Source organism: Methylobacterium sp. Leaf106 (assembly GCF_001422895.1).
Lineage (GTDB): Bacteria > Pseudomonadota > Alphaproteobacteria > Rhizobiales > Beijerinckiaceae > Methylobacterium > Methylobacterium bullatum.
This window is the reverse complement of sequence record NZ_LMNB01000008.1, coordinates 1-57,671: the sequence shown is the minus strand read 5'-3', so window position 1 is coordinate 57,671 and position 57,671 is coordinate 1. Positions and strand designations below refer to the sequence as shown.

Here is a 57,671-nt window from a genome sequence, read left to right as displayed (position 1 = left end):
GAGGAGGCTGTCAGCGTTCAGCGTGATTTTGTGACTGGCGACCGTGAAGCTTGTGGTCTGCGTGTTGCTGACGTCCGCCTTAGCCGGGGGCGAGACGGTGAAGTTCGTCCGTCCGCCGACCGTACCGGTACCTGTACTTGCCGCTGCCGCGGCACCGTTCGGGACTCCGACTACCGTCGTCGTGGAATCCGCCGCCGCTGTGCCCGCGGCCGGCGTGCTCGCGGTGAAGGTGCTGAAGCCGATGCCGGCCGCGCCGTTGCCGCCCGTGGTGTCGATGCCGCCGATCACCGAGATCTGCGCGTCGGGGCCGACATCGGCCGACTTGAACACGAGGCTGTTGGTGCTGGACAGTTCGACCGTGGCGGTGGAGCCGCTATCCTTGAGCTGCTTGTTGATGGCCTTCGCCACATCGGTCCGCGAGGCCGAGGCGCCGAGGGTGCCGCCGAGCTCGTCGGTGGCCGAGTTCTTGTCGAGCTTGACTTGGACCGAGGTGTTGCCGTCGCTCACCACCAGGGAGGCGCTGCCGGTGGAGAAATCCGTGGCGACGGCCAGGGCGGCATTGGCGGTGACGGTGGCGGAGGTCGGCGTGGTGGTGGACTTGCCGTAGCCGATATCGATGGTGGAATTGGCCGAGCCCGCCACGGTCAGGCTGGCCGACGCGCCCGTCGTCGTGGTCGAGAAGGTGATGCGGCCGTCGGGGCTGGTGCCGGCCGAGACCTTGCCGGCCAGCGCGCTGTTGTTGGCGATCTGGCCGTTGATGGCGGTGAGGAGCTGGTCCGACGTGACCTTGGAGAGGTCGGTGCCGGACGAGGCCAGGGTCGCCGAGTCGATGCGGATGGTCGACTTGTTGCCGCCCAAGGTGATCTCGAGGGAGGCGTCCTTGGTCGGGCCGGAGAAGTCGAACGTGGTCTCGCCGGTGGCGCCGGTGGTGCCGAGGGAGGCCAGGGTCGAGGTGGCCGTCACCTTGGCGGCCTGCTCTTTCGCGCCGCCGCTGATGCCGCTGCTGCCGCCGGTCTTGTCGGCGAGCGCCTGACTGGCCGTGGACTTGGCGGTCTCGAGGAGTTTGGTGATCGAGGTGATGCCCTGGCTCGCCGCCTGGATCGCCTGGACGCCGTTGGAGATGCCGTCGAGCAGCGAGCTGATGTCGCTGGAGCGCGCCGACAGGCTCTGCGCCGTGAAGAAGTTCGTGGGGTTGTCCAGCGCCGAGTTCACCTTCTTGCCGGTGGAGAGCCGGTTCTGGGTGGTCGAGAGCAGGTTTGCCGTGTCCTGGAGCGAAAGCAGGTTCTGGCGCGTTGCGGATGTGAGGGTGATGCTGCCGGACATCGAGTGGATCCTGTTGATCGAGACATCGCCCTGTTGGCGACGCCCCAGACAGGGGTCGATCCACTTATCGAGACCTTAATCCGGATCTCGACTGTGCTTGTGTTGAGGGGCGTTTCGTCTCATCTAAGTGATGTTTTGTCTCAAAATACTTTTAAGTTACTTGATGTCTCAAACATAGTCGTTTTCGTCTCATAGTCGAGCCCTCCGGCGGGGCGTGCCGCTTGCCTTGGCCGCCGGTCCAATTCAGATGAGCGTGGCGGGAGACCGCAACTCCATCGGCCGATGATGATTAATCGTCGCAGAAATAACTCGGTTTGATTCAAAAAATCGTTGATTAATCAATTATTAAATCGATAGTGTGCGCTAATTAATCTGCGCATCAACGCTTAAGTAGTCAAAGCTTTGAGCGTCTTAACAGGGCTGGTCGTCATGATCGATGACATATCGCATGTTGATCGATGATGATCTCGATCATTTGTTCGCATTGGGATGGGTATTCTCGATTATCTCTGAATCGGTACTTCTTGGTGCCGTCCATGGGTCTGCGTTGCATTGAAGGCCACTGATCCGTGACGGACATTCTCTGCGACCGTTTCATCGCTCCCACCGATCCGGCTCTGCTGGCTCAGTCCTGGTGCAATCATCTCGCGCCGGTCTTCGAGGCCGAGCTCGCGCCGGATGCCGACCTGGCCTCCCCGATCTCCCTGACCACGTATCATTTCGGGGAAGCCCTGGTCGGTTCAGTGACCGCGCCGGCCCAGCGCCTGAAGCGCTCGGCCCGGACCATCGCCCGGCAGGGCGTCGACCACATCCTGATCCAGTTCTATACCGCCGGCCAAAGCCGGGTGGGCGCCGCCCGACGCTCTGTGGAGATCAACGCCTCCCAGCTCGTGGTCTTCGACCTCACGCAGCCGATCGTCAGCGAAGCCGGGCCGGTCTCCGCCACCACCGTGATGCTGCCGCGCAAGCTCCTCGGCGACCAGATCGCCACCATCGAGAGCCTGCACGGGAAACCCCTCGATTACCGCTCGGCTCCCGTGCGGAACCTGTCCTACACCTACCTGTCCGGCCTCGTGGCCAGTGCCGCCTCCACCGAGGCGCACCAGCTGCGCTACCTGTCGAGCGCGGCGGCCGATCTCTGCGCCGCCTGCTTCCAGCCCGACGCGAACCAGGCGCCGGCCCTCGACCGGCTCAACAAGGTCGCCATCTGCCAGTACATCGAGCAGGAACTGGCCTCGGAATCCCTCGGGATCGACGCGTTGATCCTTCGGTTCGGGCTCTCGCGGGCCACCCTCTACCGGCTCTTCGAGGAGGAGGATGGGGTCGCCAGCCACATCCGCGAGCGACGCCTGCTACGGGCCATGAAACTCCTCGGCGCGGCGGGCGGGCGCCCGCGCATCTCGTCGGTCGCCTACGCCACGGGCTTCTCCGACGAGAAGACCTTCAGCCGCGCCTTTCGCAGGCGGTTCGGATTCCTTCCGAGCGAGGCCCTGGCGGAGCGGTCGCTCGCGCATCGCGGCCACGACAGCGCCCCGGTGCTGCTCGGCTGGATGCGAAGCCTGAGCGCCTGAGCGCCGGGCGGGGTCGGCCGAGACGTCACCCGTCCGTTCGGCCGGAGCCCGGATCGGCGGCCTGGACCGGCATTGGCGCAATGCCCGCACGGTCTCGTCGCACAAACCCCGGCTCTTCGAGGGTAGCCGGATTTGACACGGTCCGATTTGAGTCGGCTCAGCCGAACAGTACCCCATAGCCCTCCTCGAACACCCGTCCGAGTTGGCGGCGGTAATCGGCATAGGCCGGCATGCCGGACGTCACGCGTCCGTAGCTGAGTTCCGGGCCGGCCGAAGCTTCGGGGATGAGAGCGAGCGGAGCCGCGGCCGGGGTGAGTTGCGTGCCGCGTCCCGCATGCAGCGTCGTGAGCAGCCCGAACATCTCGCCATGGATGGTCGGCCGGCAGAGCACGGCAAGGCGACACTGTCCCTGCCAATTGGTGACGAGATAGATCATGCCCGATTGGTTCGGCACCGCGACGCTGCCGGTCTGGGCGAAAGGCGCATCGCTTCGCTCGGCCTCGCGGAAGGCAAGGCGTGCGCTCGCCGCGTCCCATGCGATCTCGGTGCGATAGGCGAAAACCGCATCCGCCATGCCGAAGGAGGGTCGCAGCGTCAGATAGCGCCCTTCTAGCCAGGCGGCGGATTCCCGGGAATAGGAGCCGAGTTCGGAGGGAGCATGCCGCGTCTCCGGTGCTGCGCTGACGGGCTCGGTGCCGTTGCGCAGGCGCTGGCCGAGCGCTTCCTCCAGGCGGATGGTGGTGGCGAGCGTGAAGGGGCGGCGGCCGGCCAGGGCCTTCTCCAGGGTGGAAATGCTGATCCGCGCCAGATCGGCGAGCGTTTGACGGGAGATCCGGCGACGGGCGAGCGCCTCGCGCACGGCCTGGGCAATGGCGCGGCTCTGGCCCTCGGGCAGCTCGGTTTCGGGTTCTTGCACGGTCTCTCGGCTCGTCGCTCGTCTCCGCAGAGATCCGCACGAAACCGCACAGGCTGGCAAGACATGGCCCAGTAAGAGGAGTGGTTCATTCCGTGTCGTCCACCGCCTCTGCCTCCACGACCAGGCGCAGCGGTCCCTGCACCAGTCCATCCAGAGGCCAGCAGGTCACGAGGGCGATGTTCCGTCCCGGGGCGGCCGGATCGATCCCCGATGCGTCCCAGGACACGACCCGGCTGCCGCTGATCCGGAAACGGATGGTGCGTCCGTCCCGCCGGGTCACCGAGACGACATCGCCCGGCTTCACCGCTGCGAGCACCGCGAATTGCGTATCGCGATGAGCCGCGAAGATGGCGGTGCCCGGCTCGCCCGCCTCCGGCGTCCCGTCGAGATGGCCGGGGCCGAAGGCCAGGGCCTGTCCGCTGCCGCCGCGCAGGGCGACGAAGCTCTGTCCCGCCACCGTGAGTCGTGCCACCGGCTCGGTATCGGCCGATGGCCAGGGCCGCACCGGGCGGCCCTCGACGAGGCTTCGGGCGAAGGCACGCTCGAGGAGCACCTGCGCGAGCGCAGCCTTGGCGGGAATCCGGGCGGCTCCGACCAGGACGCCGAGGCCCGCGAGGATGAGGAGGGTGGCGAGCACCCTCCCCCCGGTCACGCGGCGCATCGGACGCTCCGCACCCGGCGAAGGGTGAGCAATCCGCCGAGCAGCAGGACGAGACCCAAGAGGATCTGCGCCCGGGTGCCCGCCCCGGTCTGGGGCAGCGGGACCGCCGGGGCCGGGGCCGGAACCGTGGCCTGGGCCGGGATGAGAGCGGCGCGGCGCTCCCGCGGCGGCTGCGCGGCGCGCTCACCGAAGACTTTCGCGAAGTCCCAGCCCGCCGGCAGGTTCAGGGGCAGTTCGGTCGCCACGAGGGGAGCACCGGTCGGCCGGCGCGGGGTCGCGTCGACCGCGACGAGGCTCGTCAGCCGGGTCATCAGCTTGTGCGCCAGGGCGAGCTGCAGGATCGTGGCATCGGCCTGGTTCGGCATCACGCGCCCGGTGACGCGGGCGGTTTCGGCCTCGGCGATCTTGGAGCGTGCCCAGACCTTCGAGATGCCCGTCCCCTCGGCCGCGTCGGCCAGGGACACGCTGGTCCGCCACGGCGCTTCGCCGATGCGGCCCGTCAGAGTCAGCGTGCCCGTCGGGTCGGCGATCTCGGCGGCGAGCACCACCGGCTCGCCACGGTAGAGGTCGGGCAGCGGATTCGGGGTGATGTCACCGCCAGTCGACAGCGTCGCGGCGAGGTCGGTGACGGCGGGGTTCTCCAGCTTGGCATAGAGGCTGCGGGTGCGCTCGGCGACCTGATCGACGGTGTGGATCGCGGTGTAGCTGCCCCGGCCGATCTCGGCGGCGTGACGCATCAGGTGCCCGTTCGGAGCCGAGCCGATACCGACCATGAACAGCCGACTCCGGCCGAGGCCGTCATGGATCGCGGCGAAGATCCGGTTCTCGTCGCCGATGGCGCCATCCGTGAGGAAGACGATCTGGCGGACGCGGCTCCGATCCTCCGGATGGCTGTCGGCGAGGGCCGCACGGAGCGGGGCGAGCATCTCGGTGCCGCCGCTCGCTTCCAGTCCGGCGACGAAGCTCTCGGCCGCCCGCAGATTCTCGGGATTCGCCGGGACCGGCTCCGGAAACAGCTGGCTCATGGTGTCGTCGAAGCGGATGACGGTGAACCGATCGCTCGGCGTGAGCCGGGCGAGGCCGGCGAGCAGCCCGGCCTTCGCCTGCCGCATCGATGCGCCGGACATCGAGCCCGAATTGTCGATGACGAAGACCACGTCACGGGGCTGGCGCTGCGCCGCGTTCGCGTCCGGCGGGGTGACGGTGGCCAGGAGGTAGGTGCGCCCGGCCACCGTCTCCCGGAACAATCCGAGGCGCGGCTCCATGCTCGGCACGGGTTCCCAGGTGAGTTCGAAATCGCGGTCGGCGGGGACGACGCCGTCGGCCAGGGTCACGCGCCGGGAATCCGGGCCGGTCTCGTCGACATGGAGCGGGTGGGTGGCGCTTCTCAGCGTGCCGAGCGGAAAGCCGGCCTGGAGCCGCACCGTGATACCGACGGGATTGACCGGGGCGGCCAGGGAGGGGTCGAGAACGGGCGCGGTGATCCGATCGCGATCGGGCACCGGGTCGGAACCGGTCTCATCGCGCGCCGAGACGAGATCCACTGCGGGCGGGGCCGGGTTGTAGCGAGGAGCCACCACCAGGGGCAGGCGCAGGGAGCGGGTGCCCCCGGACATGGCCACCGTCTGCTGGTACTCGATCTGCACCAGCACGGTCTCGCCCGGTCCGATATTGGCGACGGAGTTGGTGAAGACGTTCGGCCGCTCCTGCTCGGTCAGGGCCGCGCTCTGTCCGGCCGCCTTGGCCGCCTCGTAGATGCGCTTGGCCGCCGCGCGTTCGCGGATCTCGGCGACGATCACCTTGTCGCCGATCACGAGCTTCATCGTATCGACCGCCGAATCTTCCGGCAGCGGGTAGAGGTAGGTGCCTTCCACCCAGGACCCGGTGGTGTTGCGGAAGGCCTGTGTCACCACCGTGCGGGCGGTCGGGCCGCTGACGGTGACGCTGAAATCGGTGCTGAGACGCGGCGCCTCGACCGGCGAGGCGGCATCCGGCCCACGCAGAACCAGGCTGCCGCTCGACGGTGCCGGCAGGGCACTGGCCGAGCAGATCGAGATGAGCAGCGCGAGAAGCGCCAGAAAGAGCGGCGAGACGGGCCGGGCTATTCCGGCGCCTTCCGGCAGGCGGAACCGCGTGGTGACGAGTGAGGGCAGCATGGGTCTGATCTCCGGGCTCCCGGCTCGATGGCCGGCTCGTTTCGAAGAATCACCCGCGCATCGAAGCTTCGCCATGGGACGCTTCGGCCAGTCTCGGGCCGCACCCGGACGATTGAGCCCGGCGCAGGCGGATCTGTCCGGTTTGTGTCCGGTCCCGTGCGGACAACGCGGTTCCGCTCCGCCTTTGAGCCCGTCGGGTAAGCATACCGCTCGGCCACACTCCCCTCCCCCCTCTGCATCGACCGGAGCCGCCAGCCGCAGATGCGGATCGCAGCCGAGCTTTGGATCCAACCCTCGATGCTGAGGCAGTGGCGCTCGGCGCTGATGGGTGGCTCCCCACCACCGCGGGCAGCGGGGTCACCGAAAGCCACGCCTGCGAGCCCGGCGGCGTCCCCCTCCGACCAGGCTACGGCTGGCGGTCACGTCCCGAGAGCGCTCGGTCGGCGTCCAACCGTCAGTTCCTGGCCGACGTCCAGCGTATCCATGCCGGGCATCACAGGCGCTACGGCTCACCTCGGGTGCATGCGGCCTTGCGCGCGGAGGGCCGAACGACCAGCCGCGGGCGGGTAGAGCGCCTGATGCGTCAGCATGGCATTCGATCCCTGGCAGGGCGTCGGTTCCGGCCCTGCACCACCGACAGCCGTCACGACCTGCCGATCGCGCCGAACCTCCTCAAACAGCAGTTCTCGGCCGCGCTGCCCAATACCGTTTGGCTGGCCGAACCGAAGGACCGCGTAGCGATATCACCTATCTGCCGACCTAAGAGGGCTGGCTCTACCTAGCCGCCGTCCTCGATCTCGCCACTCGCAAGTTCGTCGGCTGGTCCATGCGCGACCCCAGCGATCCTAATGCGATCCTTATAAGATCGTCCTCGCTTCCGTCTCGAACCCTAATGCGGTTCGCGTCCACATTGGAGCGGGGCGAGACCGGTCATGCATCGGCCCCCGAACCGAAACGGACCGACCATGCTCGACATCGTCTTCATCGCAACCGGGCTCGCCTTCTTTGGCCTGGCCGCCGGCTACGCCGTCCTCTGCGAACGCCTCTGAGGCCCGCCATGACCATCGACCTGACGCTTGGCGCCCTCGTGACCCTGGGGCTGCTCGGATACCTCACCTACGCCCTCGTCCGCCCCGAGCGGTTCTGAAGGAAGATCTCCGATGACCATCAACGGCTGGATCCAGATCGCGCTGTTCTGCGCGGTCGTCATCGCGCTCGCCCGCCCTCTCGGCGGGTACATGAGCCGCGTCTTCACGGGTGAGCGAACCGTCCTCTCGCCCGTCCTCGCTCCCGTCGAGCGCGGGCTCTACCGCGTCGCCGGCATCGATGCCGCCCAGGAGCAGCACTGGCTGGCCTACGCCCTCTCCATGCTCGCCTTCCACGTGCTCGGCTTCCTCACCCTGTACGCGCTGCTGCGCTTCCAGGCGGTGCTGCCGTTCAATCCGGACGGGCAGGCGGCAGTCGTGCCGGACCTCGCGTTCAACACGTCGACGAGCTTCGTCACCAACACGAACTGGCAGTCCTACGGCGGCGAGACGACGATGTCGTATCTCACGCAGATGTTGGGGCTGACCCATCAGAACTTCCTGTCGGCGGCCACCGGCATCGCGCTGGCCGTCGCCCTGGTGCGGGGCTTCTCGCGGGCCTCGGCCGGCACGGTGGGCTCGTTCTGGGTCGATCTGACCCGCACCACCCTCTACGTGCTGCTACCGCTCTGCATGGCGCTGACGCTCTTCTACGTCTGGCAGGGCATTCCGCAGACGCTCGGCGGTGCCGTCGAGGCCACGACCCTGGAAGGCGCCAAGCAGACCATCGCGGTCGGCCCGGTGGCGAGCCAGGTTGCGATCAAGATGCTCGGCACCAATGGCGGCGGCTTCTTCAACGTCAATGCCGCGCATCCGTTCGAGAACCCGACCGCCCTCTCGAACTTCGTCCAGATCCTCTCGATCTTCGCCATCGGCGCCGCGATGACCAACGTCTTCGGCCGCATGGTCGGCGACGAGCGGCAGGGCTGGGCGATCCTGTCCGCCATGGGCGTGCTGTTCCTCGCGGGTGTCAGTGTCGTCTACTGGGCCGAGAGCGCGGGCAGCCCCGTCCTGAACGGGCTCGGCCTCACCGGCGGTAACATGGAGGGCAAGGAGGTCCGGTTCGGCATCGTCGCGTCCGCCCTGTTCGCGGCGGTGACAACGGCGGCGTCCTGCGGCGCCGTCAACGCCATGCACGACAGCTTCACGGCGCTCGGCGGCATGATCCCGATGATCAACATGCAGCTCGGCGAGATCATCGTCGGCGGCGTCGGGGCCGGGCTCTACGGCATCCTGGTCTTCGTCATCGTGACGATCTTCGTGGCCGGGCTGATGGTCGGGCGCACCCCGGAATACCTCGGCAAGAAGATCGAGGGGCGAGAGGTCAAGATGGCGGTGCTCGCCATCCTGTGCCTGCCCCTGATGATGCTCGGCTTCATGGCGCTCGCCACCGTGATCGCCGCCGGCCTCGCGGGTCCGGCCAATGCCGGCCCGCACGGCTTCTCGGAGATCCTCTACGCCTTCACCTCGGCGGCGGCGAACAACGGCTCGGCCTTCGGCGGCCTGACGGCCAACACCGCCTTCTACAATACCACGCTCGGCCTCGGCATGCTGTTCGGGCGGTTCTTCGTCATCGTCCCGGCGCTCGCCATCGCCGGCTCGCTTGCCGCGAAGAAGACCGTACCGGCTTCGGCCGGGACCTTCCCGACCCATGGCGGCCTGTTCGTCGGGCTGCTGGTCGGCGTGATCCTGATCGTCGGCGGCCTGACCTTCTTCCCGGCCCTGGCGCTGGGGCCCATCGTCGAGCACCTCGCCGGCGGCCTCGGTCAGACCTTCGCGGTGGGGGGCTGAGATGCAGCAGGCCCTGGTGCCCTCCCGAAACCGCGCCGCCATGCGGCGCGCCCTGCCCCGCCATCGACCGCGATCCCAACCCTGGAGCCAAGTCGAGCGCGACCGAAAGGACGTCCGGCTCTCGGACGTCATCCTCGCCATGCTCGGTCTGACCCTGCTCGGTGCCCTCGGCTTGTTGGCCGGGGCCGCCCTCCTCGGCGATGCGCTCGCGCCCTGAACCCCGCTCGACGGCGCAGGATCGCGCCGCCTCCCGAGATGTCTTCCATCGGACAACCGCAATGGCCCGCCCAAACTCCACCAGCCTGTTCAGTGCCGCCCTCGTCGGGCCGGCGCTCATCGGCGCCCTGACCAAGCTCGACCCACGCAAGATGATCAAGAACCCGGTCATGTTCGTGGTCGAGGTCGTGGCCGCCCTCACCACCGTCCTGTTCATCCGCGACGTCCTGACGGGCGGCGCCAACCTCGCCTTCTCCGGCCAGATCATCCTCTGGCTGTGGTTCACCGTGCTGTTCGCCAACTTCGCCGAGGCCATCGCGGAAGGGCGCGGCAAGGCCCAGGCCGACAGCCTGCGGCGCACCCGCACCGAGACCATGGCCAAGCGCCTGAAGGGTACGGGCCGGAACTACGACACCGTGCCCGGCAACGACCTCAAGGTCGGCGACGTGGTCCTCGTGGAGGCCGGCGACATCATCCCGTCCGACGGAGAGGTGATCCTCGGCGTCGCCTCGGTCAACGAGGCGGCCATCACGGGTGAGTCCGCCCCCGTGATCCGTGAATCCGGCGGCGACCGGTCGGCGGTCACCGGCGGCACCCAGGTGCTGTCCGACGAGATCCGGGTGCGGATCACGGCGGCGGCCGGATCGACCTTCGTCGACCGGATGATCGCCCTGGTCGAGGGCGCCTCGCGCCAGAAGACGCCGAACGAGATCGCTCTCAACATCCTGCTCGCGGGCCTCACCATCATCTTCGTCTTCGCGGTCGCCTCGATCCCGAGCTTCGCCTCCTATGCCGGAGGTGCCATTCCGTTGATCGTGCTGGTCGCCCTGTTCGTCACCCTGATCCCGACCACCATCGGCGCGCTCCTGTCGGCCATCGGCATCGCCGGCATGGACCGGCTGGTGCGCTTCAACGTGCTCGCCATGTCGGGACGCGCGGTGGAGGCGGCCGGCGACGTCGATACGCTGCTGCTGGACAAGACCGGTACCATCACGCTGGGCAACCGGCAGGCCACCGAGTTCCGCCCGGTTCGTGGCGTCTCCGAGCAGGAGCTCGCCGACGCCGCCCAGTTGGCGTCGCTCGCCGACGAGACCCCGGAGGGTCGCTCCATCGTGGTGCTGGCCAAGGACAAGTACGGCATCCGCGCCCGCGACATGGGAAGCCTCAACGCCACCTTCGTGCCGTTCACCGCCCAGACCCGGATGAGCGGCGTCGACCTCGACGAATCCTCCATCCGCAAGGGCGCCGTCGATTCCATCATCGCCTCGGTGAGCTCACAGCCGATGGCGACCCGTGGCTCCGGCGCGGCGCTGGCCTACAGCCCGGGCCTCGCCGACGAGACGGTGCGCGAGATCCAGTCCATCGCCGAGGACGTGGCCAAGGCGGGCGGCACCCCGCTCGCCGTGACGCGGGACGGCCGGCTTCTCGGCGTGGTCTACCTCAAGGACATCGTGAAGGGCGGCATCCGCGAGCGCTTCGCCGAACTGCGCCAGATGGGCATCCGCACGGTGATGATCACCGGCGACAACCCGATGACCGCGGCCGCCATCGCCGCCGAGGCCGGCGTCGACGACTTCCTCGCCCAGGCGACCCCTGAGGACAAGCTGGCGCTGATCCGCAAGGAGCAGGCGCAGGGCAAGCTCGTCGCCATGTGCGGCGACGGCACCAACGACGCCCCGGCGCTCGCCCAGGCCGATGTCGGTGTCGCCATGAACACCGGCACGGTGGCGGCCCGCGAGGCCGGCAACATGGTCGACCTCGACAGCGACCCGACCAAGCTCATCGAGATCGTCGGCATCGGCAAGCAACTGCTGATGACCCGTGGGGCACTGACCACCTTCTCCATCGCCAACGACGTGGCCAAGTATTTCGCCATCATCCCGGCCATGTTCCTGGTGCTCTACCCGCAACTCCAGGCGCTGAACGTCATGGGCCTCGCATCACCGGAGAGTGCGATCCTCTCGGCCATCATCTTCAACGCGCTCATCATCGTGGTGCTGATCCCGCTGGCGCTTCGGGGCGTGTCCTACCGGGCGGTGGGGGCCGGCGCTCTCCTGCGCCGGAACCTCCTGATCTACGGGCTCGGCGGCATCCTGGTGCCCTTCGTCGGCATCAAGGCCATCGACCTGGCCATCACCGCCCTGCACCTCGTCTGAGCCGCCTCGAACCGCCACATAGGAGCACGCCATGTTGAACCAGCTTCGCCCTGCCCTCGTCCTGCTGATCGCCCTGACGGCGATCACCGGGCTCGCCTATCCCCTCGCCATGACCGGCATCGCGGGGGTCGTCTTCCCGGCCAAGGCCGCCGGCAGCCTGATCGAGCGCGACGGCAAGGTCGTCGGCTCCAGCCTCATCGGGCAGTCCTTCGCCAGCGAGCGCTACTTCCAGGGCCGCCCCTCGGCGACCAGCGCCGCCGACCCGGCCGATGCGACCAAGACCGTGCCGTCGCCCTACAATGCGGCGAACTCCTCGGGCTCGAACCTCGGCCCGACCAGCGCCGCCCTTGCCGAGCGGGTGAAGGCGGATGTCGCGACGCGCCAAGCCGAGAACCCCGGCCAGCCTGTCCCGGTCGATTTCGTGACTACGAGCGGCTCGGGCCTCGACCCGGACGTCTCTCCCGATGCCGCTTTGTTCCAGGTGCCCCGCGTGGCCAAGGCGCGTAACCTCTCCGTGGATCAGGTTCGTTCCCTCGTGGACTCCCAGGTCCAGGGTCGCCTGCTGGGCATCCTCGGCGAACCTCGGGTGAACGTGCTCGCCCTCAACCTCGCCCTGGACGGCCTGGGTTCGAAGTAACCTCGCCGGATGACAAGGCCACCCGATGTCGACGCCCCACCGCGACCCGGACCGTCCCTCGCCCGACGCGCTGCTGGAGGCCGCCCGTAGGGAAGAGCGCCATCGCGGCCGCCTCAAGATCTTCCTCGGTGCGGCCCCGGGGGTCGGCAAGACCTACGAGATGCTCACCGTCGGCCGCGCCCGACTCAAGGCCGGCACGGACGTCATCGTCGGCGTGGTCGAGACCCATGGGCGAGCCGAGACCGAGGCCCTGGTGGAGGGCTTCGAAGTCGTGGCCCGCCGTCCGGTTGCGTATCACGGCGCGGCGCTCGACGAGATGGACCTCGATGCGATCCTGGCGCGCCAGCCGGCGCTCGCCCTCGTGGACGAGCTCGCCCACACCAACGCGCCGGGCTCGCGCCATCCGAAGCGCTACCAGGACGTCGAGGAACTGCTCGACGCCGGCATCGACGTCTACACCACCCTCAACATTCAGCACGTCGAGAGCCTCAACGACGTCGTCGCGCAGATCACCCGCATCCGGGTGCGCGAGACCGTGCCCGACGGTATCCTCGACCGGGCCGACGACATCGAGGTGGTCGACCTCAACCCCGACGACCTGATCCAGCGCCTCCGGGACGGCAAGGTCTACGTGAAGGGCAACGCCGAGCGCGCCCTCAAGCACTACTTTTCGCGCGGCAACCTCACGGCGCTCCGGGAACTCGCCTTGCGAAGGACCGCCGACCGGGTCGACGACGAACTCCTCAACCACATGCTGGCCAACGCCATCGCGGGCCCATGGAGTGCGGGCGAGCGGGTCCTCGTCTGCATCAGCGAGGATCCGCGCTCCGCCGGCCTCGTGCGCCATGCCAAGCGCCTCGCCGACCGGCTGCACGCGCCCTGGACCGCCATCACGGTCGAAGGCCCCCGCAGCCTTTCCCTCGACGAAGCCGCGCGCGACCGCATCGCCGACACCCTGCGCCTCGCCGACCGCCTCGGCGGCGATGCCGTGACCCTGCCGGGCGGCCGACGCGTGGCCGACGACATCCTCGCCTATGCCCGCTCCACCAACGTCAACCACATCATCCTCGGCAAGGCCGACCGGTCCCCGGTGTTCGAGCTCCTCAACGGCTCTGTGGTGCACGACATCGTCCGCCGCTCGGGCAACATCAGCATCCACGTCATCACCGGCGAGGCCACGAAGGATGAACCCGTCCCGCCGAAGACGGTCGCCACGGCACCGGCCAAGCCGCCGTTCGAGATCCTGGCTTACATCGTCGGCGTCCTAGCCACGGGAACGGCTCTCGGGCTCGCCCTCCTCGTCGAGCCTTACCTCGGCGTGGAGAACGCCGACCTCATCCTCCTGACCGCCATCGTGGCCGTCGCGGTGCGATCCGGCCTCGGGCCGTCCCTCGTCGCAGTCCTGGCGGCGTCGCTCTCCTACAATTTCTTCTTCCTGCCCCCGGTCTACACCCTCACCATCGCGGATCCGACCAACATCGCGGCCTTCCTCCTGTTCACGGTGGTGGCGGTGGTGGTCTCCAACCTCGCTTCGCGCTCGCGCCGGGAGGCCATGGTCTCGCATGGCCGCGCCAGGGCCACGGAGCGGCTCTACGGCTTCAGTCGCAAGCTCGCCGGTTGCGGCACCCTCGACGACGTCCTCTGGGCGACCTCGGCCCAGGTCGCCGCTATGCTGAAGGTCCGGGTGGTCGTCCTGCTGCCGGAGCAGGGGACGGTCTCGGTCCGCGCCGGCTTCCCCCCGGAGGACACGCTCGACGCGGCCGATCTCGGGGCCGCGACTTGGGCCTTCGACAACGAGCGCCCGGCCGGGCGGGGGGCCGACACCCTGCCGGGGGCCAAGCGCCTGTTCCTGCCGATGCGCACGGGCCGTGGCATCGTCGGGGTGATCGGCCTCGACACCGACGGTACCGGGCCGATCCTCTCGCCCGAAAGCCGGCGCCTGTTCGACGCCCTGGCCGACATGGCGGCACTCGCCATCGAGCGCGTGCGTCTTGTGGAGGATCTCGACCGGGCCGAGCGCGCCGCCGAGACCGACCGCTTGCGCCAGGCCCTGCTCACGTCGATCTCGCACGACCTTCGCACGCCGTTGTCCTCGGTTCTCGGGGCGGCCACGACGCTGCGCGACCTCGACGAGGCGCTGCCGCACGACGCAAAGGTCGACCTCCTCGCCACCATCATCGAGGAGTCCGAGAGGCTGAACCGCTTCATCGTCAACCTTCTCGACATGACCCGCCTGGAGGCCGGGGCGGTGGCTGCGAGCCTCACCCCGCAGGACGTCGGCGAGAGCGTCGATACCGCCCTTCGCCGCTTGGGCTCCATCCTCGCCGGCCACCAGGTACGCCTCGACCTACCGACCACGCTGCCGGCCCTGCGCCTCGACCCGGTCCTGTTCGAGCAGGTGCTGGTCAACCTCCTCGACAACGCCGCCAAATACGCCCCCGAAGGCTCCATCGTCACCGTCAGGGGCATCTCGGACCGGGATCAGGTCCGTCTGCAGATTCTCGATGAGGGCGATGGGCTGCCCGAGGCCGATGTGGAGCGGGTGTTCGACAAGTTCTACCGGGTCCGCAAGTCCGACAGCGTCCGGGCCGGGACGGGGCTCGGCCTCGCCATCGCCCGCGGGTTCGTCGAGGCCATGGGTGGTACGCTGACGGCGGCCAACCGCCGCGACCGCCTGGGCGCGGTCTTCACCATCCTCCTGCCCGTCCCCCCGGCGGGACACGTTCACTCGGATCTGGCGGCATGAGCATGAACATCCTCGTCATCGACGACGAGCCGCCGATCCGCAAGCTCCTGCGCATGGGCCTGGCCACCCAGGGCTACCAGACCTTCGAGGCACCCAACGGACGGACAGCCCTCGATGTCCTGTCCCGCGAGACGGTCAATTTGATCATCCTCGACCTCGGCCTGCCGGACATGCGCGGGCACGATCTGCTCCGTGTCATCCGCAAGGATTTTCGCGATCTCCCGGTCGTCGTCCTGTCGAGCCGCGACGACGAGGCCGGCAAGGTCGAGGCCCTCGACCTCGGTGCCGACGACTACGTCACCAAGCCCTTCGGCATGGGCGAGCTCCTGGCGCGCATCCGCGCGGCCTTGCGCCACCAGCTCGCGGTCCAGGGCGAGCGCGCCCTGTTCGAGGTCGACGGCCTCAGCGTCGACCTGGTGCGCCGCCTCGTTCGGGTGCGCGGCGCGGACGTCAAGCTGACCCCGCGCGAGTACGACTTCCTGCGCGTCCTGATCCAGCATGCCGGCAAGGCCCTGACCCACGCCCAGCTCATGAGCGCGGTCTCGACCTCGTCGGACCCGCAATACCTGAGGGTCTACATGCGCCAGCTTCGCCTCAAGCTGGAGGCGGACCCCGAGCGTCCGAGCATCCTGCTCACCGAGACCGGCGTGGGCTACCGGTTACGGGCTCCGGACGACGACGAACCCATGAACGCCCTGCCGGATTCCGACCGTCCGTGACCGAGCCTCACCGAATGACGATCGACGAATTCCTATCGCCCGACCATGTCGCCGTCGGTGTTCGCGTCAGTGGCAAGGCCGCGCTCCTGGACGATCTCGTACGTCGAGCGGCCCAGGCTCTCGACCTGGATGCAGCCAGCAAGGCCTTCACCTGTTTCCGTCGGTCTGCGTGAGCGTGTCGTTTCAACCGTGGCGGGGGCCTTCCTCCATCGAGCGGCCAGCGCGGCTTCCCGATCGCCGCCACGCATGTCGCCGACGAGGGGGATGGGTTAAAACGTAGGGAAACATTCAAGTTGGGCGCGATAGGCTCGCGCAAATGTGAGGCGGTTTCTCCCTAGGCGCGTCGAGGGACTTTTAAGTCCGCGTGAGTGGTGCGGAACCTTGATTTTCGAGGCCCGCGGCTGATGTCGCTCGCGATGCAGGATCGTTGAAGCGCGTCCGTCTCGCGTCGGGCGCCACACTTGGCGCTGCCGTTAACCGCATGCCGGCGGCCCGAACAGTCCGGTAACGTCGATCCTGCGCCAAAGGGGATGTAGATGAACGAGATGACGATCGACAAGACGAATACCGACTCGTACCCGATGGCGGGCCAATGCCCGTTCGGAGGCGACCGCATCGGCGGAGCCCTCGGAAGCCGCCCGGCCCTCGAGAACTGGTACCCGCACCGCTTGAGGGTCGAGCTGCTGCACCAGAACGGCCTCGCGGCCGATCCGCTCGGACCGGATTTCGACTACGCCAAAGCGTTCGAGACCATCGACCTCGACGCGCTCAAGAGCGACATCAAGCAGTTCCTCACCTCGTCGGTGGCGTGGTGGCCATCCGATTACGGCAATTACGGCCCGCAGATGATCCGCATGGCCTGGCACTCGGCCGGCACCTACCGCATCGCGGACGGGCGGGGCGGCGCCGGCACCGGGATGCAGCGTTTCGCGCCGATCTCGAGCTGGTGGGACAACGGCAACACCGACAAGTCGCGCCGCCTCCTGCAGCCGATCAAGCACAAATACGGCAACGCCCTCTCCTGGGCCGACCTGATGGTGCTCACCGGCAATTGCGCCCTGGAGATCATGGGCCTGCCGACCTACGGTTTCGCCGGCGGGCGCCTCGACGCCTGGGAGGCGGACAACGCCACCTACTGGGGTCCGGAGGTTGTCGAGATGGGCTCGGTGTCGAGCTTCGACGACATGGTCAACCGGGACAAGCGCTGGCGCGGCAAGAATGGCGACGCCGATTACGACCTGGAGAACCCCCTCGCCGCCTCCCACCAGGCGCTGATCTACGTGAACCCCGAGGGGCCTTACGCGAACGGCGACCCGCAGGGCTCGGCCAACGACATCCGCGTGACGTTCACCCGCATGGCCATGAACGACGAGGAGACCGTGGCGCTCATCGCCGGCGGCCACGCCTTCGGCAAGAGCCACGGCATGACCCCCGCCAAGGAGATCGGACCGCCGCCGGAGATGGCGCCAATGGAGGCGATGGGGCTCGGCTGGCACAACCCGAACGGCACCGGCGCCGGCAAGGACACGATGACCAACGGCATCGAGGGCAGTTGGACCCCCGACCCGACCCAATGGGACAACGCCTACCTGGAGAACCTCTTCAAGTTCGACTGGGAGCAGACCAAGAGTCCGGCCGGCGCCCTGCAATGGACGCCGAAAGACCCGAGCGCGCCGCGGACGCCCGACGCACATGTCGCGGGGCAGTCGCATCCCCTCATGATGATGACATCCGACATCGCCCTGAAGGTCGACCCGGAGTACCGCAAGGTCTGCGAGAAGTTCCTCAACGACTTCGACGCCTTCACGCAGGCCTTCTCCAAGGCGTGGTACAAACTAACCCACCGCGACATGGGGCCCAAGCACCGCTACCTCGGCCCGGAGGTGACGATCGAGGACGGTCTGCTCTGGCAGGATCCGATCCCCGATGCCGCCTATGCCCCGGTGGGTGAGGCCGAGGTCGCCACCCTCAAACAGGCGATCCTGGCCACTGGCCTGTCGGTCTCGGATCTGGCCTTCACCGCCTTCTCGGCGGCCTCGACCTATCGCGACAGCGACAAGCGCGGCGGCGCCAACGGTGGCCGGCTCGCCCTTGCCCCGCAGAAGGACTGGGCCGTCAACCGCCGGGCCGCGCCCGTGGTCGACGCGCTCCGTCGGGTCATGGCGGAGTTCAACCATGGCCGGACCGACGGCAAGCAGGTCTCGCTGGCCGACCTTATCGTGCTCGCCGGCTGTACCGCCGTGGAGAAGGCCGCCAGGGATGCCGGGGTCGAGACGCAGGTGCCGTTCACGCCCGGCCGGGTCGACACCACACAGGAGCTGACCGACATCGAGATGTTCCAGTGGCTGAAACCCGTCGTCGACGGCTTCCGCAACTACGTCGATGACGGGTTCGGGGCAATGACGCGGAGCCTGTCGCCGGAGGAACTGTTCCTCGACAAGGCCAACCTGCTGACGCTGACCGCACCGGAATGGGTGGTGCTGACCGGCGGCCTGCGGGCGCTCGCCGCCAATCACGACGGCTCGAACCGGGGCATCTTCACCGACCGGGTGGGCGTGCTGACGACGGACTTCTTCCGCACCCTGACAGACACGAATCTGGTCTGGGAGAAGATCGATGCGGACGGAACGTCCTTCGCCCTCAAGGACCGTGAAACCGGACAGGCGAAGTTCGAGGCCACGCGCAACGACCTCATCTTCGGGTCGAACGCGCAGCTGCGTAACATCGCCGATGCCTATGCGGGCAGCGATGGCCAGAGCCGGTTCGTGGCGGATTTCGTGCGCGTCTGGGACAAGGTGATGATGCTCGACCGCTACGACGTGAAGGGCCACCGGCGTCACGGGCCCATGGCGGCTTAACCAATAACGGGCGCAGCAGCTCGCGCCCCCGTCTTGTTATCCGGTGAGACGGGGGCGACTTCAGATCCACGGCCTGTGCCATGGCGTCAGCCCGACGCAGGTCCGGAGGCGGCGCAACCGGAACGGGTTCGGCGACTTGATAGCCCGGGCGCGATGACGCTCACCAGGAGCGACGTCAGCTATGCCCGGAACCGAGATCCGCGTTGCCCTCGAGGCGATCCCAATGGGGGGAATGAAGGAGGGGTCGGCTGGGGACGAGACGGTGCTGTTCGTGCGCGACACCGCCGGCGTGCGAGCGTTCCAGGCCAAGTGCCCGCATCTCGGGGCGCCGCTCGCCAAGGGTGAGATCTGCGGCGCACGCCTCTACTGCCCCTGGCACAAGGCCGCCTTCTCGCTGGCCGACGGGAGCCTGGAGGAGCCGCCGGCCCTCGACGCCCTAACGCGCTATCCCGTCCGCATCGAGGGGTCGGACGCCGTCGCGACCCTCACGCCGGAGCCGGCGCCGACGAAGACGGCGGGCGCGACCGTGGGGAGCGTGCTCGTCGTCGGTTCGGGGGCGGCAGCCGTCGCCTGCATCAAGACCCTGCGCCGCGAAGGTTATGGCGGCCCCATCACCATGGTCGGCCGCGATTCGCACCCGCCCTACGACCGAACCAAGCTGTCCAAGCAGTTCCTGGCCAAGCCGACCCCGCCGGAGAAAGTGCTGATCGAGCCCGACTTTGCACAGGTCAACATGGTCGAGCGGATCAACGGGGAGGTCGTCAGGGTCGAACCCGTCCGGCGCGAGATCACACTGAAGGACGGACGGACCTTGACAGCCGACGCCATCATCGTCGCCACCGGAAGCCGGGCGGTGGTGCCGGAGTTCCCTGGCCAGGATGTCCCCGTCACGGACCTCGGCGGGGTCTTCACCCTGCGCAGCCTCGACGACGCGGTTCGCTTGAGCGAGGCGGCGGGCGAAGGTAAGTCGGTCGTCGTGGTGGGCGCCGGCTTCATTGGCCTGGAGGCCGCCGCGTTCCTCACCAAGCGCGGGCTGTCCGTCACAGTGCTGGCGCGCGAAGACGTTCCCTTCGCCAAGCGCTTCGGCGAGGCGGTGGGCGCGGCGCTGAAGCAGTACCATGCCGGCAACGGTGTCACCTTCGAGACCGGCTCCGTCGCCCGGATCGCTGGCACCGGCCGCGTCGAGGCCGTCGAGACGGAGGACGGGCGGCGCCTTCCGACCGACATCGTCCTCGTCGGCGCAGGCGCCAAGCCGGAGACCGGCCTGATCGCGGGCGTCGCGCCCGACGAGAGCGGTGGCCTCGAGGTCGGCGGCGACCTCAAGCTTGCGGAGGGCGTCTGGATCGCGGGCGACATCGCCGCCTTCCCGGAGACGGCGAGCGGAGAGACAGCGCGGATCGAGCATTGGCGCCTCGCGCAGCAGCACGGCACGCACGTGGCCCACGCCATCCTCGGCCGGGGTGGCGCGTTCGCGGGCGCGCCGTTCTTCTGGAGCAATCAAGGAGGCAAGCGGCTCGATTACGGCGGCTACGCCAAGGGTTTCGACCGGATCGTCCTGCAGGGCGACCCCGCCGCCCTCGATTTCATCGCCTACTACGTCACGGGCGACAGGGTGACCGCCGCTTGCAGTATCGGCCGCAACAGGGCCTTCACCGCCTTCCTGCATCTGCTCGGCCTAGGGCGTCTGCCTTCGGCGGCCGATATCGAGGCCGGTGCGGACCTGCCTGCCCTCGCGCGAGAGGCCGAGTAGGGCTTGTCCGGCGACCGGTCGGGACCTCCGGCAAGGATGAGCCGCCAAGTTCGGCGTGGCTTGTCTCGTCAGGGCACATTCCGACTGCGCTTCACGCTTTCGCGCCACTCAGTCGAGTTCTCGCTCCTTCTGCGTCGGCGGTGGGACTCCGCCGCGTTCCTGGCCGACCAGAATGGGCGGGACGCTGGAAGGCGTCGCAGCCCGAGCGAACCTCCGGTCTCTTGCGTCTGTGTCACAGAAGCCGGCCGGACGCGAACCACATAACGACGCCATTCAGCGGAGCCGCTTTGCGCCATAAGCGGAAATTAGCGGCCTGCACGGAAGAAGACATTTACTTGCAGGTAGGCGATTTTCCAGTGTCGACCCAACATTGCCGAACAGGCGGATTTGCGACATTCCCGGAAGCGGACGTTCGCTGGTTGAACGTTCCGGAGTTTCCCTCGCGGCGGCGAGACGACAGGGACGGCGCGACGACCGGCTATGGGGGCATTCCAGGGCGATGACGATCGTCAGGACTTGAGGTGTCGGAACATGTTGGCGCGGGCCTCGTCGTCCATTTCTGGCTTGAAGGCGAAGCGGTCCTTGAGACCGACCGCACGCACCGCAGCCGGGCGAGCGGCGATCTCATCGTGGTGGCGCTTGAGGTGGGGCAACTCCGCCCAGGCCGTTTCGCCGAGAACGAAGGGGATCATGCGGGCCCATCCCCAGGCACTCATATCTGCGATGGTATACTCGTCGCCCACGAGATAGCGGCGCTGCGCGAGGTGTGCGTTTAGCACGTCGTAGTGACGGCGTGCCTCGAAGCTGTAACGCGCCTGGGCATAGGGCACCTGCTCCGGGGCGAAGTGCTGGAAATGGACCGCTTGGCCGGAGAACGGCCCGACGCCCGTCGCGACGAACATCAGCCAGGACAGGAGCGGAGCTCGGTCGCCACCCGAGGGCGGCAGGAATCGTCCGGTCTTCTCGGCGAGGTAGAGCAGGATGGCATTGCTGTCGAAGATCACGTCCGCGTCGTCGACGAGGACCGGCACCTTGCCGTTCGGATTGAGGTCCAGGAAATCAGGCGCGAACTGGTCACCCTTGCGGGTGTCGATCGGGATGGGCGCGTAGGGCAGTCCGAGTTCCTCCAGCAGCAGCGCGACCTTCGTCGGGTTCGGAGAGCCATTGAAAAAGAATTTCAGCATTTCAAAACCTCATGCCGTTCCGAGAGCCGGTGGCCGCCAAACCGCTCGGCAACACCCGTTTAGCTGCGGTCCACATGTCATCGATCGGTGGATGTCGGGCGATTCACGTTCAGACTCACTACAGCCCGGAAAACCAGTTGTAGCCCTGATCTTCCCAGTAACCGCCCGGATAATCGTTCGTCACCGTAATCGCCATGATGTGCTTCGGGTTCTTGAACCCGAGCTTCGTCGGGATGCGCAGCTTCACTGGGAAGCCGTATTTCGGTGGCAGGGGCGCGCCGGCGTAGTCGAGCGCCAGGACCGTCTGGGGGTGAAGCGCGCTCGGCATGTCGATGCTCGTCCAGTAGTCGTCGCCGCAGGCGAAGCGGACGTAACGTGCGGTCGTGTCGGCCCCGATCCGTTCGAGGAAGGTGCGGAACGGGACCCCAGACCATTGCCCGATGGCGCTCCAGCCCTCCACGCAGACGTGGCGGGTGATCTGCGCTTCCTGCGGCAGGGTCCTTAGCCTGTCGAGCGTCCACGGCGCCTTGTCGGAGACGAGACCGGCGAGTTCGAGCTTCCAGGTCGAACCGTCGATCACCCGGATCTTGCTCGCCGGATAATAGGCGTTGAAGGGGAAGTCCGGGGTGATGTCCGCGACATCGAAGGTCGGGGCAAAACGCGTGCTTCCGAATAGGGCGCCCTGAACGCGATCGTTCAGCCGCGAGATCCCACCGAGGATGCTCTCCACCTGCGGGTTGTCCGAGATGTCGCACCCACCGAGTGCGAGGCTTCCCGCCGCGACGAGGCCGCCGCGGAGGAACAGGCGTCGGTCGGCCCGAATAAGGTGAGTCTTGGGAATCGTGATATCCGGACGTGGACGGCGGAGAAGGCGATCGAGGGGCTTCATGGCTTCACCACGTGGTTGCGGCCGAGATGGTTCTCCCGGCCGATGATCATCGTCGGAAGGGTCTTCGGAACCAGGAGCACCAGGGCGAGGTGCACTGCCACGAAGCCAGCGATGCCGGTCATGGCGAGGAAATGGACGATCCGGGCCGTGTCGTAGCCGCCCAGCAGCGCTGTCAGTGGCGCGAACTGGACCGGCTTCCAGATCGCGAGACCGGAAAGCACGATGACGATCCCGATGAGCAGGACCGCGACGTAAAGGAGTCGCTGCACGGCGTTGTAGACGCCCGGGTCGTGGGGGAGCCGGAACTTCAGGGCCGCGACGAAGTCATGCGCGATCTCGCGCGGCCGCAGGGGCGTGAGGCGCCGGCGCAGGTGGCCCGAGGCGAGACCATAGGTCAGGTAGACGAGGCCGTTGGCGACGAGGAGCCACATTCCGGCGAAGTGCCATTGCAGGGCCCCGCCGAGCCAACCGCCGAGGGTGATGCCTTTCGGAAAAGCCCAGTCGCCGAAGATCGGCGAGGCGTTGTAGATGCGCCATCCGCTGGTGATCATGATCAGCATGGCCAGTGCGTTCACCCAATGGGTGATCCGGACGACGAGGGGGTGGATCGGGCGCTCGGCCCGCGGCGAAGGGGGATGCATCGGGACCGTCCTGAAGGGTTGCTGGCTTGCGGAGCGTTGGGCCCGAAAAGCGGGATCGTTTCAGGCGGGCTCGAAGCGCAGCGCGATGCCGTTCATGCAGTAGCGCTGCCCCGTGGGCTTCGGTCCGTCGTCGAAGACGTGACCGAGATGCCCGCCGCAGCGGCGGCAATGCACCTCCGTCCGGCTCATCCCCAGGCTGGAATCCGTCGTCGTGCCCACGGCCTCCACGAGGGGGGCGGTGAAGCTCGGCCAGCCGGTTCCGCTCTCGAACTTCGCGCTGGAGGCGAAGAGCGGCTGGTCGCAACCGGCGCAAACGAAACGACCGGCGCGCTTCTCGGCATTGAGCGGGCTCGAGCCGGCGCGTTCGGTACCGTGCTGGCGCAGAACCACGTAGCCGGCGGACCCGAGCTGGGCCCGCCAGGCGGCCTCGCTCTTCACGACGGCGAAGGTTCCGGCCAGGGCCCCTCCGGCGGCGCGAAGGAATGTCAGGATGCCGAGCGCCGAGACGCCGGCCGTGAGGATCTGTCTGCGGTCCATGATGCCGAGTTCCATGATGGCGAGTTCCTTGCCGAGGCCCTGGACTGTCATTCGCCTTTTGGATCGAGCAGGTTACAGGTCGACCTCGCGGTGCCGGCCTCGCGACCCTGCGGTCCTGTCGAGAAGGCGCCCGCCGAAGAGACCGTTCAGGCCGACGACGACGAGGACGGCGACGAGGTGAACCAACAGGTCCGTCGCGGTGGCGTCGTGCGGATGAAGCGGAACCAGCAAGGCCGCGGCCGCTGCGGCTGCGGCGAGTCCCCCGAGGGCCGCCGTGAGATTGGGGCGTAACGGACAGGCCCGCCGCAGCATCACCACCAGCAGGACGGACAGCGGCAGCGAGACCCCCATCAGGAACACGAAGCAGCCTCGCATCTCCTCCGGCTCGGCGAGGTTGGCGGCCGGCGCGAGCCAACCGCGAAGGCAGCCGAGCCCACTGGCGCCGAGCCAGAGAACGAGCGGGGGAAGCGGGAGCCATGACCAGGCCGCGCTTCGGCCGGGCACGCTGCTCTGGAAGGCGGCAAGGGCGGCCGCGATAGCCGTGAGGATCGCGCCGACGGCCGCCCAGTGCAGGTCCGGCACGGCGAGGCGCGCCCGCAATCCCGAAAGGTCGGACATCGGCACGAGGAGGAGCCCCACCGTGAGCACCGCACCGGACCAGATGAGGGTCCGGCGCCCCGGGCTCGGGAGCCGGCGGACCGGCGTGAGCGATTGAGCCAGATCCTCGACGAGGTCGTGGGTGGACGGGACTTGAGTGGATCGGTCATGGGTGGCCGGATCAGGCATCCGTGCCCTCCTTACGGGATGAGAGAGAGACGCGGAGGGCCTTCAGACCGCGATGGAAGTTGACCTTGAGCGCACCCTTGGTCCGCCCTGTGAGCGTTGATGTCTCGTCGAGGGACAATTCGCGTAGGGCGATGTGCTCGATCGCCTCCCGCTGTCCTTCGGGGAGATGCGCGACGGCCGTAGCGAGGATCGCTGCGCGCTCGCGACGCTCCAGGTCGTCACCCGGCATGGGACCGGCGTCGGCACGCGCCTCATAGGCGAGCGGCTCATGCACTTCCTTCGGACGACGCCCCTTGCGGCGCAACGCGTCGACCGCCCGCCGCTGTGTAATGGCGCGCAACCACGGCAGGAACGGGCGGGCCGGATCGTAGGTCGCCCGTGCCTGATGGAGGGTAAGCAGGGTGTCCTGCACAACGTCGTCGAGAGCTGCGCCCTGAACCCCCTTGGCCCGTGCCATCGCGGAAATCACCGGCACGCAATCGCGCAGGAGCGCCCGGTAAGCGGCGGCATCGCCGACCTGCGCCGCCTGCATCGCGGCGGACAGGGACGCCTCGCCGGACAATGCCGCTGATTGAACAGGCATGGGAGCAGGGATTCCGGACTCTGCGGGGAGAGCCGGCGAGAAACCCGGCATGAGGAACGGGCGGCCCGGAAGGCCGACCCGCACCGTCCGCATGAGGCCGAACTTACTTCTTCATGGAGTCCTTGGCCATGCTGTCCTTCGCCATCGAGTCCTTGGCCATGCTGTCCTTGGCCATGGAATCCTTGCTCATCCCGTCCTTCTTCATGCCGTCCTTGGCCATGGAGTCTTTCGCCATGCTGTCCTTGGCCATGCTATCCTTGGCCATGGAATCGACGGCATAAGCCGGGGCCCCGGAGACGGCGGTGGCGAGGACGAGAGCAGCGGCGACGCGGAAGAGAGTGCTCATGTGAGGTTATCCTTCTGGGATGTACCGAACATCTTGGCGGTACTGAACTGTGTTTCGGCGGGGCGCCGACGACGGTTACAGGTCAGGGCGAAAATTCCGTCGTTGTCTTGTTTGCGTTCTCACGCTCCGCCCGCACGATGGCAGCCCGCATCGTTGCCGGCGTCAGCAATTCCGGCAGGGCTTCTCCGCGCGGCAGACCGGGCCCGTAGACTGCCACGAGCGGAATCCCGAAACGTCCGAAGTGGCGCAGGAAAGCGAGGATGGCCGGGTCGGCCTGGGTCCAGTCCGCCCGCATCGCGACCGTGTCGGGCGCCGACAGGCGCGCACGGTTCTCCGCGCGATCGAGGGTGGTGACATCGTTGAGCCGGCAGGTCAGGCACCAGGACGCCGTCACGTCCACGACGACGACCTTGCCCTCCGCCACCAGGGCCGGGATCGCCTCGGGGGCGAAGGCGCGCCAGGGTCCGCCCTCCGTCCGAGCCACCGGGGAGGGTCCGAAGCCGTACGGCCACACCGTGACGGGGACGAGCGCGAGGACGAGGGCCGCCGTGACCAGGCTTCGGCGACGATCGGGAACGCGCGGCGGTCGGCTCAGGGCGAGCCAGCCGAGGAGAAGGGTCAGGATACCCGCCAACCCCATCGCCCGAGGAATGCCGGCCAATTCGGCGAAGACCGTCATGAGCCACGCGGCCGTTCCGAGGAGAAGCAGGCCGAACCCGCTCCGAAGCCGGATCATCCAAAAGCCCGGTCGCGGCAGCAGGCGCGTCCAACCCGGTTTCAGCGCGAGGAGCGCGAAGGGGAGCGCCATTCCGAGGCCGAGCGTCGTGAAGACCAGCAGGATGTCGACATGTCCCCGGGTCAGCGCGAAGCCCACCGCACTTCCGACGAACGGGGCCGAGCAGGGCGTGGCCAGCAGGGTGGCGAAGGCGCCGGTGAGAAAGGCCTCCGACAGGCGGCCGGACCCGCGCAGCGATCCAAGCGCGGCGACCGGACGGGGTAGCCCGATGGTGACCCATTCGAACAGGCTCGCGGCGAACAGCACCGTGAGCAGGGCCATGCCGGCGAGAAACCACGGCGCCTGGAACTGGATGCCCCAGCCGATACTGGCGCCCGAGGCCTTCAGGACGATCAGAACCAGGGCGATGGCGAGGAAGGACGCGACGATGCCCGCCGCCGTGGCGATGAGTTCGGCCCGGACGCCTCGCTGATCCGCTCCGGCTGCCCGCGTCAACGCGAAGACCTTCAGGGACAGGACCGGCAGGACGCAAGGCATCGCATTGAGGACGAGGCCTCCGATCAGGGCCGTCGCCAAGATGGCGAGCCACCCACCCCAGCCGATGCCATCCATGGGCGAAACCGTGAATTCGGCGCTGCGCAGGCCATCGACCAGGGTGACGCGGAGATCGGTATCGGCGACGTCCGGCGACAGATTCAGGGTGAGCCGGGCCGTGTGCCCACCGTCGGACAGGGCAACCGCCGGAGGGGTGGTCACGGCCCCCTTCGGACCCTCGACGAACACGTCCGGCGCCATGAAGGCGCTGCCTTCGCTGGTCACCCGCAGGACCAGGCGCCGATCGTCCGGCGGTCCCTCGCGGGCCTGCCCGACGACGGCGAAACCCGCAGCCTCCGGGGGGCCAGGGATGCGCGCGTGCGCGGCATCGATCAATCCCGCCTCCGCCGAGGGCCGATCCGTTCCCGCTGGTAGCGCGAGGTCGAGGGTCGCACGATAGGGCACGCAGACCTCGCCGCAGACCGCGTGCACGAGGCGCAGGTGAAGGTGCGCGGCCCCGTCGCCGCGCCGTGCGAACCGAAGGGGCAGGACGGTCCCAGATTCGTACACGAACGTCTGGAGGTCGCCGACGGAGAGGCGGCGCGGCGCGGGCCAGGCGATGGAGTCGAGCACGACCCCCTCCGATCCGCTCCCGTCGAAGGTCGGGGCGAGGCCGGCATCGCCCGGGCTACGCCATGCCCCGTGCCAGCCGTCACCGAACCGAAACTCGAGGGCCGCCTCGACGGGCGATCCAGGGTTCGCGGCGTCCGTGGCCGTCACGAGCCGCACCGCCGCCCTATCGTCGCCGATCCACGCGGTGGACGCCGCGCGCACCGGGAAAGCTCCGAGAAGGAAGAGGGCGAGGCACGCGAGCAGCCTTCGCCGAACGGGGTCGCGCAGGACCATCGTCAGGCGCTCGCGCGGAGCAGGCGCCGGCCGAAACCGGCACCGGCCCCCGAGAGCAGCGCCACCGCGAGCGCGTGCAGGGCGAGGTCGTTCAGCGCCATGGCGAGGGTGTGGAACAGGCCCAGGATCGACGCCGCGGCGGAGGCCGCCGCGAGACCCGCGAGGCCGCCGCTCAGGGATGGATGGAGGGCGTAGCCGCCTTTCAGGATCGCGGCGAGGAGCAGCGCGAAGGGAACGCCGAGCCCCAGGATGAAACCAACGCAGGCGCAGGCTTCCGACAGGGAGATCGGCGCTCCGTGCTCTGCGCCTGAGACACTCGCCCCGATCCAGAGCGCGAGGCTCGGCGCGGGCAGAATGGCCCAGCGCGGATCACGGTCGGGCAGTGTCGCGAGGATCGCGGCGGCCGCCGCCGTGACGGCGGTGGCGATCGATCCGATGGCCGCCAGAACGAGGTCCGGGTCTGCGGCGTGGCGCGAAAGCGCGCCCCGCAGGTCGGCGACCGCCGCGAGGCCGGCGCCCGGGAAGGCGACGACGAGGAGCCAGCCGAGCACGCGCCGGAGCGGTGAGCCCAGAGGCCGTACCGGGACGAGCCCTCCGGCCAGCCTGTCGATCAAGCGCGTATGCGGCGAGCCGGCGGGCATTGGCGCCTCGTCCCGAAAGGCCATCGCTTAAGCGCCCGGCACAAGGCGTGCGGCCCCGAGGATGCGGCCGTCCGATTGCTGGACGATCACGGCAGCATCCTGCCCGGCCGGCAGCGCCTCGCTGAACTCCAGTGGCTCGCCCGACCAGGTGCCGAGGGTGCGCAGCGAGCGCACGACGTTGGCCTGCACGAGGGTGCGTCCGCTGTTCTCGCCCCGCGCCACGGGGGTGCGTAGGGACCGGTCGAAGCCGACGAGGAACACCTTGGCGCTACCCTTACCGGCCCCAACCGTCACGGCAATGCGGCCGGTCCGGCGCACGATCGCGATCTTGGTTTCGGCGCCCATCTCGGCTCGGGCTGCCGCGACCGCCGAGGTGGCCTCCGTGCGGCGCGAACCCACCACGCTCCTGCGTCCGTCGATCACGAGCTGCGGCGTGAAGTTTCCCTCGCCGAGATGCCCCGCATAGGTCGCCTGCCGCTCGGTCGCGCCCTCAAAGGACTCGGTGTCCTTCCAGCCGAGATCGTCCCAGTAAGTGACGTGGAATCCCAGCGCCAAGAGGTCGTCGCGGCCAGCGAGCTCGCCGAGCAGCGCTTCCGCCGGCGGGCAGGACGAGCACCCTTGCGACGTGAAAAGTTCAACCACCACTGGTCGGGCCAGCGCAGGGCCGGACACGAGTAGGACCGGTCCCAGCGCGAGGAGAAGAGGAATGAGGCGGGACGACATGGCGTGCTCCGGGACGATGCGGGATACAAGTCATTCGTCGAAGGCGAGGCGTGGTTACAGGCCTTCTATGACGAGGGAAATCGTAGACCCATCCTCCGTCCACTTCCCCAAGTCACGCTTTGTGTCTCATCGCTCCTCGGCCGTGACGAGCCTCGCTCACGGCAGGGACATCACTTCGAAGAACAAGAAACTTTCCCTCTTCAAGGCGGCCAGGATGAAATCATTCTCCCCAGCAAGGCTTGCCTGAAACTTCTCCGTACCTCCGGCCGTAACGATCGACGACCCCGCATGACGGGGCCGACAATCGGAGTTACGCATGACACGCATGTTCAAGGTCGCAAGCCTCACCGTCGCCATGGCACTCACCGGCGCCGGCGCATTCGGCACGGCGGCCCAGGCGGCGGAAGAGAAGACGGTGATGGTCGGCGGCGCGCCGATGTACCCGTCGAAGACCATCGTCGAGAACGCGGTCAACTCGAAGGACCACACCACCCTCGTCGCCGCGGTCAAGGCCGCCGGTCTCGTCGAGACGCTCTCGGGCAAGGGTCCGTTCACGGTGTTCGCGCCCACGAACGCCGCCTTCGCCAAGCTGCCGGCCGGCACGGTCGATACGCTGGTGAAGCCCGAGAACAAGGCGACGCTCACCAAGATTCTGACCTACCACGTCGTGGCCGGCACCATGACGGCGACCGATCTCCAGAAGGCGATCAAGGCCGGCGGTGGCAAGGCCATGCTGAAGACGGTCGAGGGCGGCAGCCTCACCGCCGAGGAGAAGGCCGGCAAGATCGAACTCGTCGATGGCAAGGGCGGCATGTCCACCGTCACGATCGCCGACGTGATGCAGTCGAACGGCGTCATCCACGTGGTCGATACCGTCCTGATGCCGAAGTAAATTTCGCCTTTCACCGCCTATCGAGGCTGTCCGGATCTCGTCCGGGCAGCTTTTTTGTGTCGATCGCTTGAATTTCAGTAATGCGGAACAAGGTGCTCCGACCGAAAGATTCATGGTGGCCGCGTAACCGAGTCGGGTAACGTGACGAAACCCAATGGCGGTCGCTCGCCAAAAATCTTGCCCCGCGGAAGATGTCGAAGGCGAAAGGATGCTCGGCGATGCCTGCGCGCCACGCCCTAACGGACGTCGAAGCCGGGCCGGGCTCGCCTACATGTCCGCAGACGGGTCAGGCCGAGGCGAGCGTGTCAGTTCCTTTTCGCTACGCCGACGTGCCACGTTTCACACGATTTTCCGACGTCCTCGACGAAACCCGTTACGTCCCGGTGCCGGACACATGGTGGATCGCCCTGTGCGACGTGGTGATGTCGACCCGGGCCATCGAGGATGGACGCTATCGATCGGTCAACATCGCCGGCGCCGCCCTGATCACGGCCGTGAAGAACGCCCTTCCTGGCGCCGACCTGCCGTTCGTCTTCGGCGGTGACGGTGCGACCCTTCTCGTCCCACCCGAACATCGCGACACGGTCGAGGCGGTGCTGGCCGAGACGGTGAGGTGGGTGCGCGAGGCCCTCGGGCTCGATCTGCGGGCCGCGCTGATCCCGGTCGCGGCGGTGCGCGAGGCTGGCCGGGACCTCCGTGTCGCGCGCTACGCGGCCTCCGCCCATGTCGACTACGCGATGTTCTCGGGCGGCGGCCTCGCCTACGCGGATGGCGCGATGAAGCGCGGGCTCCACGCGATCCCGGCGGCTCCGGCCGGTGCGAAGCCTGATCTCACCGGCCTGTCCTGCCGGTTCGAGGCCGTGCCCGCGCGGGATGGGCTGGTCCTGTCCCTGATCGTCGTGCCCGGAGAGAGCGCGGATCGAGAAGCCGTCCTTGCCACCCTCGGCGCCATCCTGGCCGAGGTCGATGCGAGCCCCGGCATGGGGCGCCCTCTGCCGGAATCGGGACCACCGATGCGACCGCCCTGGTCGGGCCTCGCCGCAGATGCGCGGGCGGAAGGGACGCTGGTGGGCTCGAGGGTCTTACGCGTGGCGGCGATGTTCCTGACGCGCGGTGCCGCCTTCGCGCTGTTCAGTCTCGGCCTGCCGTTCGGACGCTTCTCGCCGCGTCGCTATCGACGGCGGCTCGCCGCCAATGCCGATTTCCGGAAATACGACGACGGGCTCCGCCTCACCGTGGCCTGTCCCGTCGCCACGGCGGATCGGATCGAGACCCGCCTCGCCCTCGCGCAAGAGGCGGGGTTGGTGCGCTACGGCATCCACCGACAGGATGCCGCCGTCGTGACCTGTGTCAGCCCCTCGGTCCTGCACGACGACCACGTCCATTTCGTCGATGGTGCCGATGGCGGTTACGCGCGGGCGGCCGCCATGCTCAAGCGACGGCCATGACGGGACCGGAGATTCCGTTCCTTGGCGGATTGGACGTCGAGGCCGCTGCCGCGGTGCGCGCGCGCATGGTCCCGGTCTCGGTGGCCGGAGGCAGCACGCTGTTCGCGCAGGGCGAGGCCGGGGATGCGCTCTACACCCTGGTCTCCGGTGCCATCGGGATTTCCGCCGATGCCACCATGGGCTCGCCACGCCGGATCGCCCGCCTGCGTCCACCCGAAAGTTTCGGCGAGATGGCGCTGCTGTCGCCGGCCCCTCGGTCGGCCACGGCCACGGCCCTTCGCGATTCGTGTCTGCTGCGGCTGACGCGGGCGGATTTCGAGGAGGTGGTCGAGCACCATCCCCGGATGCTGCTCTATTTCGCCCGGCTGCTCGCCGAGCGCATGCGCGCGACGCAGATGGGCGAGGCGGTCCGCCACGCATCGCGCAGCGTCGCCGTGCTCGCCGTCACCGAGGGGCTCGATGCGGCCGCCTTCGGGCAGGCCCTGGCCAGCGCCTTTGACGACACCATGACCGGGACCACGGGATGCCTCACCCGCTGGCCGGATGGGGCCGACGAGGCATGGTTCCACGACTATGAAAGCCGTCACGCCCGCACGATCTTCGTCGCCCATGAAGTCGGTTGCCCGTGGTGCCGGCTGTGCCTGCGCCACGCGGACCATGTCCTGTTGCTGGCCGAGCCCGGCCGGCCGCCGCGCCCCGGCGTCGCCGCCTGGCTCGGGAGCCTCCGATCGGACTGGATCCGCATGGATCTCGCCGTCCCGCAGACGGCAGACGCAATCCTGCCCCGTGCCCTTCACCCGGACGTCGCCGCGCTGCCCGCGGCTCTCCGCATCCCGGTGCGGGCAGGCAACACGGACGATCTCCGCCGGCTCGCGCGTCTCGCGAGCGGCACGGCGCGTGGCCTCGTCCTCGGCGGCGGCGGTGCGCGCGGGCTCGCCCATCTCGGCGTGCTGCAGGCCCTGGACGAGGTCGGCTGCGCTCCCGACTTCGTCGGCGGCACCAGCATGGGGGCCGTCGTCGCCGCGAGCCTCGCCATGGGGTGGAGCATCGAGCGGATCCGCGCGCGGACCCTCGACTTCTTCGTCGGGCACAATCCCCTCAACGACTACACGCTGCCCTATCACGCGCTGACCCGCGGGGCGAAGGTCGATGCGGGCCTGGCCGCGTGGTTCGGCGGCGCGCGGATCGAGGAGCTCTGGCTCCCTTTCCTGTGCGTCTCCTCGAACCTGACGACGGGCTCGGCGATGGTCCATCGCTCCGGCGACCTGCCGGGGGCGTTGCGCGCCAGCATCGCGATTCCGGGCCTGCTCCCGCCGGTCTGCACCGAAGAGGGTGTCCTAGTGGACGGCGGGATGATGAACAACCTGCCCGCCGACGTGATGGCCGGCCTGGAGCGGGGGCCGGTGCTCGCCATCGATGTCGGTAGCGACCGCGCCTTCGGAGAGATGCCGGCGCGGTCCTGGCGCGGGCGCATGATCCGGCGGATGCTCGGTGTCCCCGATGCCATGCCGGGCATCGCGCCCCTGCTGTTGCGGGCGGCGACGGTCTCGGGGGACGCGCAATCGATGATGGCGGTGGGCCACGCCGCCGCCCTGCTCAAGCCGCCCCTCGCCGGCATCGACCTGCGGGCTTGGTCGAGCTTCGAGGCGATCGCCGAGATCGGCTACCGGCACACACACGAGGCGATCGCAGAGGGCCGGCTGCAAGCATGGGCGGAGGGCAGCGGCCTGCGCCAGCGATGATCGCCCCTGGGAAGAACGGTGCGCAGGCGCACGCGCCCGGAGGCTCGGCATGTAACCCTTGGGTGCGCCGCAGCGATAGCCTTGCATCGCAACCGCTGCATCGAGGACGCGTCGCCATGAAGGTGCTGATCGCCGCCACGGCCCTGACAGGGCACATTACTCCGCTCCTCGCCGCCGGCCGGCTTCTCGCCGCACGCGGGGACAGCGTCGTCATGGCCACCGCAGGGGAGTTCCGCGATAAGATCGAGTCCGCTGGCCTGCGCTTCGCGCCCATCGACGACGGCCATGCCGCGGAATACCGCGAGACCGGCCTGCCCGCAGGGCCCGAGCGCTACCGGCGCGAGTTCGCGCGGCGCTTCATCGACCCGATCCCAGTCCAGTTCGAGGCCCTGAGCCGGCTCGTCGAGGCGGAGCGGCCTGAAGTGATCGTCGCCGGAAGCCTGTTCCTCGGCGTGCTGCCCCTGCTGCTCGGCTCCCGGCCGCGTCCGCCCATCGTCGTCCTGAACGTCAGCTTCCTGTTCCTCGACAGGCCCGACGACGCACCGGTCGGCCTCGGTTTGCCGCCGGCCCGAACGGAAACGGAGCGCGCCCATTACGCGATCCTGAAGGCGGGGATGGATGCCGCCTTCGTCGATCCCGTGCGCGCCTATGCGGATGCGCAAATGGCGCTCCTCGGCCTGCCGCCCCTACCGGCATCGCTCCCGCATTCCATCGCCATTCTCCCGGACCTGTTCCTCCAGCCGACAGTGCCGGAGTTCGAGTACGATTACGGGACGCTGCCGCCCAATCTTCGCTTCACCGGCCTGCTGCCGGTTCCCCCGACACATGCGCCGCTTCCGGATTGGTGGCGTGCCCGCGACGTGACCAAGCGTGTCGTCCTGGTCACCCAAGGGACCCTGGCCAACGCGGATTTCGGCGAACTGATCGAGCCGACTTTGGCGGCCCTGGCGGATCGCGACGACCTTCTCGTGGTCGCGACCACCGGCGGTCGCCCGGTCGAAGCCCTGAGCGGGCCTCTGCCCGGCAATGCCCGGGTCGCGCCGTTCCTTCCGTTCGACGCGATGCTTCCGGACATCAGCCTCCTCGTGACGAACGGAGGATACGGCAGCGTCTCGCAGGCGCTCGCGGCCGGGGTGCCTCTCGTCTCGGCGGGGCTGACCGAGGACAAGGCGGAGATCGGCGCGCGCATCGGCTGGTCGGGCGCTGGCCTCAACCTCGCGACCAATAATCCGACGGCCCGCGCACTCCGCGAGGCGATCGATACGGTGCTCGGGCAACCCCACTTCCGGGCGCGGGCCGCGTCCCTCGCGCGGGCCTTCGCGGGACTGGATTCGGGTCGGGCCGTTCTCGCCGGGATCGACGACGTAGTTCGGGGCGGGCCGATCGTCCGGGGGATCGCCGCATGACCGCGATATCGATTTCCGGCCGCCCCCGGACCGCATCGGTCCAAGATCGCCCGCACGATGCCAGGGCACGAACGCCCCGGATGATCGCGTTCGCCGCCACCCTCGTGCTCGCCGCGACGACCGGCCTGCCCATGAGATCCGTCGCCAACCTGATGCCGCAGGCGGACGACCGCGACGATCCGTTCCTCGGCATCTGACGAGCAGCGAGGCATCGCCATGACCCATCCCACCGAGACCGCTTCGAGCAGGACGACTCCCCTGCGCGTCGTGGTCGATCTCAACCGATGCCAGGGCTACGCGCAATGCTGCTACGCGGCGCCCGGCGCCTTCGAGGTGCGGGGACACGAGATTCTGTTCTACGACCCCGCGCCACCCCGCGCCCGACGGGGCGAGATCGAGCGGGCGGTGCAGGCCTGCCCCGTCCGCGCCATCAGCCTGCAGTCCGATGATGGAGAAACGCCGTGAGCGCCGCCGCAGATGCCGGCATCGTCGTCGTCGGCGCGTCGCTGGCCGGCCTTCGCGGGGCGGAGGCCCTGCGCCGAAACGGCTATGCGGGTCGGCTCACCCTCATCGGCAACGAGCCGCATCGCCCCTACGACCGGCCGCCGCTGTCGAAGCACGTCCTGTCCGGCGAATTGGCGCCGGACGCGTCGGAACTGCCACAGCTCGTGGCCCTCGATGCGGATTGGCGATTGGGCCACGCGGCGGTCGGTCTCGATCGCGTCGCGCGGACCATCCGCCTCGCGGACGGGGCGGTGCTCGCCTACGACAGGCTGCTCATCGCCACGGGCGCCCAGGCGCGCCCCTGGCCGGCCGCGTCGGGCGGCGCCCTCGCCAATATCTTCACCCTGCGCGGCCGGGACGATGCCGCGCGCCTGCGCGCAGCGTTGGCCCGGGGCCCGCGCCGTGTCCTCATCGTCGGTGCCGGCCTGATCGGCTGCGAGGCGGCCTCCTGCTGCCGCGATCTCGGCCTGCCCGTCACCCTGCTCGATCCCAATCCGACGCCGCTCGCCCGATCCCTCGGCACCTGGATCGGCGGCGTGATCGCAGAATGCCTGCGGGATGCCGGCGTTGCGTTTCATCCGGGCGCACGGGTGCTCCGCTTCGAGGGCGATGCGTCGGGCCGCGTGGTTCGCGCCGATCTCGCGGACGGGCGTACCATCGAGGCTGACCTCGTCATCGTGGCGCTCGGCGCGACCCGGGCCACGGACTGGCTGCGTGATGCGGGCCTGATGGCGGATGCCGGCGGGGTGACCTGCGACGGCGCCTGCCGCGTCCTCGCCGCCGATGGCACGACCTGCCCCGACATCTACGCCGCCGGCGACGTGGCACGCTGGCCAAACTCTCTCTATGGCGGCCGGCTGGTCTCGGTGGAGCATTGGGGCAATGCCGTCGCGCAGGGCGCGCACGCCGCGCGCAACATGCTGGCGCCGGCCGAAGACCAGCACGGCTACGACCATCTCCCGGCGTTCTGGTCGAGCCAGTTCGGGATCAACATCAAGGCCGTGGGCCTGAGCGAGGGCGCGGATTCCGTCGCCATCTTACAGGGTTCGCGCGCATCGCGACGCTTCCTCGCCGTCTACGGCCGTGCCGGCCGCAGCATCGCCGCCGTGTCGTTCGACCAGGCCCGCTGGCTCCCGGCCTATGCCGAGGCGATCATGGCCGGCAGCCCCTACCCACCGATCCGCGATGCCAGCGACCAGGGCCGATTCGCCACCAGGGAGCCCGGCTTCCCGCCACCGCGCGCCGCTTCCCACGCCGACGAGGCCCGTCATGTCTGAAGACACGCTGTTTTCCGAGGTGCTGAACCCGGCCAATCGCGCGGATCCCTATCCGATCTATGCGCGGCTGCGCGAGAACCCGGTCTCGCCTCAGCGCGACGGCAGCGTCGTGGTGAGCACACATGCGGCGATCCGCAGCCTGATCTTCGATCCGCGCCTCAGCTCCGAGGATCTGCCTCCGTCCCACCGCCCCCGCACCGGCAATCCCCTGAAGGACTGGCTCCTCAATCCGATCAAGGACCGCATCGCCACCGCGCACCGCCCGCTGATCTTCCGCGATCCGCCCGATCACGACACCCTGCGCAGCGTCGTCATGCGGGAATTCACGGTGGCGCGGGTGCTGGCGCTGAAGCAGCGCGTCGTCCGCGACGTGGACGCGCTGATCGATGCCTGCCGGGGACGCGACGAAGTCTGCCTCGTGGAGGACCTGTCCTACCCACTGCCCGTCGCGGTGATCTGCGACATGCTGGGCGTACCCGAGGTGGACGAACCGCAATTCCAGCGCTGGGCGACGCAACTCGCCACCGCCCTGGAGCCCGATGCCCGCCATGACGAGGCCAGCCGCCACAAAACGGTCGCCGCTTTCGATGCGATCTCCGGCTACATGCGCGCCTTGATCCGCGAGAAGCGCCGGCGGCCGGGGCCCGACATGCTCAGTGCTCTCGCCAATCCGATCACCACCAAGCCCGGCCCCGGCGGCAAGGCCGCGCTGGGCGATTTCGACCTCATCTCGACGGCGATCCTGCTGCTGGTGGCGGGCCATGAGACGACGGTGAACCTGATCACCAACGGTATGCTCACCTTGCTGCGCCACCCCCATGAACTGGACCGGCTGCGCGCCGATCCCGAGCGCGCGCCGCGCGTCATCGAGGAGTTGCTCCGCTACGAGCCGCCCGTGCACTTTAGGACCCGCAAGGCGCTGGGTACCATCGAGATCGCGGGGCACACCATCCGCAAGGGCGCGCCGGTCATCCTGCTCTTCGCCGCGGCGAACCGCGACCCCGCCCGCTTCGCCGATCCGGACCGCTTCGATCCGGATCGGGAGGACGTCCAGCATTTCGGTTTCGGCGGCGGTCTGCACTATTGTATGGGGGCGCCGCTCGCCCGTATCGAGGCCGAGATCGCCCTGGTGGCCCTCAGCCGCCGACTGATCGCGCCGCGATTACTGTCCGATCCGCCGCCCTACCGGCCAGGCGCCTCGCTACGTGGTCCCGAGAGGCTCGGCATCGGGATCAACGGAATTGCCGCTCATCCAACATAGATAATTCGGCCGAAACCAAATTTTCCATCGTCTGCTTCTTCAAATAATCTACCGGAAGCAGACCGTCGCAAAGCCTGAAGAGTTTCGGGCGCCGCGAGGCGTACGAAAGTCGTGGAAGAACGAACCCGCGGGATGGCGGGCGCAGAGCTATGGGGATTTTGGTAGACCGTCGTCCCCAACGAGGGACGGAAGGCGCGTGAACACCGTCGCCTGGGTGCCTGAGCGCTCCCGGATCGCCCGGTCTCCGGCCTTTGGCGGAGCGCGACAGGGTCGGGCGACAGCGTTCGTGAAGACCATTCCGGCGTTCGGCACGCGGAGAGGCGTACCCCGAGGTGCGCCTCCTCGGATGTGTGGTGGTGCTAGGCTATACCGGGTCATGGCGTACACGCCCGGTTCGGTGCGGGGCTGAACGGCGGCCCGCGCGGCTGGTACCAGCCTGCGAAGGAGCCGACGATCGTCATGGGACCGCCGCAGCGGGGGCAAGGCGCTCGAACATCGGTCGCAGCGGCTCGGGTGTCCGGTTCAGGGTCGGTGGATCGCGGCGGGGGCGGTGTGCCGAGGATCGCGCGGATGTGGGCCAGACCGGCCTTCCGGTTCGAGCCGGCGAGGAAGCCGTAGTGCCGGATGCGGTGGAAGCCGCGCGGCAGGACATGGACGAGGAAGCGCCGGATGAACTCCGTGGCGGACAGGGTCATGACCCGCCCCTGCCCGCCCTCGGCGCGCCGATAGTCCTTGACGCGGAAGCTGACGTTTTTCCCGTCGAAGGCGAGGATGCGCCGGCTGGAGATGGCCACGCGGTGGGTGTAGCGCGACAGATAGGCGAGCACGGCCTTCGGTCCGGCGAAGGGCGGCTTGGCGTAGACGACCCAGCGCTTACCGCGCACCGGGGCGAGCGCGCGGACGAAGGCCTTGGCGTCGGAGAGTGGGGCCAGGGTGCCGAAGAAGGCGAGCGTCCCGGCCTCGTGGAGGGCGGCGAGCCCTTCGAGGAACAGGCGGCGGAACAGCATGCCCAGCACCCGCACCGGCAGGAGGAAGGCAGGGCGCGACGCGACCCATCGGGTCCCGTCCGGCGAGAGGCCGCCGCCGGGCACGATCATGTGGAGATGGGGATGGTGGGTCATGGCCGAGCCCCAGGTGTGGAGCACGGCGGTGAGGCCGATGCGGGCACCGAGATGCTTCGGGTCGGCGGCGATCCGCGTCATGGTCGCGCTCGCTGCCCGGAACAGCAGGTCGTAGACGGCGGCCTTGTTCTGGAAGGCGATGGCGGCGATCTCGGCGGGCAGGGTGAAGACGACGTGGAAGTAGCCGACCGGGAGCAGGTCGGCCTCGCGCGCGGTGAGGCAGTCGCGCGCCGCCGCGCCCTGGCATCTCGGGCAGTGCCGATTGCGGCAGGAGTTGTAGGCCACCCGCAGATGGCCGCACGCGTCGCAGCCCTCGACATGGCCGCCGAGGCTGGCCGTGCGGCACTGCTCGACCGCCGCCATCACCTTGAGCGCGGCCAGGTTCAGGTGCCCGGCCCCACCGGCGCGATAGGCGGAACCGGCGGCACGGAAGACGTCGGCCAGCTCGATCGCGGCGGGCATCGCCTCAACCTGGCGCGGGTCCCTCCCCATGGAACAGGGCAAGCCTGTCGAGCGGGCTCGTCACGGCCCGCACCGTCCGGGTGGCGACCTTGGCGTAGAGCGCCGTGGTGTCGAGCCGGGCGTGTCCCAGCAGGACCTGGATGACGCGGATATCGACGCCGTCCTCCAGGAGGTGGGTGGCGAAGGAGTGGCGCAGGGTATGGGGACCGACACGCTTGGGGATCTCGGCCGACCGGGCCGCCTCCACCACGATACGGTGAAGCTGGCGCGTGCTGATCGGGCGGGCCCAGTCCTGTCCGGGAAACAGCCAACCCTCGTCCTGATCCTCTCCCGATTTTGCGGACACGGTGGTTAGCTCGCGTTCCGCTCGGCTTGCTCGGGGGTGATGTAGCCGAGAGCCGAATGGATGCGCTGAGATCGGAAGAGCGGACTCGTCCTGATCCTCTCCCGATTTTGCGGACACGGTGGTTAGCTCGCGTTCCGCTCGGCTTGCTCGGGGGTGATGTAGCCGAGAGCCGAATGGATGCGCTGCCGATTATAGTAGCCCTCGATGTAGGCGAATAGGTCGCGGCGAGCCTCGTCCCGGGTCGTGCATCGTCGCTGGTGGGCGAGTTCGACCTTGAGGGTATGGAAGAAGCTCTCCATGGGAGCGTTGTCGTAACAGCAGCCCGTCCGGCTCATGGAGGGCGTCGCCTTGATGTCGGCGAGCTGTTTGCGATAGGCCTCGGCGGCGTATTGGCTGCCGCGATCCGAGTGGCAGATGAGGCCAGCCCCCGGTCGTTGCCGTTGGGTGGCCATCATCAGAGCCGCCGACGTCAATTCGGTCCGCATGTTCTCGCGCATGGACCAGSCGACGATCTTGCGGGTTGCGAGATCGAGGACGGCGGCCAGGTAGAGCCAGCCCTCTCCGGTCGGCAGATAGGTGATATCTGCCAGCCAGACCGTATTGGGCAGCGCGGCCGAGAAGAGCTGCTTCAGGAGGTTCGGTGGGATCGGCAGGTCATGACGGCTGTCGGTCGTGCAGGGCCGGAACTGACGTCCTGCCAAAGCCCTGATGCCGTGACGGCGCATCAGGCGTTCCACCCGCCCGCGACTGGCCGTTCGGCCCTCTGCCCGCAGCGCGGCATGCACGCGAGGCGCGCCGTAGCGCCTGAGATGCCCGGCATGGATACGCTGGACGTCGGCCAAGAGCTGACGGTTCGACGCCGACCGGGCACTCTCGGGGCGTGATCGCCAGCCGTAATAGCCGCTCGGGGAGACTTCGAGCACGCGGCACATGAGACGCACCGGCTTGGGTCGCCCGCATGCTGCKCGATGAAAGCGAACGTCACTTGGGCATCTCCGCAAAGATGCCGATCGCTTTTTTTAGGACGTCACGCTCCATGCGCGTCCGGTCGAGTTCACGCCGCAGACGGGCAATCTCGGCCGCCTGATCGGACCGCGATGACACCGGGCTCATCGGCGCGGTTCCTGGCAATCCCGCTGTCCCATCAGTGCCGAGCGCCACTGCCTCAGCATCGAGGGTTGGATCCCGAGTTCGGCCGCGATCTGCATCTGCGGCCGGCCGCTGCTTTCCAGCAGGGCCACCGCCTCGCGTTTGAACTCTGGCGTGACACCAAAGGTGCAGCGAAGCAAACTCGCGTCTCGTCTTGGACATCAAACACCTTCCCCGCCCGCAAGGAGCGTATCAGAGGTGTTCGCGAAACCGGGGGGAGGATCATTATCCCCGGCCTAAGCGACATCCTTGCGCAGCAGTCCGAAGAGATGAGTCCGAACCGGTTTGGGAACTCCCATAACGATCCATGGCCATCTTGCCTTGTTCTACGCCACGCGGATCGCCGCGAGGAATTCGTCAACCTCACGTTTCACATTGACCGATTGGGCGGACAATTCGCCGGCTGCCGACATCACTTGCTGGGCCGCGCTGCCGGTCTCTCCGGCCGAAGTGAGGACGTGCGCGGTGTTGATCGACACGTCCTGAGTACCTTTAGCCGCCTCAACCGCGTTGCGCGAGATCTCGCCCGTGGCGATCGTCTGCTCCACGACGGTGGCGGCGATCGTTTCCGTAATCGCGTTGACCGATCCGATGGTCTGTCCGATCTGCCGGATCACCCCTGCGGCCTGGGCGGTCGCCTGCTGGATGGCCGCGATGTGACTGCTGATCTCGCCCGTCGCCCGTGCCGTCTGACCGGCCAGTTCCTTCACCTCGCTGGCCACGACCGCAAATCCGCGCCCGGCCTCGCCGGCACGGGCCGCTTCGATAGTGGCGTTGAGGGCGAGCAGGTTGGTCTGACTGGCGATGCTGGAGATCATGTGTACGGCCTCGCCAATGCGCTCGGCGGCTTCGGACAGGCTGGTCATTGCCGCCTCGGTCGCTTGCGCTTCATGGGCTGCCGCGCTCGCGACCGAGTTCGACTGCTGCACTTGCCGCTCGATCTCTTGGAGCGAGGCCACCATCTCCTCGGCCGCTGCGGCCACCGTCTGCACGTTGGCCGACGTCTGCTCGGCCGCCGCGCTCGACGCCGTCGCTTGCCGACTGGTAGCATCGGCCACGCTCGTCATCGAGCGCGCAGTCGCATCGAGTTCCGTGGCGGCCGAGGTGACGATACCGATGGCGCCGCCGATCCTCGCCTCGAACCCGCGCACCAGCAGGTCGACCCGGTCGGCCCGTTGCTGGCGGGCTAATTGCTCGGACGTCTGACGAGCCTCCAGTTCGACGCGGGCGAGGGAGTTCTGGCGGAAGACGTCGACCGCCCGCGCCATCTCGCCCATTTCGTCGTGACGCGTGAGGCCCGGGATGCCCGTTGCGAGATCCCCACGGGCGAGAGCACTCATCGCCTTCGTCAGATCGCGGACGGGGCGCGAGACTTGCCGACCGATGACAAGTGCGGCCGCCGCGACCACGAGCGTGATGCAGGCCAGCGCCATTGCCAAGCCGATCACAAGGTTCTTCAGATGCTCGAACGTATCGTCGGCATAGACACCCGAGCCAATGATCCAGCCCCAGGGCTTGAAGCTGATGACGCCTGCAATCTTCTCCACAGGCCGCTCAACGCCCGGCTTGGGCCAATAATACGAGACGAAGCCACCGCCGCTGGCCTTAGCCGTTTGCAGCATCTCGGCGAAAATAGCCCTGCCCGTCGAATCCTTGAAGCCGGACATGTCCTTGCCGGTGAGTTCCGGCTTGATCGGGGTCATCAAAAACCGGCCGTGCTCATCAAGGACGTAGAAATATTCCCCGTCACCATATCGCAAGGTCTTTAGGGCACCGAGCGCTGACTCGCGCGCTACCGCGTCAGTCAGGCGGCCGGCCCGGGCCTCCACTTCGAAGTATGTGACGACTCCGAGCGCTACTTCTACGAGCTGCTTGGTCCTGAGAACTCGGCTATCTGTGACCTCGTTGCGAAGGCCATTCACTGCAACCGCGATTAGACTTATCAAACCCAGGATGCTAATGAAGGTTATTGCCTGAATTTTTGTAGCTATGCCAATTTTCATCGATTTATTCCATCAGCGTAGAACTATTGCTCCACACATAGATAAATATAAACCGTTAAATTTGCCTGACTGGAGCGGTCTGACGGTGCGGTTGTGCCGCCTTTTTTATGGAGGAACGCGCGTTGGCGGTCAGCGGAGGAATTCCTAGCGCCGTTATGGTCCTGAAATCACCGATATTAAAACTCTCGGCTGAAACTAGGTGCCGCAGGCTAGCTAGGGTCCGGAGGTATATACCAGCATTGCATAATTAATATCTTGATACAATGCAATATATTGCGGTACTTGTGCCATTGAATACTGACTATAGTTTCATATCTACAAGATAAGTATGCGGTGTTCAATCTCATAAAATCAGCATTTATCTAAATTATAAGTTATAACTTATCCTGCAAGGAGATTATTTTAGTGCTTTCGAAAAACAAATCGCCCGCATTCGTACTGATGAACCTGCAGTTTCTTGAGGCGGCTTCCGCGTTCACGCGTGCCACTCGGCCGAGGCCTATGACAAGGCAATGGATCACGGCGGAGCGCAGCCGGGATGGGACGATCTCGATCGGATGCTTTCCATCAACGCCGGCAGGTCCTGCCGCGGGCGGTTGACGCTGATCCGGATCTAAGAGACGCTGCGCGGGCTCTGCTACGAGGGCGACTGCGATGCCGTTCGGCGCTGTGCCAAGACCTGGAAGCGCGAGCGCGCCTTCGTCACTACGCAAACCTTCGTGCCGCTATCGTTCGCCCTCGTCTGGATCTGCCTCCGATCCTAAGCAGGCAACGACCTCGTGTCGGATGTACTCTCGACGCGAGGTCAGGCACCGGGGTGGTCGGCATGTTATACCCAGTCTCGATGAAACCTGCCCATAGGCCGGTCTCACCGAGGTCCGACGGACGACCGCCGCCGCGCCGTTGCGTGGGCAGACTTCGATGAGTCCGGCTCTTCGAGGACTGGTATTACTGAGTCGGGTTTTGGTCCGGAAGTCGCGGGGAGCCACAACATGAGTTAGAATCGGTAGGATAACGACGTGAGTACGTAATCCCTGTCGGACAGAAGGTCCGCACGGCTGGACCTGGTGATATTGCTGACATAGGTAAGGCTTGCGGTTAAGCGCTCATTGATCGCGGCGTCAACATTGAGCCGGATGCGCATCGTCCGTTCGAGAAAGAGCGGCAACGGCACTGGCGAAAAGCCGGCCACGTCGTGTTGGAACGCCAGAGCAGGTGCGATGCTTCGGAGGCCGAGGAGGTCCTTGAACACAAGTCGGGTCAATAGACGATAACCGCCGGAGAAGGGGTCGGCTGTTCCATTCGCCGTGCCAGCCCTCGGGGAGCTCGGAGAGTCGAGAAGAAGTATCTGCGGGTTATAATCATGAACGTACATTCCGCCGAACTCGGCCCCCGCAAACCACTCGGATGCCCCTAAGATGGGAGGCAGCGTCTGGACGACGCCGATGCCGAATTGCGATACATCATGATAGTCGGCGCCACTCACGAACTGACCAAGGAAACCTGCGGCATTTGCGGCAGTGATTCCGCCGGCGCGACTGATCACCTGATTTGAGTTGGCTCTTGCCAGCACCTGTTGGCAGGGAGTGGACGCCGAGGCATTGGAGCAGGCGCCGATGACGGCTGCGGGCAGTTGGAAGGCTCCGATGAGTTGTGCGTCGTCGACTTGCACGGGCTGGCCGAGGCGAATGCTATACTCGGCTTTGATCTGCGTCGTCGACGTCAGGCTAGCCCTGAAGGCTGCGCCGAGCATCCCGACACCAGATCGATAATCGCGGATATACTGACCACCGGCATCGTAGTTCGCGGCCGTCATACGCAGAAGATCCGACTGTGTACCTCTAAGCGCGCTGGTCACGCCGCCCATATCCGTGAACCGCGCAGCCAGTAGCGATACGCTCGCTTTGAGGGGGCCGCCGAAATCGGGTGACCGGATATTGATGCCGAATTGGCCGGCCGTACTCTCGACCCGGTCCCGGCCTCTAACCAGGCCGGAGCCAAGAGGAGTTGCCGGCGTAATGATGGAATTTGGCCCGTCGGGCGCGAGCGCCGACAGACTGAGAAAGCGGCTACCAGGACAGGTATAGTCGTTTGTCTCGAGGAAGAAACCGCAGGGTATAGACTCGTCGGGCGCGAAGTCGAGCTTGTAGAAAGCTTCAAAGCCCCCCGTTCCAGGGCCCCCCATCGCTGCGGTAATCATCGGCACCGCCTTGAGCGAATCGGCCAGACCGGCGCCCGGAAGGAAGATTCGGCTGAAGACCTGTGGATTCGTAACCTGTGCTCCGAACGAGAAGGACGTTTCGTTCCAGCGCAAGATCTGGTTGCCGGCTCGCAGGCGTACTGCTCCGATATCTGTGGCGACCTTCGCGCCGACCCACGCATCGTTGAGGTAACCACCTAAGCTCAACTGCCGATCGACCGTCCCCGCGACATAGGATCGGTCTCGGCTGTTAAGCCCATTCGCGAAGTACACGCCGTCGACCAAAGCTTCGAAAGGACCGTGCGACCACGCGATGCTGCCCCTTCCCCGCAAACCTCCGAGCACCAGACCTTGATCGAAATTAAGGTTGCCGTTGTCCCAGTTCGAACTGGTTCCCGTGCCGCCGTTGGCAATCCCAAGAAGGCTGAAGTCGCGAGGTTGTGTCCGCCACAAACTGCCTAGCGACATCGTGTTGTTGAACACGAAGCCCTCGGCCGCGAATGTTGGAGGAGCAGCAGTGCCCGAGTTGGGTGTGCCTGGAAGGACTTTCGCGTCGGACGGTGCCGGATTCACCTGTAGTCGGGACTGGGCCTGCGCCGTGCCTATAGCGCCGAGACCGGCAGCGACAGCTGCCCAAAGATAGTGACGATGTTTCACGGCTGATCCGCCTCCGAGATTCGAATCGGTGCTGAATTAATGGAGTCGATGTTTGTCATAATTCCAGTCTATAAATAATATTATTTTGATTAATTAAATGTAAATAAATGTAATTCCTAATTTTTTAATACAAATTTAATAATTTAATGAGCATATATAGCTATTAATACAAATCCTCAAAGTGTTAATGCACTATATATTTCATAGTAAGGCACATATATCAGATTAATATCAAATATCAATGGGCTTTGATGTGATCGATTGACGGAAATGTCGACCTCCCATGGGTCGACACGCGAACAGGCCATGCGCTGCCCAGCGGCTGTTCCGGTCTGCCAAGTCGGCTCAGGACGAAGGCTGGCCGGGTTCAGATGACGCCAGTCTCGATCCTGAGCTTGCGTACAAGCTCCGCCGCCGATCCGGCCTTTACGTCGGCAGAGCGTTCTGGAGGCACCGCTGTCTTGAGCACCTTCAGTCGCGGGGTCACGTCCACGCCGAGAACCTCCGGGCTCAACTCATCGAGTGGTTTCTTCTTGGCCTTCATAATGTTCGGTAGCGAGGCGTAGCGCGGCTCATTGAGGCGCAGATCGGTGGTGACGATCACCGGTAGTTTGAGGTTCACGGTCTGAAGGCCGCCATCGACCTCGCGGGTCACATCGACGCTCCCGATCTGGGCTTCGACCCGGTATGCGAAGGTGCCCTGCGGCCAACCGAGCAGCGCGGCCAGCATCTGCCCAGTTTGATTTGAGTCGTCATCAATCGCCTGCTTGCCCAGGATCACGAACTGCGGCGTCTCCTTTTCAACGACGGCCTTTAGGGTCTGGACTCAATCAGCACCAGAAGGCGATGACAGCGGCGAGTGCGACGGCGGAGGCATAGTTGCGGGCCGGCTTGTCGTATCGGGTGGCGATACGACGGAAGTCTTTGAGGCGGCAGAAGGTGGCCTCGACGCGCCAGCGCTCGCGATAGCGGCGCTTGTCGTGGCGGATCTTGCGTTTGCGGCTGCGTTTGCCTGGAATGACGGGGGTGATGCCCTTCTCCCGCAGATCGGCGCGCAGCCAGTCGGCGTCGTAGCCCTTGTCGGCGGTCAGGCGGCGGATAAGGCCTGGGGCCTTGGCCAGCACGTCCGGGGCTGTACGGACGTCGCTGGCGTTGCCGGATGTCAGCAGGAGGACGCCGGGGCGTCCGAGGACATCGGTGAGGGCGTGGATCTTGGTCGTCCGGCCCCCACGCGACGGGCCGATGGCCTGCGCTTTGCCCCCCCTTTACCGCCGTGGGCGGAGCGATGCGCTTTGACGTAAGTGCTGTCGATGGCTGCCGCTTCGCCCGACCACCCGGCCTTGGCCAAGGCGGCCAGCATCGCTCGCCAGAACCCGCGCCGAGACCACCGGTTGAAGCGATTGTAGACCGTGGTGCGTGGACCGTACTCCGCCGGGCAATCCTGCCAGCGGCAGCCTGAGGTGAGCACATGCAGCATGCCCGAGATGATCTTCCGGTCGTCCTTGCGCTCGGGGCCGGGTTGGTTGACCGGCATGAACGGCCCGATCACCGCCCACTGCTCATCCGAAAGCCGGAACAGGTCCGCCATCATCGCCTCCATGCTGAAAACCGCGGACGTGAATCACAAAACTGCAGCCGCAGCAATATCTTGGTTCGGTTCAGACCCTAGTCACCGCGTGCGTTAAGCGGTTGCCCGTTATTCGAATGCAACCACTTGACCGGGGATCAGTACCTCTGGGCAAAAAGGGCGCGTTGGTCATAACGCTGCCATGCACTCAAGCGCTCGGCCTCGCGCTCGTGAGGCGAAGTCCAACGAGATCCAGCTTTAGCCGACACAACCCGATATAAAATGTGGGTTATATTGAGGGCGAAAATCCAACTTTAAACGATATTTGCTAAAATAATCAGTGACTTAACAAAGAAATCTGGCGGAAGGGGTGGGATTCGAACCCACGGTGGAGTTGCCCCCACGGCGGTTTTCAAGACCGCTGCCTTAAACCACTCGGCCACCCTTCCAAGCTGGTGCAAAGGCTGAATAATTTGCCTTTGCGGATGCTTGGGTTTCTCGCCCTTGCTACCGGATCGCGACCCGATCGTCCGGCCGCCTTGTCTATGGCGGCACGCAGGGCAGCGTCAACCTTCGCGGCCCCACATACAAGGCAGCGAGTCCGGGGTTAACGGAAAGCGATCATGAGCGCCTCACACCACGCCCGGTCACCGTCGGTTCTCGCTCACGGCAGACGGGGAAGCGGGAGTTGTGTGAGAGACACTCGGCGAACGGCGGAGGTGGGCGTCGCGCCCTCTATCGGCAGCCAAGCAGGCTCTTCGATGTAGCGCGGGCGTCTATAGCAGAACCGGGACCATGTCGGCGATACCTGCTCGGGACGACGCCCTGGCCGGGCCGATCAACGGCCCGTGTCCTGCGCCGCCTCCATCACGAGGCGGGTCGCGAGGTAGAGCCGCGGCGTGATGCTGGCGAGGACCGCGAACTCATCGGTGCTGTGATAGTGGCCGCCGACGATGCCGAGCGACTCGAGGATGGCGGGTTTTGCCGGGCTGTCGGGCTGGAAGGCGTAGCCCGAATCGGTGCCGCCGCCGATCTCGGCCAGCGCGAGGCCCGCCCCCAGTTCGGCGTAGATCGCCTTCGCGCGGTCGCCGAGCGACGTCGATGCCGGATTGCGCGGCAGCGGCGGACGGCCTCTGGCGAGATCGAAGGTCACCTGCGTGTCGGGAACGCGATGCGCACCGACGATCCTGCGGGCCTCCGTTAGGATGCGGTCGTACTCGCTCGGCACGAAGTAGCGCATGTCGCCCTCCGCCTTGGCGGTCTCGGGGATGATGTTCGGCTTGGTGCCCCCCTGGATCATGGTCCAATGCAGGCTGGTCCCCTTGCTCGGGTCACCGAGGTCCTGCAGTTGAAGGATCTGGTGGGCGAGTTCGACCACCGCGTTGCGCCCGGCTTCCGGCGCGCCCCCGGCATGGGACGCGCGTCCCTTCACCGTCAGGCTCGCGTAGTTGATGCCCTTGGTCGCCACCGTGACGGCATCGACGCCGGCCTCGGCGAAGGAAGGCTCGAAGGACAGGACCACATCCTGCTCGCGGGCGATCCTGGCGATCTCGTCGCGTGACCCGCGCGAGCCGCGCTCCTCGTCCGGATTGAACACCACCGTGAGGGTGCCGTAGCCGTCGAACCGCAATGTCTCCAACGCGCTGAGGACATGCAGGATCATCGCCACGCCGCCCTTGGCATCGGCAACGCCCGGTCCGTAGGCGCGGCCGTCGCGCTCGGTATAGGGGCGCTTGGCCGCGTCGCCCGTGCCGAACACGGTGTCGTAATGGACCAGGAGCAGGATCTTGCGCGTGCCCGTGCCGGATCGCGTGCCGATGAGGGTGTTGCCGCCGAAGGCGGGGGCGGTCCGGGTGCTCACGGTCAGCCCCGACGCTTCGAGGCGCTTCGTCAGGACCGCCTCGACCTTGGAAAGGCCGGGCACATCGCCGGTTCCGGTGTCGACGTCGACGAGCCCCTTCAGGGTCTCGCGATACGGGCCATTCTGGGCCTCGGCCGCTTCCAGAACGGCCTTGTCCGGCGCGGACAGGGCCGGAAGCGGCGCCAGGGCCGCGAGCAGCGTGAGGGCGAGCGAGGAGGCGATCGTGCGCATGGAGATCCTGGTCGTCGGCGGCCGACGCGGCACGTCATGCCGCACGCGCCGGGTCCGCGTTCCTCGGGGATGGCGTATCATTGCTCGCAAAACGCCGACGCATCAATTCGCTGGGCAGGATCGATCCGCTCGCCCTCGATGGGGAGCAGGGCATCGGGCGCTCTACGTCTCGGTCCCGCCCGCGGACAGTGTCACTACAAAAACCGCGCCCCCATCCGTCGCGGGCTCACAGCGCACCGCGGCCCCCATGCGGTCGGCGAGGGTCGCGACGATGAACAGGCCCATGCCCGTGCTCGGCGCCCCTTCGGAGCGTGCCCCGGCGGCCTGATGGAATTTCTTGAACAGGAGAGCGTACCCGGCCGGATCGATGCCCGGTCCGCGATCCCGGACCTCGATCGCCACGGACCCGCCATCCCGCGCGGCGCCGATCGTCAGGATGCCGCCCGTCGGGCTGAACCGGACGCCGTTGCTGAGGAGGTTGTCGAGGATTTGCGAGAGGGCGCCCGAATCGAGGGTGGCGATCAACGGCCGTTCCGGCAGATCCACCTCGATCCGGACGTCGGCCGATTGGGCGAGGGGCTGGATCCGGTCGACGGCGGCGAGGACATGCCCGCGCACATCCTCGTTCGCGAGGCGCGCGAGCGGCCGATGCTCGGCGGCGTGCGCCTCGAGCAGACGCGTGGCGAGACCCAGCATCGCGTCGATGCTCGCTTTCGCCTCTCGCAGCACCACGAGCGGCAGTTCCGGCTCCCGCGGCGCGCGCCGGACGGCGAGGTCGAACAGGTTGCGCAGGCCGTAGAGGGGACTGCGCAGGTCGTGCGCGGTGATCGCCATCAGGGTGTCGAGTTCGCTGTTCCTTTCCGTCAGCCGATCGTTCTGGAGACGGATCGTCCGCTTCTGCTCGTAATCGCTGCGCCGTCCGGAATGGATCAGCGCCGCGGCCACGACGGCGATCACCGAGACGATGGCGGCATTGACGATGGCGACGACCTGCTCGGCGGGAAAGGTCGCCGTGGCGAGCACGATCCAGCAATAGCTCACCAGCAGCGGGATCAGGGCCAGCGCGAAAGCCCGGGGCGGCAGCACGAACAGCAGGGTCAGGGACAGGAGCATCATCGGATATCCGCTGGTCAGCCGTCCCTTGGCGCCCATCGCGGCGATCGCCCCTTGGGTGTCGAGCAGGGTCAGGACCAGAAAGACCGCGACGAAGCCGCGCCGGAGCCACGGTCCGCCGCCGCGCCGCAACGCCAGCGAGGCGAGGAGGAAGGCGAACGCCAGCACGATTTCCACGACGATCTGAACGGTCCTGAGTCCGGTGGCGAACTCGATCGCCTTGGTGAACAGCCCCAGCATGCAGGCGATCTCGACCCGTCGGATATTGACGAGGGTCAGCACCTCTCCGAACGTCATGCCGGCCTGTTCGGCAGGGGTCACATCCCAGCGGGCCAGCCAGCTCTTCATGACGGACTGTCCTTCATGACGGATCGAGACGCCCCGCGACGTGATCCGCCGCATGGCGTTCGAGCATCCTGACGCTGTCCAGCCCGAGCTTGATCTTCAGGCGCTCCCTATAGGTGCCGACCGTCTTCACGCTCAATCCCAATTCCTTGGCCAGCGATTGCAGCGTCGCACCGCTGCCGATCAGCCGGAGCACCTGCAGTTCGCGGCCGGACAGGTCGCCGATCTCCGTCCGACGGTCGCGTCGCCGCGCGAGATCGCGCATCAACAGCTGCTGCACCGGCTCGCTGACATGGATGGCGCCCGCCATCACCCGGTCGAGGGCCACGGCGACGGTTTCGAGCGGCTCGGATTTGGCGACATAGCCATGCGCGCCGGCATAGATCACATGCGGACCCCAGACCGTCTCGTCGCGGCTGGAATAGACGACGATCCTGGCGGCCGGCAGCATGGCGCGCAGATCCTCGATCAGCGCGAGGCCGTCGCCGTCTCCCATGATCAGGTCGGTGATGATGACGTCGGGCTGCAGCCGCTCGGCCTCGAGGCAGGCCGCCTGCGCCGATCGGGCTTCTCCGCACACGTGGAAACGGCCGTCGCCACGCAGCAGCAGCTTCAGGCCCGCCAGCACGATCGGGTGGTCGTCGACGATCAGCAGCCGAAAGAAGGACATGTCTACCCCGAGCGAGCCGGCCAACCAGGGTAGTGTTCCATAAAATCCGTGCCGCTGCTGTCGGTCATCGACCTACAGCAGCCTCCGGCAAATGCCCATCGCTCGCGATCATGAACAGCGAGCCTTCGAACAGGGATCGAAACGCTGAGGACAGCCGGACAAGGCGGCATGGATTGCAGACCAGCCGTTTACCATCACGGCGATCATGCTCGTCTCGCCAATAAATCAGAACCGACGCGGCGTAGTCCGTTTACAGTTCTGGGCGTAGCTGACGATGTGCCTTCGAAAGAGGCGTGAGGATCGAAGTCTTGTAGGTCATCGACCTACAGGGCGGCCTCATGGGTGGCGTATTCTGGAAGCTGCCAATGGAAGGGCTTCGTCGACGATGTTCGAAACGGGTGCGATCGATGTCTCGAATGCAGGCGAAGCTCCGGGCTCCCGCCGGGATTCGTCGCGTTCGATAAAAGTCGGGGCGACGAAAGCCGTCGCGACGAAGCTCACCGTGCCGCCCGGCATGGAGGCGCGCTTCGCCGCGTGGCAGGCCGAGTTCACCCGGGTCGTCTCGGCCTCTCACGACTTCGTCAGCCTGGAGATCATCCCCGCCTTCTCCGGCTCGTCCGAATGGCAGATCATCCAACGGTTCCGCTCGCCCGAAGCGTTGACCCGATGGATCGAGGACGAGGCGCGCACCGCCCTCCTCGCCGACCTCGCGGCCCTGGAGGGCGACGGCAAGACGTCCCGTGCCGACGAGGCGGCACCGGATTACCATTCGACGACCACCGTCACGGAGGTCATCACGACCATCGTGAAGGCGGGGCAGGAGGAGGCGTTCCGGCGTTGGGCCGAGCGCATCCAGCAGGTCCAGGCCCGCTTTCCCGGATACATGGGCACCCTCGTCCAGGCGCCCCTGTCGTCGGACGTCCCCTACTGGACCACGCTGGTGCGCTTCGAAGGCCCGGCCTTCCTCGATGCCTGGCTGCAATCGGCGGAGAGGAAGGCCATCCTGGCCGAATCGACGCCTCAGGTCTCGACCTGGCAGAGCCACCGGATGAGCAACCCGTTCGCCGGGTGGTTCGCCAACGAGCAGCGTCTCGCTCCGCCTCCGGCCTGGAAGCAGACCTGTCTCGTCCTGCTCGTCCTGTTTCCCGTCGTCATGCTGGAAATCCGCTTCCTCAGCCCCCTGCTGAACGGGTTGCCCCTGGCCGCGTCCACCTTCATCGGCAATGCCATCAGCGTCTCGCTGGTGTCGTGGCCCCTGATGGCGGTCGCGATCTTCGGCCTGGGCTGGTGGCTGAAACCGGATCCGCAGAAGCGCTGGCGTACGGAATCACTGGGCGTGACGATTCTGGCCGTCCTCTACGGGCTCGAAATGTTCTTGTTCTCCCACCTGTTTTAACAATTCATCGATACCCGTGACAGCATCAGCTGACCACACCTAACGAGAAAGACTGGAAATGGCTCACGACCACACTGATTTCATGGCTCGGGCAATCGCCTTGTCGGAGAAAACCTCACTGGTCGAGAGCGCCGGCGGCGTCTTCGGCTGCGTCATCGTTCAGGACGGCGAGATCATCGCCGAGGGCGCCAACCGCGTCGTCGCGGAAAACGATCCGACCTGGCACGGCGAGATCGAGGCCATCCGCAAGGCCTGCAAGTCGCAAGGGACGTTCAAGCTCCGCGACGCGACGCTCTACACCAGCGCCGAGCCCTGCCCGATGTGTATGGCGGCCGCCTACTGGGCCGGCATCAAGCGCGTGTACTACGCCGCCCAGGTCGAAGACGCATTGGAATACGGCGGCTTCGACGACAGCATGATCTATGCCGAGCTCAAGAAGGATGTCTCCGAGCGTTCCATTCCGACAACGCAGATCATGCGCACGGAAGCCGTGGAGGTCTGGAAGAAGTATGCCCAGAAGGCGGACCGGGTTCCTTACTGAACCGACGGCTCGGATTCCACCTGAAGCAAGATCTCCCGCCCGGATCGTTGTCGTCCGGGCGGTCCCTCCGTCCTACTGCGTGACGCCATGAACATCGACGGTCTGAGGGATGCCTGCAAAGGCGAGGTCTTCACTGCGGGTGATCCGCAATTCCTCGAGGCGATTCACGGGAATCTCTGGAACAGGCTGATCCCGGATCGCGCCCCCGAGGCGATCGTGAAGGCCTTGGACGAGGACGACGTCGTCGCGGCCGTGCGGTTCGCCCGCGCGAGCGGGCTGAAGGTCGTCGTGCGCGGAGGCGGCCACAACTGGTGCCAGCCGAGCCTGCGTCACGGCGGCATCCTGATCGATCTCTCGCAACTCACGCAGATCGTCTCCGTCGATGCGGATAACCTGAAGGCGGTGATTCAGCCGATCGTCAGCAACCGTGACATCCAGAAGGCGCTGAATCCCCTCGGGCTGGCCTTCCCGACCGGCCATTGCCCTCAGGTGAAAGCCAGCGGCTATCTGCTCGGCGGCGGCATGGCCTGGAACCCCACCGTCTGGGGCTCCGGAGCGGAGAGCGTCGAGGCCATCGAACTCGTCACCGCCCAGGGCGACCTGATCACGGCGAGCGCGACGCAGAACACGGACTTCTTCTGGGCCGCCCGAGGGGCGGGGTCCGGATTCTTCGGTGTCGTGACGAAGTACCATCTCAAGCTTCATCCGCTGCCGAAAGCCATGCATGGCAGCACCTCTTACTATCGCCTCGCGGACGCTCCGGCGATCGGGACCTGGCTCGGCAAGCTGGCCCCCGGCATTTCCCCCTCGGTCGAGTTGAGCCTGTTCGTCGTGCAGGCTCCGCCGGAGTTGAGAGAAGAGGCCGCCGCCGAGAACGGCTGGCTCTGCATGGTGACGGCCACGGCGTTCGAAGACACGCCGGACGCCGCGAGGACTGCATTGCAGGTGCTGGAGCGCTCTCCGATCACACCCCTTTCATCGTCCTTCGCGACACCGCTCACCTTCGAGCAGCTCTTCGACGCGTCGGGATCCTTCTGGCCGGAAGGCGCCCGCTCGCGCGTGGAAGCGACCTATTCCGATCACAGTCCGGGAGAGCTGGTCCAGGCCATCCTGCCCCTGCTGCCCGATGCGCCGTCCGCGACCTCCGTCTTCCTGCTGACCATCTTCTGCGGCCCGGATGTCCCGGCCGCGCAGAAGGACATGGCCTATTCCGTCTCCGCCAAGGTCTATGGCGGCCCATGGACCATGTGGTGGAAGGCCGAGGACGACGCCGCCAACACCGAGTGGCATCGCCGGATCACGACGACGCTGCGCCCCTACAATACGGGTTACTATATCGGCGAGACGAATACGGTCGAGCAGCCCGCGAACGTCCCACAGGCCTTCACGCCCGAGAAATGGGAACGATTGTGTGCGCTGAGACGCAAGCACGATCCGGAAGGCGTGTTTTTCGATTATTTCGACGCACTCGGCGACGAATGAAGCACGTCGCTCGAGACGTCCGAACCGTCCTCGATGCCCTCCCCCGCGGCCCGACCTTCACAAGGGCCGACCGCCGAAGTCACCGACACTCTCGTTCCGTCAGCGCGGCTATGAGCTCGCCAGCATGCTCGTCGATTGAAGGACGACGATGGCGAGCGTGACGACGGCCGCGGCGGCCAGGACATAGGTGACGGTCTTGGTGAACGTGGTCATGGGTGCATTCTCCTCAGCCGCGCTTCTCGTCCCGCACGGCATCGTCGATGTCTTCGCTCGGCAGCACGGAAACCTGGCCGGGACAGATCAGGTCCGAATCGCGGATCTGGTCCTGGTTGGCGTCGCCGATCGCGGTGTACCGGCCGCCGGCCAAGCGCATCCACCTGCCTTCCTCATCCGGTGAGTCAGTCGTCGGCCTCGCTGGAGGATCCGCCGCGGGAGCGTTCGTAGGCGGCGATGGCCCGTGAACATCCCTCCGACAGATTCGGGCGATTGCGCTTGAAGCAGGCCTTCACCTCGGGGCCACCCGGTTTCATGCCGGCGCACAGGCGAAGGTAATCGCCACCGCAATTCGCCCGGAGGGTCTCCATCTCGGGCCCCTCCTGCGCCACGGATGGCCGGGAGACGTGCGGGGCTCCCACGAGAGCGAGTGCCGTGAGGGTGAGGATACGGAGCTTCATCGCGAGATCTTTGCGTGCGGTGGGGCCGGATGGGCGACCCACGCGAGCGAGCGGCCGCCCGCGTGGGTCGAAATCGCCTCAGCGAGCCGGCTGGCTCGGCGCGGGGGCAGGCGGGGCGGCGAGTTGCTGGCGGATTTCCGCGAGCTTCGCCTGGGCGGTGCTCAGGTCCTGCCGGGCGGAAGCCAGACGCTCGTCGAGGGAAGCGGCCTCCTTGTTGCGGGTGGCCAGGGTCTCGGTGAGCGTGGCCAATTCTCCCTGCGCCTCGGTCTGGCGCTTGCGGAGGGCATCGAGGGCGCTGGCGCCGGCATCGCGGTCGGCGGAGAGCGTCTGCAAGGCCTGCTCGGCCTGACCACGCTCGGAGACGACGCGGTCACGCTGCGCCTGGGCCTCGGCGAGCTCCTTGCGGACGTTCTCCAGGGCGTCGCGGGCCTGCTGGGCGTCGCGGTTGGCGAGGTCGATCTCGGACGTGAGCTTGTCCTTGCCGACGGTCAACGCGGCGACGGCCTGATCGGTGTCCGTGCGCTGCCGGGTGGCCTGCTCGGTCGCGGCCCGCGCGTCGGCCAACTCCTTCTGGGCGGCGGCGGCGGCCTCGCGGGCGTTCTGCTGACGTTCCTCGGCCTTGGCGAGGTCGGCGGTCTTGGCCGTCGCCTCCTGGGTCATGGTCGCGAGATCGGCACGAAGCTTGGCCTCCTGCACCCGGGCGTCCTCGAGGCGGCGTCCCACCTCGGCGAGATCCCGGGCACGGTCGACGGCGGATGTCTCCGCGCCGGTGATGGCCTCCTGCAGGGGCGCCAGCTTCCCCTCGGCCTGCGCGACCTGGCTCTGCAGTTCGGTGAGCTTCCGGGTCTCGGCCTCGGCCGCCTTCCTCGCCTCGGCCGTCTTGGTCTCGGCCGCCTGCTGCTCCTGGGTCAGGGTCGCGGCACGGGACTTCGCCTGCTCGGCAGCCTGGCTCGCCTGTTGGTCCTGCTGCTGGGCGGTGGCGATCCTGGCCTGGAGGGCGGTCAGGGTACCGGCGGTCGAGACCTGCCGCTCGAGGTCGGCGCGGAGCGCCGTCTGCTGGGTCTGCAGGTCCTCGATGCGGTGGTCCCGGGCGCTGCGCTGGCGCGCGCCCGCGATGGAGGCGACGATGAGCCAGACCAGCAGGATTGCGGCCACGACCGCGAGGCTGAAGGGCAAGGGGCGGCGCAGTTCCGAGCGGTAGTCGATGGCCATGGGGGTCTCGCGAGCGTCGGGGGAAGGCTGTGGATCGAACCCCGGCGCGGGCTCGCCCGGAATCGTGTGGGGCCGGCGCCCGGTGGCACCGGCCTCGTGTCGTGTCGTGTCGTGTCGTCAGGCCGGCCTGCGGCTGTCGGCAGCGTAGCGGTCGATGGCCGAGGGCAGCTCGCGGGAGAGGCGGGACAGGAGCGCGGCGCGGCTCAGGCCGGTCTGCTGGGTGAGATGGTCGAGGGTGTCCGGGCCGATGGCACGTTCGAGGTCCGCCTCTGGAATGTCGCGGTTGGCGCCCTGGTTGACCCAGGAATTCGCCGTCTCGCCATGGCCGCCCTTGGTGAAGTGATCGACGAGCTCGCTCAGGCCGCTGGCGATCAGCCCACCCACGCCGGCGGTGCCGAGGCCGCCCAGAAGGCCGCCGAGGTTGCCGAAGCCACCCGTGGCTCCGGTGTTCGATCCGGTGCTCGGGATCGGTGGGACGGTGCCATGGTTCGGGCTCAGGGAGGGGGTCGACGGGGCGTCGTGACCCTTCAGGAGCTCGGCGAGCTTGTCGCGGTTCTGGTAGCCGGCCACGGCCAGCAGGCCCAGCAGCGCGGTCATCGAGGGGTAACCCTTGCTCATCGGTCGTCCTTGTGGGTGGGAAGGTGGAGGAGTTGACCGCCGCGTGGGCAACGGTGAGGTCTGACCCGGCATGGGAGCCGGGCCAGGGCGACGGCCATCATGCGATGACCGAATGGCGGTCCTGGACGGCGGGTCGGCGTGGGACGGTCAGCGGTGGTGGATCACCGCTTGCCGGTGACCTTGTCGACGACCGAGGCCACACCGTCCTTGGCCTCGCCGACGGTGCGCTGGGCCTCGCCCTTGAGTTCCTGGGCCTTGCCCTCGGCGACGAGCTTGTCGTTGCCGGTGACYTTGCCGACACCYTCCTTGAGGTTGCCGACGGCTTCGTTGGCGAGACCCTTCAGCTTGTCCGTGGTGCTGCTCATGGGATGGCTCCTTGGGTTCGGGGTGATCGTCGAAAGG

General features: G+C 67.2%; 47 protein-coding genes, 1 tRNA gene and 5 pseudogenes (1 of these 53 running past the window's edge). 23 read left to right on the top strand and 30 right to left on the bottom strand.

The window, feature by feature from the left end:
* Positions 1–1,323, bottom strand: partial view of a flagellin N-terminal helical domain-containing protein gene (locus ASF34_RS07275; RefSeq protein WP_056160199.1) — the 5' end (the start) only. 2,274 nt of this gene lie to the left of the window's left edge; only the first 1,323 of its 3,597 coding nucleotides appear in the window; it begins with the start codon at positions 1,321–1,323; its stop codon lies beyond the left edge, outside the window.
* A 569-nt stretch (positions 1,324–1,892) separates the two neighbouring features.
* Between ASF34_RS07275 and ASF34_RS07270 the strand changes: the two genes are divergently transcribed.
* Entirely contained in the window at positions 1,893–2,894 is a 1,002-nt protein-coding gene (locus ASF34_RS07270) for a helix-turn-helix domain-containing protein (RefSeq protein WP_018043821.1), read from the top strand.
* 157 nt (positions 2,895–3,051) lie between these two features.
* Here the strand turns inward: ASF34_RS07270 and ASF34_RS07265 are convergent, their stop codons facing one another.
* The 3 genes from ASF34_RS07265 to ASF34_RS07255 all read right to left on the bottom strand — a co-directional run bounded on the left by ASF34_RS07265 (position 3,052) and on the right by ASF34_RS07255 (position 6,627).
* Positions 3,052–3,810: a helix-turn-helix domain-containing protein gene (locus ASF34_RS07265; RefSeq protein ID WP_056141865.1), complete on the bottom strand. Its 759-nt coding sequence runs from the start codon at positions 3,808–3,810 to the stop codon at positions 3,052–3,054.
* 85 nt (positions 3,811–3,895) lie between these two features.
* The gene (locus tag ASF34_RS07260) at positions 3,896–4,471 is read right to left on the bottom strand and encodes a class GN sortase (RefSeq protein ID WP_056160194.1); all 576 of its coding nucleotides are present in this window, start codon (positions 4,469–4,471) and stop codon (positions 3,896–3,898) included.
* Entirely contained in the window at positions 4,459–6,627 is a 2,169-nt protein-coding gene (locus ASF34_RS07255; protein ID WP_056160189.1) for a marine proteobacterial sortase target protein, read from the bottom strand. Before ASF34_RS07255 ends, ASF34_RS07260 begins: the two co-directional genes overlap by 13 nt.
* A 237-nt stretch (positions 6,628–6,864) precedes the next feature.
* Here ASF34_RS07255 and ASF34_RS22105 point away from each other — a divergent pair.
* The 11 genes and pseudogenes from ASF34_RS22105 to ASF34_RS07210 form a co-directional block, all read left to right on the top strand.
* A pseudogene (locus tag ASF34_RS22105) lies at positions 6,865–7,462 on the top strand (IS3 family transposase); the annotation flags it as partial.
* Between the two features lie 222 nt (positions 7,463–7,684).
* Positions 7,685–7,774 (top strand): K(+)-transporting ATPase subunit F, encoded by a 90-nt coding sequence (locus tag ASF34_RS07250; protein ID WP_018043825.1) that lies wholly within the window; start codon positions 7,685–7,687, stop codon positions 7,772–7,774.
* Positions 7,775–7,787: 13 nt separating this feature from the next.
* Positions 7,788–9,503 (top strand): potassium-transporting ATPase subunit KdpA, encoded by a 1,716-nt coding sequence (kdpA, locus tag ASF34_RS07245; protein ID WP_056160185.1) that lies wholly within the window; start codon positions 7,788–7,790, stop codon positions 9,501–9,503.
* Between the two features lies 1 nt (position 9,504).
* The gene (locus ASF34_RS07240; RefSeq protein ID WP_056160181.1) at positions 9,505–9,720 is read left to right on the top strand and encodes a hypothetical protein; all 216 of its coding nucleotides are present in this window, start codon (positions 9,505–9,507) and stop codon (positions 9,718–9,720) included.
* A 61-nt stretch (positions 9,721–9,781) separates the two neighbouring features.
* Positions 9,782–11,875 carry a potassium-transporting ATPase subunit KdpB gene (gene kdpB / locus ASF34_RS07235; protein WP_056160178.1) on the top strand — a complete coding sequence of 698 codons (2,094 nt, stop codon included), beginning with the start codon at positions 9,782–9,784 and terminating at the stop codon, positions 11,873–11,875.
* A 31-nt stretch (positions 11,876–11,906) separates the two neighbouring features.
* A complete protein-coding gene (locus ASF34_RS07230; RefSeq protein ID WP_056160175.1) occupies positions 11,907–12,512 on the top strand; it encodes a K(+)-transporting ATPase subunit C in 606 nt (201 codons plus the stop codon).
* Between the two features lie 25 nt (positions 12,513–12,537).
* On the top strand, positions 12,538–15,258 hold the full coding sequence (locus ASF34_RS07225; protein WP_056160170.1) for a sensor histidine kinase: 2,721 nt from the start codon (positions 12,538–12,540) through the stop codon (positions 15,256–15,258).
* A complete protein-coding gene (locus ASF34_RS07220) occupies positions 15,255–15,977 on the top strand; it encodes a response regulator (protein ID WP_018043831.1) in 723 nt (240 codons plus the stop codon). Before ASF34_RS07225 ends, ASF34_RS07220 begins: the two co-directional genes overlap by 4 nt.
* 14 nt (positions 15,978–15,991) lie before the next feature.
* Positions 15,992–16,150 carry a hypothetical protein gene (locus tag ASF34_RS22705; RefSeq protein WP_018043832.1) on the top strand — a complete coding sequence of 53 codons (159 nt, stop codon included), beginning with the start codon at positions 15,992–15,994 and terminating at the stop codon, positions 16,148–16,150.
* 363 nt (positions 16,151–16,513) lie between these two features.
* Positions 16,514–18,835: a catalase/peroxidase HPI gene (gene katG / locus ASF34_RS07215; protein ID WP_018043833.1), complete on the top strand. Its 2,322-nt coding sequence runs from the start codon at positions 16,514–16,516 to the stop codon at positions 18,833–18,835.
* Between the two features lie 181 nt (positions 18,836–19,016).
* Positions 19,017–20,585: an FAD-dependent oxidoreductase gene (locus ASF34_RS07210; protein WP_056160167.1), complete on the top strand. Its 1,569-nt coding sequence runs from the start codon at positions 19,017–19,019 to the stop codon at positions 20,583–20,585.
* Between the two features lie 509 nt (positions 20,586–21,094).
* On the opposite strand, the gene ASF34_RS07205 is transcribed toward ASF34_RS07210, so the two are convergent.
* From ASF34_RS07205 to ASF34_RS07160, 10 genes are all read right to left on the bottom strand, one after another.
* The gene (locus ASF34_RS07205; RefSeq protein ID WP_056160164.1) at positions 21,095–21,769 is read right to left on the bottom strand and encodes a glutathione S-transferase family protein; all 675 of its coding nucleotides are present in this window, start codon (positions 21,767–21,769) and stop codon (positions 21,095–21,097) included.
* A gap of 118 nt (positions 21,770–21,887) precedes the next feature.
* A complete protein-coding gene (locus tag ASF34_RS07200; RefSeq protein WP_056160162.1) occupies positions 21,888–22,658 on the bottom strand; it encodes a molybdopterin-dependent oxidoreductase in 771 nt (256 codons plus the stop codon).
* Positions 22,655–23,299 carry a cytochrome b/b6 domain-containing protein gene (locus tag ASF34_RS07195; RefSeq protein WP_056160159.1) on the bottom strand — a complete coding sequence of 215 codons (645 nt, stop codon included), beginning with the start codon at positions 23,297–23,299 and terminating at the stop codon, positions 22,655–22,657. The genes ASF34_RS07200 and ASF34_RS07195 overlap by 4 nt, the downstream gene beginning before the upstream one ends.
* 60 nt (positions 23,300–23,359) lie before the next feature.
* Positions 23,360–23,836, bottom strand: a complete 477-nt coding sequence (msrB, locus tag ASF34_RS07190) for a peptide-methionine (R)-S-oxide reductase MsrB (protein ID WP_026175938.1) — start codon at positions 23,834–23,836, stop codon at positions 23,360–23,362.
* A 72-nt stretch (positions 23,837–23,908) separates the two neighbouring features.
* On the bottom strand, positions 23,909–24,622 hold the full coding sequence (locus ASF34_RS07185) for an NrsF family protein (protein ID WP_056160157.1): 714 nt from the start codon (positions 24,620–24,622) through the stop codon (positions 23,909–23,911).
* Positions 24,615–25,205 carry a sigma-70 family RNA polymerase sigma factor gene (locus tag ASF34_RS07180; RefSeq protein WP_056142526.1) on the bottom strand — a complete coding sequence of 197 codons (591 nt, stop codon included), beginning with the start codon at positions 25,203–25,205 and terminating at the stop codon, positions 24,615–24,617. The genes ASF34_RS07185 and ASF34_RS07180 overlap by 8 nt, the downstream gene beginning before the upstream one ends.
* 103 nt (positions 25,206–25,308) lie before the next feature.
* A complete protein-coding gene (locus ASF34_RS07175) occupies positions 25,309–25,551 on the bottom strand; it encodes a pentapeptide MXKDX repeat protein (RefSeq protein ID WP_056160154.1) in 243 nt (80 codons plus the stop codon).
* An 82-nt stretch (positions 25,552–25,633) separates the two neighbouring features.
* A complete protein-coding gene (locus tag ASF34_RS07170) occupies positions 25,634–27,655 on the bottom strand; it encodes a protein-disulfide reductase DsbD family protein (protein ID WP_162240029.1) in 2,022 nt (673 codons plus the stop codon).
* A gap of 74 nt (positions 27,656–27,729) precedes the next feature.
* Complete coding sequence (locus ASF34_RS07165) at positions 27,730–28,368, bottom strand: NrsF family protein (protein WP_056160149.1); 639 nt, start codon at positions 28,366–28,368, stop codon at positions 27,730–27,732.
* Positions 28,369–28,395: 27 nt separating this feature from the next.
* Positions 28,396–29,091 (bottom strand): DUF1223 domain-containing protein, encoded by a 696-nt coding sequence (locus ASF34_RS07160; protein WP_056160146.1) that lies wholly within the window; start codon positions 29,089–29,091, stop codon positions 28,396–28,398.
* A gap of 325 nt (positions 29,092–29,416) precedes the next feature.
* Here ASF34_RS07160 and ASF34_RS07155 point away from each other — a divergent pair, with 325 nt between their 5' ends.
* The 7 genes from ASF34_RS07155 to ASF34_RS07125 all read left to right on the top strand — a co-directional run bounded on the left by ASF34_RS07155 (position 29,417) and on the right by ASF34_RS07125 (position 37,621).
* Complete coding sequence (locus ASF34_RS07155) at positions 29,417–29,983, top strand: fasciclin domain-containing protein (protein ID WP_056160143.1); 567 nt, start codon at positions 29,417–29,419, stop codon at positions 29,981–29,983.
* Between the two features lie 302 nt (positions 29,984–30,285).
* The gene (locus tag ASF34_RS07150; RefSeq protein ID WP_056160140.1) at positions 30,286–31,431 is read left to right on the top strand and encodes a DUF3095 domain-containing protein; all 1,146 of its coding nucleotides are present in this window, start codon (positions 30,286–30,288) and stop codon (positions 31,429–31,431) included.
* The gene (locus ASF34_RS07145) at positions 31,428–33,173 is read left to right on the top strand and encodes a patatin-like phospholipase family protein (protein WP_056160137.1); all 1,746 of its coding nucleotides are present in this window, start codon (positions 31,428–31,430) and stop codon (positions 33,171–33,173) included. The genes ASF34_RS07150 and ASF34_RS07145 overlap by 4 nt, the downstream gene beginning before the upstream one ends.
* 116 nt (positions 33,174–33,289) lie before the next feature.
* Positions 33,290–34,579 carry a nucleotide disphospho-sugar-binding domain-containing protein gene (locus ASF34_RS07140; RefSeq protein WP_056160134.1) on the top strand — a complete coding sequence of 430 codons (1,290 nt, stop codon included), beginning with the start codon at positions 33,290–33,292 and terminating at the stop codon, positions 34,577–34,579.
* A 258-nt stretch (positions 34,580–34,837) separates the two neighbouring features.
* On the top strand, positions 34,838–35,044 hold the full coding sequence (locus ASF34_RS07135; RefSeq protein ID WP_056160211.1) for a ferredoxin: 207 nt from the start codon (positions 34,838–34,840) through the stop codon (positions 35,042–35,044).
* Complete coding sequence (locus ASF34_RS07130; protein WP_056160131.1) at positions 35,041–36,360, top strand: NAD(P)/FAD-dependent oxidoreductase; 1,320 nt, start codon at positions 35,041–35,043, stop codon at positions 36,358–36,360. Before ASF34_RS07135 ends, ASF34_RS07130 begins: the two co-directional genes overlap by 4 nt.
* Positions 36,353–37,621, top strand: a complete 1,269-nt coding sequence (locus ASF34_RS07125; protein WP_056160128.1) for a cytochrome P450 — start codon at positions 36,353–36,355, stop codon at positions 37,619–37,621. The genes ASF34_RS07130 and ASF34_RS07125 overlap by 8 nt, the downstream gene beginning before the upstream one ends.
* A gap of 374 nt (positions 37,622–37,995) precedes the next feature.
* On the opposite strand, the gene ASF34_RS07120 is transcribed toward ASF34_RS07125, so the two are convergent.
* The 4 genes and pseudogenes from ASF34_RS07120 to ASF34_RS07100 all read right to left on the bottom strand — a co-directional run bounded on the left by ASF34_RS07120 (position 37,996) and on the right by ASF34_RS07100 (position 42,702).
* Positions 37,996–39,204 (bottom strand): IS91 family transposase, encoded by a 1,209-nt coding sequence (locus ASF34_RS07120; RefSeq protein WP_056160125.1) that lies wholly within the window; start codon positions 39,202–39,204, stop codon positions 37,996–37,998.
* A 4-nt stretch (positions 39,205–39,208) separates the two neighbouring features.
* Positions 39,209–39,520, bottom strand: a pseudogene (locus ASF34_RS07115) (tyrosine-type recombinase/integrase); the annotation flags it as partial.
* 152 nt (positions 39,521–39,672) lie between these two features.
* Positions 39,673–40,839: pseudogene (locus tag ASF34_RS07110) on the bottom strand (IS3 family transposase).
* A 186-nt stretch (positions 40,840–41,025) separates the two neighbouring features.
* Entirely contained in the window at positions 41,026–42,702 is a 1,677-nt protein-coding gene (locus tag ASF34_RS07100) for a methyl-accepting chemotaxis protein (RefSeq protein WP_056160119.1), read from the bottom strand.
* A gap of 533 nt (positions 42,703–43,235) precedes the next feature.
* Between ASF34_RS07100 and ASF34_RS22100 the strand changes: the two are divergent.
* Positions 43,236–43,439: pseudogene (locus ASF34_RS22100) on the top strand (IS21 family transposase); the annotation flags it as partial.
* A 260-nt stretch (positions 43,440–43,699) separates the two neighbouring features.
* On the opposite strand, the gene ASF34_RS07095 reads toward ASF34_RS22100, so the two are convergent.
* From ASF34_RS07095 to ASF34_RS07060, 7 genes and pseudogenes are all read right to left on the bottom strand, one after another.
* Entirely contained in the window at positions 43,700–45,559 is a 1,860-nt protein-coding gene (locus ASF34_RS07095; protein WP_156465657.1) for a DUF1302 domain-containing protein, read from the bottom strand.
* A gap of 367 nt (positions 45,560–45,926) precedes the next feature.
* Positions 45,927–46,376: pseudogene (locus tag ASF34_RS07090) on the bottom strand (electron transfer flavoprotein subunit beta/FixA family protein); the annotation flags it as partial.
* 13 nt (positions 46,377–46,389) lie between these two features.
* Positions 46,390–47,147 (bottom strand): IS5 family transposase gene (locus ASF34_RS22095; RefSeq protein ID WP_156465660.1). Its coding sequence is split into 2 segments (ribosomal slippage): positions 46,390–46,811 and positions 46,811–47,147, totalling 759 coding nucleotides; the frame shifts between segments, so codons are not numbered across the junction.
* Positions 47,148–47,485: 338 nt separating this feature from the next.
* Positions 47,486–47,575, bottom strand: a tRNA-Ser gene (locus tag ASF34_RS07075).
* 389 nt (positions 47,576–47,964) lie between these two features.
* A complete protein-coding gene (locus ASF34_RS07070) occupies positions 47,965–49,218 on the bottom strand; it encodes a glutamate carboxypeptidase (RefSeq protein WP_056160108.1) in 1,254 nt (417 codons plus the stop codon).
* Positions 49,219–49,380: 162 nt separating this feature from the next.
* Positions 49,381–50,679 carry a sensor histidine kinase gene (locus tag ASF34_RS07065; RefSeq protein WP_156465656.1) on the bottom strand — a complete coding sequence of 433 codons (1,299 nt, stop codon included), beginning with the start codon at positions 50,677–50,679 and terminating at the stop codon, positions 49,381–49,383.
* Positions 50,680–50,692: 13 nt separating this feature from the next.
* Positions 50,693–51,346, bottom strand: coding sequence for a response regulator transcription factor (locus ASF34_RS07060; RefSeq protein ID WP_018043741.1), 654 nt, complete (start codon positions 51,344–51,346; stop codon positions 50,693–50,695).
* Between the two features lie 385 nt (positions 51,347–51,731).
* On the opposite strand from ASF34_RS07060, the gene ASF34_RS07055 reads away from it, so the two are divergent.
* From ASF34_RS07055 to ASF34_RS07045, 3 genes are all read left to right on the top strand, one after another.
* The gene (locus tag ASF34_RS07055) at positions 51,732–52,742 is read left to right on the top strand and encodes a hypothetical protein (protein ID WP_056160104.1); all 1,011 of its coding nucleotides are present in this window, start codon (positions 51,732–51,734) and stop codon (positions 52,740–52,742) included.
* A 58-nt stretch (positions 52,743–52,800) separates the two neighbouring features.
* A complete protein-coding gene (locus ASF34_RS07050) occupies positions 52,801–53,283 on the top strand; it encodes a nucleoside deaminase (protein ID WP_018043743.1) in 483 nt (160 codons plus the stop codon).
* Between the two features lie 87 nt (positions 53,284–53,370).
* Complete coding sequence (locus tag ASF34_RS07045; protein ID WP_056160102.1) at positions 53,371–54,765, top strand: FAD-binding oxidoreductase; 1,395 nt, start codon at positions 53,371–53,373, stop codon at positions 54,763–54,765.
* A 226-nt stretch (positions 54,766–54,991) separates the two neighbouring features.
* On the opposite strand, the gene ASF34_RS22700 is transcribed toward ASF34_RS07045, so the two are convergent.
* From ASF34_RS22700 to ASF34_RS07025, 5 genes are all read right to left on the bottom strand, one after another.
* Positions 54,992–55,138, bottom strand: coding sequence for a hypothetical protein (locus ASF34_RS22700; RefSeq protein ID WP_018043746.1), 147 nt, complete (start codon positions 55,136–55,138; stop codon positions 54,992–54,994).
* A 25-nt stretch (positions 55,139–55,163) separates the two neighbouring features.
* Positions 55,164–55,439 (bottom strand): hypothetical protein, encoded by a 276-nt coding sequence (locus tag ASF34_RS07040; RefSeq protein ID WP_244478926.1) that lies wholly within the window; start codon positions 55,437–55,439, stop codon positions 55,164–55,166.
* A 78-nt stretch (positions 55,440–55,517) separates the two neighbouring features.
* Complete coding sequence (locus tag ASF34_RS07035) at positions 55,518–56,651, bottom strand: hypothetical protein (protein ID WP_056160099.1); 1,134 nt, start codon at positions 56,649–56,651, stop codon at positions 55,518–55,520.
* A gap of 117 nt (positions 56,652–56,768) precedes the next feature.
* Positions 56,769–57,269 (bottom strand): YidB family protein, encoded by a 501-nt coding sequence (locus ASF34_RS07030; RefSeq protein ID WP_018043749.1) that lies wholly within the window; start codon positions 57,267–57,269, stop codon positions 56,769–56,771.
* A 161-nt stretch (positions 57,270–57,430) separates the two neighbouring features.
* The gene (locus ASF34_RS07025) at positions 57,431–57,634 is read right to left on the bottom strand and encodes a CsbD family protein (RefSeq protein ID WP_018043750.1); all 204 of its coding nucleotides are present in this window, start codon (positions 57,632–57,634) and stop codon (positions 57,431–57,433) included.
* Positions 57,635–57,671 lie beyond the last annotated feature (37 nt).

Excerpts from the sequence above, each read along its gene's own strand:
- ASF34_RS07055 (WP_056160104.1), top strand. The coding sequence starts at position 51,732 with ATGTTCGAAACGGGTGCGATCGATGTCTCGAATGCAGGCGAAGCTCCG.
- ASF34_RS07240 (WP_056160181.1), top strand. The coding sequence starts at position 9,505 with ATGCAGCAGGCCCTGGTGCCCTCCCGAAACCGCGCCGCCATGCGGCGC.
- ASF34_RS07160 (WP_056160146.1), bottom strand. The coding sequence starts at position 29,091 with ATGTCGTCCCGCCTCATTCCTCTTCTCCTCGCGCTGGGACCGGTCCTA.
- ASF34_RS22705 (WP_018043832.1), top strand. The coding sequence starts at position 15,992 with ATGACGATCGACGAATTCCTATCGCCCGACCATGTCGCCGTCGGTGTT.
- ASF34_RS07045 (WP_056160102.1), top strand. The coding sequence starts at position 53,371 with ATGAACATCGACGGTCTGAGGGATGCCTGCAAAGGCGAGGTCTTCACT.
- msrB (WP_026175938.1), bottom strand. The coding sequence starts at position 23,836 with ATGGACCGCAGACAGATCCTCACGGCCGGCGTCTCGGCGCTCGGCATC.
- ASF34_RS07040 (WP_244478926.1), bottom strand. The coding sequence starts at position 55,439 with ATGAAGCTCCGTATCCTCACCCTCACGGCACTCGCTCTCGTGGGAGCC.
- ASF34_RS07030 (WP_018043749.1), bottom strand. The coding sequence starts at position 57,269 with ATGAGCAAGGGTTACCCCTCGATGACCGCGCTGCTGGGCCTGCTGGCC.
- ASF34_RS07125 (WP_056160128.1), top strand. The coding sequence starts at position 36,353 with ATGTCTGAAGACACGCTGTTTTCCGAGGTGCTGAACCCGGCCAATCGC.
- ASF34_RS07100 (WP_056160119.1), bottom strand. The coding sequence starts at position 42,702 with ATGAAAATTGGCATAGCTACAAAAATTCAGGCAATAACCTTCATTAGC.
- kdpB (WP_056160178.1), top strand. The coding sequence starts at position 9,782 with ATGGCCCGCCCAAACTCCACCAGCCTGTTCAGTGCCGCCCTCGTCGGG.
- ASF34_RS07145 (WP_056160137.1), top strand. The coding sequence starts at position 31,428 with ATGACGGGACCGGAGATTCCGTTCCTTGGCGGATTGGACGTCGAGGCC.
- ASF34_RS07155 (WP_056160143.1), top strand. The coding sequence starts at position 29,417 with ATGTTCAAGGTCGCAAGCCTCACCGTCGCCATGGCACTCACCGGCGCC.
- ASF34_RS22700 (WP_018043746.1), bottom strand. The coding sequence starts at position 55,138 with ATGCGCTTGGCCGGCGGCCGGTACACCGCGATCGGCGACGCCAACCAG.
- ASF34_RS07195 (WP_056160159.1), bottom strand. The coding sequence starts at position 23,299 with ATGCATCCCCCTTCGCCGCGGGCCGAGCGCCCGATCCACCCCCTCGTC.
- ASF34_RS07035 (WP_056160099.1), bottom strand. The coding sequence starts at position 56,651 with ATGGCCATCGACTACCGCTCGGAACTGCGCCGCCCCTTGCCCTTCAGC.
- ASF34_RS07200 (WP_056160162.1), bottom strand. The coding sequence starts at position 22,658 with ATGAAGCCCCTCGATCGCCTTCTCCGCCGTCCACGTCCGGATATCACG.
- ASF34_RS07050 (WP_018043743.1), top strand. The coding sequence starts at position 52,801 with ATGGCTCACGACCACACTGATTTCATGGCTCGGGCAATCGCCTTGTCG.
- ASF34_RS07060 (WP_018043741.1), bottom strand. The coding sequence starts at position 51,346 with ATGTCCTTCTTTCGGCTGCTGATCGTCGACGACCACCCGATCGTGCTG.
- ASF34_RS07165 (WP_056160149.1), bottom strand. The coding sequence starts at position 28,368 with ATGCCCGCCGGCTCGCCGCATACGCGCTTGATCGACAGGCTGGCCGGA.
- ASF34_RS07220 (WP_018043831.1), top strand. The coding sequence starts at position 15,255 with ATGAGCATGAACATCCTCGTCATCGACGACGAGCCGCCGATCCGCAAG.
- ASF34_RS07205 (WP_056160164.1), bottom strand. The coding sequence starts at position 21,769 with ATGCTGAAATTCTTTTTCAATGGCTCTCCGAACCCGACGAAGGTCGCG.
- ASF34_RS07065 (WP_156465656.1), bottom strand. The coding sequence starts at position 50,679 with ATGAAGAGCTGGCTGGCCCGCTGGGATGTGACCCCTGCCGAACAGGCC.
- ASF34_RS07255 (WP_056160189.1), bottom strand. The coding sequence starts at position 6,627 with ATGCTGCCCTCACTCGTCACCACGCGGTTCCGCCTGCCGGAAGGCGCC.
- ASF34_RS07175 (WP_056160154.1), bottom strand. The coding sequence starts at position 25,551 with ATGAGCACTCTCTTCCGCGTCGCCGCTGCTCTCGTCCTCGCCACCGCC.
- ASF34_RS07180 (WP_056142526.1), bottom strand. The coding sequence starts at position 25,205 with ATGCCTGTTCAATCAGCGGCATTGTCCGGCGAGGCGTCCCTGTCCGCC.
- ASF34_RS07185 (WP_056160157.1), bottom strand. The coding sequence starts at position 24,622 with ATGCCTGATCCGGCCACCCATGACCGATCCACTCAAGTCCCGTCCACC.
- ASF34_RS07120 (WP_056160125.1), bottom strand. The coding sequence starts at position 39,204 with ATGCCCGCCGCGATCGAGCTGGCCGACGTCTTCCGTGCCGCCGGTTCC.
- ASF34_RS07210 (WP_056160167.1), top strand. The coding sequence starts at position 19,017 with ATGCCCGGAACCGAGATCCGCGTTGCCCTCGAGGCGATCCCAATGGGG.
- ASF34_RS07230 (WP_056160175.1), top strand. The coding sequence starts at position 11,907 with ATGTTGAACCAGCTTCGCCCTGCCCTCGTCCTGCTGATCGCCCTGACG.
- ASF34_RS07250 (WP_018043825.1), top strand. The coding sequence starts at position 7,685 with ATGACCATCGACCTGACGCTTGGCGCCCTCGTGACCCTGGGGCTGCTC.
- kdpA (WP_056160185.1), top strand. The coding sequence starts at position 7,788 with ATGACCATCAACGGCTGGATCCAGATCGCGCTGTTCTGCGCGGTCGTC.
- ASF34_RS07140 (WP_056160134.1), top strand. The coding sequence starts at position 33,290 with ATGAAGGTGCTGATCGCCGCCACGGCCCTGACAGGGCACATTACTCCG.
- ASF34_RS07260 (WP_056160194.1), bottom strand. The coding sequence starts at position 4,471 with ATGCGCCGCGTGACCGGGGGGAGGGTGCTCGCCACCCTCCTCATCCTC.
- katG (WP_018043833.1), top strand. The coding sequence starts at position 16,514 with ATGAACGAGATGACGATCGACAAGACGAATACCGACTCGTACCCGATG.
- ASF34_RS07225 (WP_056160170.1), top strand. The coding sequence starts at position 12,538 with ATGTCGACGCCCCACCGCGACCCGGACCGTCCCTCGCCCGACGCGCTG.
- ASF34_RS07070 (WP_056160108.1), bottom strand. The coding sequence starts at position 49,218 with ATGCGCACGATCGCCTCCTCGCTCGCCCTCACGCTGCTCGCGGCCCTG.